Origin of the sequence: Massilia sp. ST3, assembly GCF_018119405.1 — a bacterium.
In the GTDB taxonomy this organism is placed as follows: Bacteria; Pseudomonadota; Gammaproteobacteria; order Burkholderiales; family Burkholderiaceae_D; genus Telluria.
Genome location: NZ_JAGPWC010000004.1, coordinates 1 through 57,671 on the forward strand (window position 1 = coordinate 1; position 57,671 = coordinate 57,671).

General features: G+C 66.2%; 43 protein-coding genes and 1 tRNA gene (1 of these 44 running past the window's edge). 24 read left to right on the forward strand and 20 right to left on the reverse strand.

The annotated features are described in order from the left end of the window. From KBW98_RS02010 to KBW98_RS02020, 3 genes are all read right to left on the reverse strand, one after another. On the reverse strand, positions 1-2,083 hold a 2,083-nt coding region (locus tag KBW98_RS02010), incomplete at its 3' end, for a pitrilysin family protein (protein ID WP_229428927.1). A 210-nt stretch (positions 2,084-2,293) separates the two neighbouring features. Further along, positions 2,294-3,187: a metallophosphoesterase gene (locus tag KBW98_RS02015; protein ID WP_229428928.1), complete on the reverse strand. Its 894-nt coding sequence runs from the start codon at positions 3,185-3,187 to the stop codon at positions 2,294-2,296. Between the two features lie 47 nt (positions 3,188-3,234). After that, complete coding sequence (locus KBW98_RS02020; protein WP_373888887.1) at positions 3,235-3,717, reverse strand: CinA family protein; 483 nt, start codon at positions 3,715-3,717, stop codon at positions 3,235-3,237. 318 nt (positions 3,718-4,035) lie between these two features. On the opposite strand from KBW98_RS02020, the gene KBW98_RS02025 reads away from it, so the two are divergent. Both KBW98_RS02025 and KBW98_RS02030 read left to right on the forward strand, forming a co-directional pair. After that, positions 4,036-6,069: an ATP-binding protein gene (locus KBW98_RS02025; protein ID WP_211518420.1), complete on the forward strand. Its 2,034-nt coding sequence runs from the start codon at positions 4,036-4,038 to the stop codon at positions 6,067-6,069. Further along, entirely contained in the window at positions 6,069-8,648 is a 2,580-nt protein-coding gene (locus KBW98_RS02030; RefSeq protein ID WP_211518421.1) for an EAL domain-containing protein, read from the forward strand. The genes KBW98_RS02025 and KBW98_RS02030 overlap by 1 nt, the downstream gene beginning before the upstream one ends. A 78-nt stretch (positions 8,649-8,726) precedes the next feature. Here the strand turns inward: KBW98_RS02030 and thiL are convergent, their stop codons facing one another. Continuing rightward, complete coding sequence (gene thiL / locus KBW98_RS02035; protein WP_211518422.1) at positions 8,727-9,695, reverse strand: thiamine-phosphate kinase; 969 nt, start codon at positions 9,693-9,695, stop codon at positions 8,727-8,729. A 235-nt stretch (positions 9,696-9,930) separates the two neighbouring features. Between thiL and KBW98_RS02040 the strand changes: the two genes are divergently transcribed. The 5 genes from KBW98_RS02040 to KBW98_RS02060 all read left to right on the forward strand — a co-directional run bounded on the left by KBW98_RS02040 (position 9,931) and on the right by KBW98_RS02060 (position 16,804). Continuing rightward, complete coding sequence (locus KBW98_RS02040; protein ID WP_211518423.1) at positions 9,931-12,243, forward strand: NADP-dependent malic enzyme; 2,313 nt, start codon at positions 9,931-9,933, stop codon at positions 12,241-12,243. 283 nt (positions 12,244-12,526) lie between these two features. Then, positions 12,527-13,570 carry a GDP-mannose 4,6-dehydratase gene (gene gmd / locus KBW98_RS02045; RefSeq protein WP_211518424.1) on the forward strand — a complete coding sequence of 348 codons (1,044 nt, stop codon included), beginning with the start codon at positions 12,527-12,529 and terminating at the stop codon, positions 13,568-13,570. 10 nt (positions 13,571-13,580) lie between these two features. After that, a complete protein-coding gene (locus KBW98_RS02050) occupies positions 13,581-14,513 on the forward strand; it encodes a GDP-mannose 4,6-dehydratase (protein ID WP_229428929.1) in 933 nt (310 codons plus the stop codon). Continuing rightward, on the forward strand, positions 14,510-15,649 hold the full coding sequence (locus KBW98_RS02055; protein ID WP_373888888.1) for a glycosyltransferase family 4 protein: 1,140 nt from the start codon (positions 14,510-14,512) through the stop codon (positions 15,647-15,649). The genes KBW98_RS02050 and KBW98_RS02055 overlap by 4 nt, the downstream gene beginning before the upstream one ends. Positions 15,650-15,658: 9 nt before the next feature. Further along, positions 15,659-16,804: a glycosyltransferase family 4 protein gene (locus KBW98_RS02060; protein ID WP_211518426.1), complete on the forward strand. Its 1,146-nt coding sequence runs from the start codon at positions 15,659-15,661 to the stop codon at positions 16,802-16,804. A gap of 174 nt (positions 16,805-16,978) precedes the next feature. Here the strand turns inward: KBW98_RS02060 and KBW98_RS02065 are convergent, their stop codons facing one another. Continuing rightward, the gene (locus KBW98_RS02065; RefSeq protein ID WP_211518427.1) at positions 16,979-17,974 is read right to left on the reverse strand and encodes a two-component system response regulator; all 996 of its coding nucleotides are present in this window, start codon (positions 17,972-17,974) and stop codon (positions 16,979-16,981) included. Positions 17,975-17,998: 24 nt separating this feature from the next. Then, positions 17,999-21,334, reverse strand: coding sequence for an MHYT domain-containing protein (locus KBW98_RS02070; protein ID WP_211518428.1), 3,336 nt, complete (start codon positions 21,332-21,334; stop codon positions 17,999-18,001). A gap of 268 nt (positions 21,335-21,602) precedes the next feature. Here KBW98_RS02070 and KBW98_RS02075 point away from each other — a divergent pair, with 268 nt between their 5' ends. Beyond that, the gene (locus tag KBW98_RS02075) at positions 21,603-22,337 is read left to right on the forward strand and encodes an ABC transporter substrate-binding protein (protein ID WP_229428930.1); all 735 of its coding nucleotides are present in this window, start codon (positions 21,603-21,605) and stop codon (positions 22,335-22,337) included. A 255-nt stretch (positions 22,338-22,592) separates the two neighbouring features. Next, complete coding sequence (locus KBW98_RS02080; protein WP_211518430.1) at positions 22,593-25,586, forward strand: EAL domain-containing protein; 2,994 nt, start codon at positions 22,593-22,595, stop codon at positions 25,584-25,586. A gap of 844 nt (positions 25,587-26,430) precedes the next feature. Here KBW98_RS02080 and KBW98_RS02085 read toward each other — a convergent pair. The 6 genes from KBW98_RS02085 to KBW98_RS02110 form a co-directional block, all read right to left on the reverse strand. Next, complete coding sequence (locus KBW98_RS02085; protein WP_211518431.1) at positions 26,431-27,420, reverse strand: putative phage abortive infection protein; 990 nt, start codon at positions 27,418-27,420, stop codon at positions 26,431-26,433. 292 nt (positions 27,421-27,712) lie between these two features. Continuing rightward, a complete protein-coding gene (locus KBW98_RS02090; protein ID WP_211518432.1) occupies positions 27,713-27,922 on the reverse strand; it encodes a hypothetical protein in 210 nt (69 codons plus the stop codon). A gap of 184 nt (positions 27,923-28,106) precedes the next feature. Beyond that, positions 28,107-28,191 (reverse strand) — tRNA-Leu (locus KBW98_RS02095). A 101-nt stretch (positions 28,192-28,292) separates the two neighbouring features. Beyond that, complete coding sequence (locus tag KBW98_RS02100; RefSeq protein ID WP_211518433.1) at positions 28,293-28,760, reverse strand: hypothetical protein; 468 nt, start codon at positions 28,758-28,760, stop codon at positions 28,293-28,295. Positions 28,761-29,018: 258 nt separating this feature from the next. Next, complete coding sequence (locus KBW98_RS02105) at positions 29,019-30,761, reverse strand: glycosyltransferase family 39 protein (protein ID WP_211518434.1); 1,743 nt, start codon at positions 30,759-30,761, stop codon at positions 29,019-29,021. Positions 30,762-30,873: 112 nt separating this feature from the next. Continuing rightward, on the reverse strand, positions 30,874-31,143 hold the full coding sequence (locus KBW98_RS02110) for a type B 50S ribosomal protein L31 (RefSeq protein WP_211518435.1): 270 nt from the start codon (positions 31,141-31,143) through the stop codon (positions 30,874-30,876). Positions 31,144-31,369: 226 nt separating this feature from the next. Between KBW98_RS02110 and KBW98_RS02115 the strand changes: the two genes are divergently transcribed. Further along, on the forward strand, positions 31,370-32,821 hold the full coding sequence (locus tag KBW98_RS02115) for a hypothetical protein (RefSeq protein ID WP_211518436.1): 1,452 nt from the start codon (positions 31,370-31,372) through the stop codon (positions 32,819-32,821). A gap of 63 nt (positions 32,822-32,884) precedes the next feature. On the opposite strand, the gene rho is transcribed toward KBW98_RS02115, so the two are convergent. The 4 genes from rho to hutC form a co-directional block, all read right to left on the reverse strand. Continuing rightward, positions 32,885-34,147, reverse strand: coding sequence for a transcription termination factor Rho (rho, locus tag KBW98_RS02120; RefSeq protein WP_211518437.1), 1,263 nt, complete (start codon positions 34,145-34,147; stop codon positions 32,885-32,887). Between the two features lie 145 nt (positions 34,148-34,292). Continuing rightward, the gene (gene trxA / locus KBW98_RS02125; protein ID WP_211518438.1) at positions 34,293-34,619 is read right to left on the reverse strand and encodes a thioredoxin TrxA; all 327 of its coding nucleotides are present in this window, start codon (positions 34,617-34,619) and stop codon (positions 34,293-34,295) included. Positions 34,620-34,841: 222 nt separating this feature from the next. Continuing rightward, positions 34,842-35,243, reverse strand: coding sequence for a response regulator (locus tag KBW98_RS02130; protein WP_211518439.1), 402 nt, complete (start codon positions 35,241-35,243; stop codon positions 34,842-34,844). Positions 35,244-35,337: 94 nt separating this feature from the next. Beyond that, positions 35,338-36,078 (reverse strand): histidine utilization repressor, encoded by a 741-nt coding sequence (gene hutC / locus KBW98_RS02135; protein ID WP_211518440.1) that lies wholly within the window; start codon positions 36,076-36,078, stop codon positions 35,338-35,340. Positions 36,079-36,211: 133 nt separating this feature from the next. Here hutC and ada point away from each other — a divergent pair, with 133 nt between their 5' ends. From ada to hutI, 9 genes are all read left to right on the forward strand, one after another. Continuing rightward, positions 36,212-37,270, forward strand: coding sequence for a bifunctional DNA-binding transcriptional regulator/O6-methylguanine-DNA methyltransferase Ada (ada, locus tag KBW98_RS02140; protein ID WP_307727570.1), 1,059 nt, complete (start codon positions 36,212-36,214; stop codon positions 37,268-37,270). Beyond that, on the forward strand, positions 37,267-37,956 hold the full coding sequence (locus KBW98_RS02145; protein WP_211518442.1) for a 2OG-Fe(II) oxygenase: 690 nt from the start codon (positions 37,267-37,269) through the stop codon (positions 37,954-37,956). The genes ada and KBW98_RS02145 overlap by 4 nt, the downstream gene beginning before the upstream one ends. Positions 37,957-38,025: 69 nt before the next feature. Beyond that, positions 38,026-39,684, forward strand: a complete 1,659-nt coding sequence (locus KBW98_RS02150) for an amidohydrolase (RefSeq protein ID WP_211518443.1) — start codon at positions 38,026-38,028, stop codon at positions 39,682-39,684. Positions 39,685-39,961: 277 nt separating this feature from the next. Further along, positions 39,962-41,671, forward strand: coding sequence for a urocanate hydratase (hutU, locus tag KBW98_RS02155; protein WP_211518444.1), 1,710 nt, complete (start codon positions 39,962-39,964; stop codon positions 41,669-41,671). A gap of 10 nt (positions 41,672-41,681) precedes the next feature. Beyond that, complete coding sequence (gene hutH, locus KBW98_RS02160) at positions 41,682-43,226, forward strand: histidine ammonia-lyase (RefSeq protein ID WP_211518445.1); 1,545 nt, start codon at positions 41,682-41,684, stop codon at positions 43,224-43,226. A 21-nt stretch (positions 43,227-43,247) separates the two neighbouring features. Beyond that, complete coding sequence (gene hutG / locus KBW98_RS02165) at positions 43,248-44,048, forward strand: N-formylglutamate deformylase (protein ID WP_211518446.1); 801 nt, start codon at positions 43,248-43,250, stop codon at positions 44,046-44,048. Further along, the gene (locus KBW98_RS02170) at positions 44,045-45,412 is read left to right on the forward strand and encodes a formimidoylglutamate deiminase (protein ID WP_211518447.1); all 1,368 of its coding nucleotides are present in this window, start codon (positions 44,045-44,047) and stop codon (positions 45,410-45,412) included. The genes hutG and KBW98_RS02170 overlap by 4 nt, the downstream gene beginning before the upstream one ends. Next, on the forward strand, positions 45,409-46,014 hold the full coding sequence (locus tag KBW98_RS02175; protein ID WP_211518448.1) for a HutD family protein: 606 nt from the start codon (positions 45,409-45,411) through the stop codon (positions 46,012-46,014). Before KBW98_RS02170 ends, KBW98_RS02175 begins: the two co-directional genes overlap by 4 nt. Next, positions 46,007-47,203, forward strand: coding sequence for an imidazolonepropionase (gene hutI / locus KBW98_RS02180; RefSeq protein WP_211518449.1), 1,197 nt, complete (start codon positions 46,007-46,009; stop codon positions 47,201-47,203). Before KBW98_RS02175 ends, hutI begins: the two co-directional genes overlap by 8 nt. Before the next feature lie 410 nt (positions 47,204-47,613). Here hutI and KBW98_RS02185 read toward each other — a convergent pair whose 3' ends face one another. The 4 genes from KBW98_RS02185 to KBW98_RS02200 form a co-directional block, all read right to left on the reverse strand. After that, a complete protein-coding gene (locus tag KBW98_RS02185; protein WP_211518450.1) occupies positions 47,614-48,108 on the reverse strand; it encodes a GNAT family N-acetyltransferase in 495 nt (164 codons plus the stop codon). Beyond that, complete coding sequence (locus KBW98_RS02190; RefSeq protein ID WP_211518451.1) at positions 48,105-49,043, reverse strand: DMT family transporter; 939 nt, start codon at positions 49,041-49,043, stop codon at positions 48,105-48,107. Before KBW98_RS02190 ends, KBW98_RS02185 begins: the two co-directional genes overlap by 4 nt. A 162-nt stretch (positions 49,044-49,205) precedes the next feature. Further along, the gene (locus tag KBW98_RS02195) at positions 49,206-49,652 is read right to left on the reverse strand and encodes a DUF962 domain-containing protein (protein ID WP_211518452.1); all 447 of its coding nucleotides are present in this window, start codon (positions 49,650-49,652) and stop codon (positions 49,206-49,208) included. Positions 49,653-49,685: 33 nt separating this feature from the next. After that, positions 49,686-50,663: a LysR family transcriptional regulator gene (locus KBW98_RS02200; protein ID WP_211518453.1), complete on the reverse strand. Its 978-nt coding sequence runs from the start codon at positions 50,661-50,663 to the stop codon at positions 49,686-49,688. Between the two features lie 145 nt (positions 50,664-50,808). Here KBW98_RS02200 and KBW98_RS02205 point away from each other — a divergent pair, with 145 nt between their 5' ends. From KBW98_RS02205 to KBW98_RS02225, 5 genes are all read left to right on the forward strand, one after another. Beyond that, the gene (locus KBW98_RS02205) at positions 50,809-51,036 is read left to right on the forward strand and encodes a hypothetical protein (protein WP_211518454.1); all 228 of its coding nucleotides are present in this window, start codon (positions 50,809-50,811) and stop codon (positions 51,034-51,036) included. Further along, complete coding sequence (locus KBW98_RS02210) at positions 51,033-51,878, forward strand: alpha/beta hydrolase (protein WP_211518455.1); 846 nt, start codon at positions 51,033-51,035, stop codon at positions 51,876-51,878. The genes KBW98_RS02205 and KBW98_RS02210 overlap by 4 nt, the downstream gene beginning before the upstream one ends. Before the next feature lie 307 nt (positions 51,879-52,185). Continuing rightward, entirely contained in the window at positions 52,186-53,388 is a 1,203-nt protein-coding gene (locus KBW98_RS02215) for an efflux RND transporter periplasmic adaptor subunit (protein ID WP_211518456.1), read from the forward strand. Positions 53,389-53,391: 3 nt separating this feature from the next. Next, positions 53,392-56,571, forward strand: coding sequence for an efflux RND transporter permease subunit (locus KBW98_RS02220; RefSeq protein WP_211518457.1), 3,180 nt, complete (start codon positions 53,392-53,394; stop codon positions 56,569-56,571). Between the two features lies 1 nt (position 56,572). After that, a protein-coding gene (locus KBW98_RS02225; RefSeq protein ID WP_211518458.1) for an efflux transporter outer membrane subunit crosses the window boundary here: on the forward strand, positions 56,573-57,671 show its 5' portion. The gene runs 395 nt beyond the window's last position; the window shows 1,099 of its 1,494 coding nt (coding positions 1-1,099); its start codon is at positions 56,573-56,575; the stop codon falls past the right edge of the window.

A 57,671-nucleotide genomic window follows, 5' to 3' on the forward strand; every position in this document is an offset into this window, starting at 1 on the left:
CCCGCAGCTCACCCAGGGCAATCTGGCCGCTCACCACCAGCGCTGCATTCGAGGGCACATAGTGGCGGCGCCAGAATTCCTGGATGTCGTCGCGCGTGGCGGCGCGGATCGCCGCCTCGGTGCCGAGCTGGCCGTAGCCCTTCGGATGGCGCACGCCGTAGAGCGCGCCGGCGGCCGCGACCGCGGCCACCGCGTCCGGCTCCTCGCGCTGCTGGATGAGTTCACCCAGCCGGTCGGCGCGCTGGCGCTCGATCTCGGCAATGGGGAAGGCGGGGCGCTGCACCACGTCGGCCATGATCTCGAGCGCCTGGGCGAAGGTCGCGCGCAGCGCCAGCAGCGAGACGCTGGTGGCGTCGGCGCTGGTGGCGCTGTCCATGAAGGCGCCCAGCTGGGCCAGCTCGTCCGCGATCTGCGGGGCGCTGCGGGTCGCCGTGCCTTCTTCCAGCATCTGGGCGGTGAAGCCGGCCAGGCCCGGCAGGCGGGCCGGATTGGCGGCGCTGCCGCTGCGCAGCACCAGCTGGGCCGAGACCAGGGGCAGGGCCGGGTTGTGATGGTGGATCACGGTCAGGCCGTTGGCCAGCCTGAAGGACTCGCCCTTGGGCAGGGTGAAGCTGGGCGGCGGACCCGCCTTGGGCGGCTTGGCGCGCCAGGGCTCGGCGCCGTTGATGCTCGCATGCGCTGCCGCCTTCGCCACCGGGCCGGCTTTCTTTTTCGGCGGGCGCGGATCGTGGATCACCGGCTGGCCGGGGACGCCGGTCACCACCGCGCGCGCATCCTGCTTGAGCCAGGTCTGTACGGCGTGGCGCACGGCCGCCGCATCCACCCGGCGCAGGCGTTCCAGGTCCTTGGGCAGGTAGCCCGGGTCGCCGGTGTACTGGTTGTAGTGGTTGAGCTGGTCGGCCAGGCCGTCGCCGCCCAGCTTCTCGATCGAGGACAGCAGGGCGGTTTCCAGGCTGTTGCGGGCGCGCTCGACTTCGCGGTCGGACGGGCCGACTTCGCGCAGCTGGGCCAGTTCGGCGTCGATCGCCGCTTCCAGCTCGCGCGCCGTGTGGCCGGCGCGGGCGGTGACGTCGATCACGAAGGTCGAGGTGAGGCCGTAGGAATTCTGGACCGCGTCCACGTCCTGGGCGATCTGGCGCTCGTAGACCAGCGACTTGTACAGGCGGCTCGACTTGCCGCCGCCCAGGATGGTGGCGGCCACGGCCAGCTCGATGTCGCCCGGCTGGTAGGCCGGCGGCGTGAGCCAGCCCATGAACACGCGCGGCAGCTCGACGCGGTCGGGCACCGTCACCCGGCGCTCGCTGGTGATGGGCGGCGTGACCACGCTCGGGCGCGCCACCGGCGGGCCGGGGCGCAGGCTGCCGAAGTAGCGCTCGACCAGGGCGCGGGTCTTGGCCTTGTCGATGTCGCCGGCGATCACCAGGCTGGCGTTGTTGGGACCGTAGTAGCGGGCGAAGAACTGGCGCACGTCGTCCAGGCGCGCGCCCTGGATGTCGGCGTGCGAGCCGATCACCGAGGCGTAGTAGGGGTGGCCCTTGGGGAAGAGGGTGTGCGACAGCGCTTCCTCGACGATCCCGTAGGGTTCGCTCTCCACGCTCTCGCGGCGCTCGTTGCGCACCACGTCCTGCTGGTTGCTCAGGGCCTTCTGGTCGAGCACGTCCAGCAGGTAGCCCATGCGGTCGGCGTGCACCCACAGCGCCAGCTCGAGCTGGTTGGACGGCACGGTGTCGTAGTAGTTGGTGCGGTCCAGGTCGGTGCTGCCGTTGCTGTCGGTGGCGCCCGCGCCTTCGAGCAGGCGGTCGGCCAGGCCACGCGGGATGTGGCGGGTGGCGGCGAACATCATGTGCTCGAACAGGTGGGCGAAGCCGGTCAGGCCGGGGGCCTCGTTGGCCGGGCCCACGTGGTACCAGAGGTTGACGGCGACGATGGGCAGGCGGCGGTCTTCGACCAGGATCACCTGCAGGCCATTGGGGAGTACGTATTTATCGAATGCGACCACGGGTAAAGGGGATGGGGGTTGGGCCAAAGCGGGGGCGGGGCGGAAGCTTAGCAGCAATACGGCCAGGATGACGAGCGCTTTCATGCGGCTCTCCATGCGGCGCGGGGGCGCCATCATAATTGAAAAGGACGCGACCGATGAGTCGTCGAACCCGCCACTGGCGGGTTACGACTCCCGGCGAAGGCCGGGACCCAAGTTTGCGTGCACAGCAGCCAAATGCGACGTGATCGGCTACGGAACGAACCTGGGTTCCGGCCTGCGCCGGAACGACGCGGTGGAGGTGGACGGACAGGGTCAGTGACATTCGCCCCTCCCGCGATCCATCACCGCCCCCGCCGGCACCTTCTCCGGCGCGGCCGGCAGGAACTGCCACTCGTAGGCCCCCTCGAGCAGCCGCAGCCGCAGCACGCCGTCGAAACTGGCTTCGCGCACCTCGCTGTTGGGCGTGAACTGGAGGAAGGGCGTGGCGTAGGCGCCCCCGGTGCCGACCACGAACTGGCGCAGGCCGCGCGCGCGGTCCAGCCGGCCGTCGGCGTCCTGGGGCGCGAAGCGCTCGTAGTCGTGGTCGTGGCCGGACAGGACCAGCTCGGCCCCGGCCCGGTACAGGATGTCCCATGCATCCCGCATCCGGCCCGGCCCGAGGTGGCCGCCCGAGGTGTACAGCGGGTGGTGCCAGAAGGCCAGGGTGCAGCGCGAGGGCGCGCGCGCCAGCTCGGCGCGCAGCCAGTCGAGCTGGGCGGCGTGCCTGGCGCCGGCCAGGTTGCTGTCGAGCGAGATCACCAGCCAGCTGCCCAGGCGCAGGCTGTAGTAGCCGCGTCCGGCGCGGGCGCCGAAATAGGCGAAGTAGGGCGCCGCGTCCTTGCTATGGTATTCGTGGTTGCCGGGCGTGGGCCAGGTGCGCTCGCGGAAGCGTCCCCAGGTGGGCGCATAGCAGTCGGCGAATTCGCGCGCCGCGCCGCGCGGATAGGTGTGGTCGCCCAAGGTCAGGACGGAGGCGTCCGGATCGGCGGCCAGCAGGCCTTCCACCAGCCTGCCAGTGGCGGCCGCGCCCGACCAGCGCGGGTCGGGGTGGATGCAGCGGGCGATGTCGCCCGCGGTGTAGACGGTATGGACAGGCCCGGACGGAGCGGAATCGGAAGCGGCATGTCCCGCCACCGGCGCCAGGGCGGCGGCCAGCGGCAGGGTCATGGCGATGAGCCCATGGCGCGGCCCGCCCGGCATCCGGTGCGCCCGGCTTACTCGATGAAGCGCAGCAGCCCCCGCAGTGCGTGCGCCACGGTCTGCTCGCGCACCGCGCGGCGGTCGCCGCAGAAGACCAGGCGCTCGGTATAGGTGGTGTCGCCGCGCGACCAGCCGAAGCAGACCGTGCCGACCGGCTTGCCCGGCACCGCACCGGTGGGGCCGGCGATGCCGGTGGTCGAGACGGCGACGTCGGCGTTGCTGTTGGCCAGCGCCCCTTCCGCCATCTTGCCCGCGACTTCCTCGCTGACCGAGCCGAACTGGGCGATCATGGCCGCCGGCACGTCCAGCAATTCGGTCTTGGAAGCGTTGGAATAGGTCACGAAGCCGCACTCGAACCAGCCGGTCGAGCCGGCCACTTCGGTGATGGCCTGCGAGACGCCGCCGCCGGTGCACGACTCGGCGGTGACCAGCAGCAGCCGCTTGGCCTCCAGGGCCCGCCCTACCTGGGTAGCAAGATCGATGAGTTCGTTCGTCACGTCTGTCTCCTTTCGTTGCTTTTCGGGGGAGCGGTACCCCGGGGACGGCGGACGGGTCGTCCGCGTCCGGTCCATTCTAGCGCGCTGCGGACCGTCATGGCATGGCAAACCCGGCAAAATTTGCTGTCCAAACATCCGGCGCCCGTTTACAGTGCAAGCGCCTCCCCGCACGGAATAAAATGTTCCGTGCGACATGATGCACGGGCGTACTGCTATGCTGGATGCCCGACGGGCGCCGTTGCGGCGCCTGGCCGGCGTCCCTTTTCCCGTTTTGTAGGACCTCAGCATGCCGCACGCACCGATCGCGCGAAGCCAAGCATGAGCCGCCAGCGCTCGATCCGCAGGAAGCTGGCCCAGGCGGTGATGGCGACGACCCTCGTCGCGCTGCTGGTCTCGATCGCGATCGTGGTCGGCTACGACCTGCGCAGCTACCACCGCGCGCTGGTGAACGACCTGACCACCCAGGCCGAGCTGGTCGGCCACATGACCTCGGCCGCGCTGACCTTCGACGACCCGCGCCTGGCCAACGAGAACCTGGCCCTGCTGCGCACCCGCCCGCTGGTGCGCGCGGCCGCCATCTACGACGCCGGCGGCGAGCTGTTCGCTTCCTACGCGGCGGCCGGCGAGGGGCGCCAGGTGCCCCAGCGCCTGGACGCGGCCGCGCTCCGGGCCGGCGACGACGAGCTGGTGGTCCAGCAGCGCATCGTCGAGAACGGCGACATGCTCGGCACCGTGGTGGTGCGCGCCGAGAGCGGGCAGGTGCAGCGCTTCATCGACTACCTGGCGATCGGCATCGGGGTCACCCTGCTGGCCATGGGCGCGGCCTGGCTGCTGATGTGGCGCCTGGGGCGGCGCCTGACCGCGCCCCTGACGGCGATCACCGGCATCGCACGCGAGGTGGTGGCCACGCGCGATTATTCGCGCCGCGCCGCGCGCACCAGCGACGACGAGGCCGGCGAGCTGGCCGACTCCTTCAACGCCATGCTGACCGAGATCGAGCAGCGTACCCGCGAGCTGGAAAATTCCAACAGCGCCATCGTGCGCGAGGCCCAGGAGCGCACCCGCGCCCAGCAGGAAGTGATGCGCCTGAACGAGCAGCTCGAGCGGCACGTCGACGAGCGCACCATGCAGCTGGCGCTGGCCAACGCCGAACTGGCCAACGCGATCGAGGAGGCGCGCAACGCCAACCAGGCCAAGTCGGCCTTCCTCTCGTCCATGAGCCACGAGCTGCGCACCCCGCTCAACGCCATCCTCGGCTTCGCCCAGATCCTGACCTCGGACACCCTGCCGTCGACCCTGGAGCAAAAGAAGGAATTCGCCAACCACATCCTCAAGTCGGGCCGCCACCTGCTCACCCTGATCAACGAGATCCTCGACCTGGCCAAGGTGGAGTCGGGCACGGTGACCCTGTCGATGGAGCCGGTGGCGCTGAGCGATACCCTGCTCGAGTGCCGCACCATGGTCGAACCGATCGCCGCCAGCCGCGGGGTCAAGGTGCTGTTCCCCGACGTGGCGGGCGCCGTGGTGCTGGCCGACCGTACCCGCCTCAAGCAGGTGATGCTGAATCTCCTGTCGAACGCGGTGAAGTACAACCGCGAGTCGGGCGCGGTGGTGGTGAGCTGCGAGCAGAGCGCGCCGGCGCGCCTGCGCCTGTCGGTGCAGGACACCGGCCAGGGCCTGGCGCCGGAGCAGGTGGCGAGCCTGTTCCAGCCCTTCAACCGCCTGGGCCAGGAGGGCGGGGCCCAGGAAGGCACCGGCATCGGCCTGGTGGTGACCAAGCGCCTGGTCGAGCTGATGGGCGGCCAGATCGGCGTCACCAGCAGTCCCGGCGTGGGCAGCGTGTTCTGGATCGAGCTGGCCGCCACCTCCCCATTGGCCTCGGCCGTGCCTGAAGGCGGCCCGGAAGTGCATGCGGCGGCGGTTCCCGCGCCGCTCGAAGGCGAGCCGCACCTGCTGCTCTACGTCGAGGACAATCCGGCCAACCTGCGCCTGGTGGAAGAGATCGTGCGCTTCCGTCCCGACCTGCGCCTGCTGTCCGCGCCCGACGGCCACATCGGCCTGCAGCTGGCGCGCGCGCACCGGCCCGAAGTGATCCTGATGGACCTGAACCTGCCCGGCATGAGCGGCATCGAAGTGCTGCGCCAGCTGCGCACCGACCCCGAAACCGCCGCGATCCCCGTGATCGCCCTGACCGCCAACGCCATGCCGCGCGACATCGAGCGCGGGCGCGCAGCGGGCTTCCACCGCTATCTCACCAAACCGATCGACATCGACAAGTTCACTGAAGCGATTGACAGTACGCTGGCCCACCTGCAAGGACGCGGAGCGCCGGCCGAAAGGAAGGCTGATTGATGATTTCCCTGTCCGACATCCGGCGCGCGCGCATCCTCGTCGTCGACGACGAGCCTGTGAACGTGCAGCTGCTCGAGTACCTGCTCAAGACCACCGGCTATGAGAACGTGTTCAGCACCAACGACCCGCGGCAAGTGGTGTCGCTGCACCTGAAACACCGCTTCGACCTGATCATCCTCGACCTGCACATGCCCGGCATGGACGGCTTCGACGTGATGGAAGCGCTCAAGCCGCTCGAGAGCGACTCGTGGCTGCCGGTGCTGGTGGTGACGGCGGAACCGGACAAGAAGCTGGCGGCGCTGGAGGCGGGGGCGCGCGACTTCATCGGCAAGCCCTTCGACACGGTCGAGGTGATGACGCGCATCCGCAACCTGCTCGAGGTGCGCCTGCTGCACCGCGAGTCGCTCGACTACGGCGCGCAGCTGGAACGCGAGGTGCGCGAGCGCACCGCCGAGCTGGCGCGCTTCCGCGGCGCGATGGACGCCACGCCGGACGCGATCTTCCTGATCGACACCGCCGGCATGGCGATGGTGGACGTGTCGGACGGCGCCTGCCGCATGCTGGGCTTCTCGCGCGACGCCCTGATGCGCATCGAGCCGGTGGCCCTGGGCCTGGCCTCGCGCGCCCAGCTCGAACGCCTGATGGGGCATGCCGAGCCAAAAAAGGACGAGCCGCGCGAGGACATCGTCGAGACCGAGCTGCTGCGCGCCGGCGGCGAGGGCTCGGTGCCGGTCGAGATCAGCTGGAAGTTGCATGACCTGGGCAGCAGCCGCATCCTGATCGCGGTGGTGCGCGACATCAGCGAGCGCCTGCACGCGGCCGAGCGCCTGCGCCACGCGGCCAGCTACGACGCCCTGACCGGCCTGCCCAACCGCACCCTGTTCTTCGAGAACCTGGACGCGGCCATCGAGCTGGCCAAGGACAAGCGCTGGCGCGTGGCGGTGCTGTGCATCACCCTCGACCGCTTCAAAGTGATCAACGATTCGCTCGGCACCGCGCTGGGCGACGAGCTGCTGCGCCAGTTCAGCACCCGCCTGGTGCGCAGCGTCAAGATGCGCGAACTGGTCGGGCGCCTGGGCGGCGACGAGTTCGCGCTGATCCTGACCATGCAGCGCGACCAGCAGGAAGCGGTGAACGTGGCCAACGACATCCGCGAGACCCTGCGCGCGCCCTTCGACCTGAACGGCCAGCAGGCCGCGCTGACGGCCAGCATCGGCATCGCCATGTACCCGGACGACACCACCGATCCGGGCGCCCTGGTCAAGTACGCCGACGCCGCCATGGTGCGCGCCAAGGAGGCCGGGCGCGACGGCTACCGCTTCTTCACCTCCGGCATGAACGTGCAGGTGCTGGCGCGCCTGGACCTGGAGCTGGCGCTGCGCGGCGCGCTGGAAGGCGGCCAGTTCGTGCTGCACTACCAGCCCAAGCTCGAGCTCAACACGGGGCGCATCTCGGGCGTGGAGGCCTTGCTGCGCTGGCACCGGCCGGGCTACGGCCTGGTATACCCCGCCGAATTCGTCCCGGTGATGGAAGAGACCGGCCTGGTGGTGCGGGTCGGGGAATGGATCATCGACGAGGCCTGCCGCCAGATGGCGGCCTGGAACGAGGCCGGGGTGCGCGACGTGCGGGTGGCGGTGAACGTGTCGAGCCGCCAGTTCACCGAAGGCGACCTGGAAGCCGTGATCCGCGACGCGCTGGCGCGCCACGGGGTGGAAGCCGGCCAGCTGGAGCTGGAGCTGACCGAGAGCGCGCTGATGGTGAACGCCGAGCACACCACCGAGGTGCTGCACCGCCTCAAGCAGGCCGGCATCCGGGTGGCGATCGACGACTTCGGCACCGGCTATTCGAGCCTGGCCTACCTCAAGCGCTTCCCGATCGACAAGCTCAAGATCGACATCGCCTTTGTCCGCGACATCATCAACAATCCGGACGATGCGGCGATCGCGCTGGCCATCATCAGCATGGCGCACAGCCTGCACATGCAGGTGATCGCGGAAGGCGTGGAGTCGCGCGCCCAGATGGCCTATTTGCGCCGCCACCACTGCGACGAGATCCAGGGCTTCCATTTCTCGCGCGCGCTGCCGGCCGAGGAACTGGGCCAGCTGGTGCTGGACAACCGCGCCCAGCCCGACAAGATGCCGAACACCGACGACAAGGTCCAGAGCCTGCTGGTGGTGGACGACGACGTCAACGTGCTGACCGCGCTGCACCGCCTGTTCCGGCGCGACGGCTACCGCGTGCTGACCGCGGCCACGCCGGCCGAGGGCTTCGAGCTGCTGGCGCTGTACCGGGTGCAGGTGATCCTGTGCGACCAGCGCATGCCGGCCATGAGCGGGACCGAGTTCCTCAGCAAGGTCAAGGAGATGTATCCGGAGACGATCCGCATCATCCTGTCCGGCTACACAGGCGTGGAGACGGTGCTCGATTCGATCAACCGGGGGGCGATCTACCGCTTCTATACGAAGCCGTGGAACGATGCGCAGCTGAGGGACAATATCCGGCACGCGTTCCGGCATTATTGGATGACGTATGGGCCGTTCGATGACCGGAAAGTGCCGAGGGAGGGGGATGAGCAGTGAGGACCTTGCAAGCGACCTCCTGCTTCTGAACGTCACCGCCGCCTGCGCGGGGGTGACGTGCTGGCGTAGCAGGCCGAATTACGCTGTGGTGAAGTGATCCCACCCCTTCAAGCCCAGATCGAGCGCCTTGCCATCCGCATCCACCAGCCGCAGCCCCGCCTCCGCCTCGATCCTCCCGACGCGCGTCACCGCCGTCCCGCTCTCGCGCCCCGCCGCCAGCACCGCCTCGCGCTGCGCAACCGGCGCCGTGAAGCACAACTCGTAATCGTCCCCACCCGCCGCCGTGAAGCGGCGCCGCAGTGCCAGCGGCTGGCGCGCCAGCACCGGCCCTGCAGGCAAGGCGTCCACGTCGAGGGTCGCGCCGACCCGCGAGGCCGCCAGGATATGCCCCAGGTCGCCCACCAGCCCATCCGAGATGTCGAGCGCGGCGTGAGCGATCGGCTGGGCGGCCAGCGCCAGTCCCAGCGCCACCCGCGGCGTGGGCATGTGCATCCTCAGCGCAGCCTGCTCGTGCTGCGCCGGATCGAGCGCCTGCTCCTTCCAGTAGCCCGCCAGCGCCAGGCGCGCATCGCCGAGGGTCCCGGAAATCCAGATGTCGTCCCCGGCCCGCGCCGCATCGCGCCGCAGCGCATGGCCGGGTGACAGCTCGCCGAACACGGTGATGCAGATGTTGAGCGGCCCCTTGGTCGTGTCCCCGCCGATCAGTTCGCACTCAAAAGCGTCGGCCAGCGCGAACAGCCCCGACGAGAAGCCTTCCAGCCAGGCCGGATCGGCCTTGGGCAAGGCAAGGGCGAGGGTGAAGGCGACCGGCCGTGCGCCCATCGCCGCCAGGTCGGACAGGTTCACGGCCAGGCTTTTATGGCCGAGCATGCGCGGATCGGCCCCGGCGAAGAAATGACGGTCCTCCACCAGCATGTCGGACGAGATCGCGACCTGGCGGCCGGGGGCGGGCGCCAGCAGGGCGCAGTCGTCGCCGATGCCCAGCACCGCGCGGCCAGGCCGCCGGCGCTGGAAGTACTGTTTGATGAGATCGAATTCGGAAAGCATGGTGCAATTGTACAGGCCGGGCGCAGGCCGGGCCCGGCCCGCCGGCTGCGATACCGATCCCAATATCGAACGCGCAAGCCTTGTGATCGCTGCATCGGATTAGCCGATAGGCAGCATGCATTTATCTGTTAACCCACTGAATTTCCCCTTGACTTGTTGAAAATACGTAGCCTTTGTCAACTGCCCGTCTGATAAAATTGGAGGTTCCCCTCTAGTATCAGGAAGGCTGCCCAGCATGGACTCGTCATCGGACAAGAAAGAAGAATTACGTCAACAACTGCGTACGGCAGCACTCGAATATCACCAGATTCCCCGCCCCGGCAAGATCAGCGTGACCCCCACCAAGGGCCTGCTGAACCAGCGCGACCTGGCCCTGGCTTACTCGCCGGGGGTGGCCGCGCCCTGCGAAGAGATCGTCAAGGATCCGGCGAACTCCTATAAATACACCGCGCGCGGCAACCTGGTTGCCGTCATCTCCAACGGCACCGCCGTCCTCGGCCTGGGCAACATCGGCCCGCTGGCTTCCAAGCCGGTCATGGAAGGCAAGGGCGTGCTGTTCAAGAAATTCGCTGCGATCGACGTCTTCGACATCGAAATCAACGAGAACGACCCGGACAAGCTGGTCGACATCATCGCCTCGCTCGAGCCTACTTTTGGGGGCATCAACCTCGAGGACATCAAGGCGCCCGAGTGCTTCTACATCGAGCGCAAGCTGCGCGAGCGGATGAAGATCCCGGTCTTCCACGACGACCAGCACGGCACCGCCATCATCGTCGGCGCCGCCATCATCAACGGCCTCAAGGTCGTCAACAAGAACATCAAGGAATGCAAGCTGGTCGTCTCCGGCGCCGGCGCGGCCGCGCTGGCCTGCCTGGACCTGATCGTCGACCTCGGCTTCCCCGTAGAGAACATCTTCGTCACCGACCTGGCCGGCGTGGTCTATAAAGGCCGCACCGAGCTGATGGACCCGGACAAGGAACGCTTCGCCCAGGACACCCCGCACCGTTCGCTGGCCGAGGTGATTCCGGGCGCCGACATCTTCCTGGGCCTGTCGGCCGGCGGCGTGCTGAAGCAGGACATGGTCGCGAAGATGGCGCCCAACCCGCTGATCCTGGCCCTGGCCAATCCCAACCCGGAAATCCTGCCGGAAGACGTCAAGGCCGTGCGTTCCGACGCCATCATCGCCACCGGCCGTTCGGACTACCCGAACCAGGTCAACAACGTCCTGTGCTTCCCCTACATGTTCCGCGGCGCCCTGGACTGCGGCGCGACCACCATCACCCGCGAGATGGAAATCGCGGTGGTGCACGCGATCGCCGACCTGGCCCACGCCGAGCAGTCGGACATCGTGGCCTCGGCCTACGGCATCAGCAACCTGTCCTTCGGCCCGGAATACCTGATCCCGATGCCTTTCGATCCGCGCCTGCTGACCCACATCGCCCCGGCCGTGGCCAAGGCGGCGATGGACGGCGGCGTCGCCACCCGCCCGATCGCGGACCTGGCGGCCTACGCCGACAGCCTGCAGCAGTTCGTCTACCGCAGCGGCACCTTCATGAAGCCGCTCTTCCAGATCGCCAAGAGCGCGCCGCCGGAACTCAAGCGCATCGTCTATGCCGAGGGCGAGGACGAGCGCGTGCTGCGCGCGGTGCAGGTGGTGGTCGACGAGAAGCTGGCGCGCCCGATCCTGGTCGGCCGCCCGGCGGTGCTGGAAAAGCGCATCGAGAAGTTCGGCCTGCGCCTGAAACTGGGCCAGCACGTCGACGTCATCAACCCCGACTTCGACGAGCGCTACCGCGACTACTGGCAGTCGTACTACGAGATCGGCATGCGCAAGGGCGTCACCATCGACATGGCCAAGCTGGAAATGCGCCGCCGCCACACCCTGATCGGCGCCATGATGGTGCACAAGGGCGATGCCGACGGCCTGATCTGCGGCACCTACGGCACCACCCAGATGCACCTGCAGTACGTCGACCAGGTGCTGGGCAAGCGCGCCGGCGCCAACGTGTACGCGGCGATGAACTTCCTGATCACCCAGGACCGCCAGCTGGCCATCGTCGACACCCACGTCAACGAGAACCCGAACGCCGCCGAACTGGCCGAGATCACGGTCATGGCCGCCGAGGAGATGGAGCGCTTCGGCATCTGCCCGCGCGCGGCCCTGCTGTCGCACTCGAACTTCGGCACCGCCAACAGCGAGTCGGCGCAGAAGATGCGCGCCGTCCTGCCGCTGGTGCAGCAGCGGAAGCCCGACCTGGAAATCGACGGCGAAATGCACGGCGACACCGCGATCGAAGCCAAGGTGCGCATGAAGATCATGCCGCATTCGACCCTCAAGGGCGACGCCAACCTGCTGGTGATGCCGAACATCGACGCCGCCAACATCTCCTACAACCTGGTCAAGAGCGCGGCCGGCAACGGCATCGCGATCGGCCCGGTGCTGCTCGGCTGCGCCCGACCGGTCCACATCCTGACCCCGTCCTCGACGGTGCGCCGGATCGTCAACATGACCGCGCTGTGCGTGGTCGACGCGGTCTCGGAACGCTAGGCCGCTATATAGATCAGCCCGATTGATGCAACATGTTGCGTTGCATCAATCGAGCTGTCACGTCTTTGTCACAAGTCGTCTCCAATTTGTCATTTCGCATATACATGCGTAACAATCGGTAAGCGCATGGGTTACGCTAGCGTTTTCACGGCATAATGTTCAGATAATCTGTTGCTTTTCTTGCACGACTTTCTATCGTGCAAAGGGAACATGATCCCGCTCTGTTACAATCCGGGCTGATCCGTCTGGCGCCCGCGAGACCACCCATCTAGAACCCACGAACATGCAAACAACAAAAAGAGCCCTGATCACCGGCATCACCGGTCAGGACGGCGCCTACCTGGCGCAGTTGCTGCTGGAGAAGGGCTACCACGTCACCGGTACCTATCGCCGCTCCAGCTCCGTCAACTTCTGGCGCATCGAAGAACTCGGCATCGCCGCCCATCCGAACCTGAACCTGGTCGAGTACGACCTGACCGACCTGTCGTCCAGCGTGCGCCTGGTCGAGAGCAGCCGTCCGGACGAGGTCTACAACCTGGCGGCCCAGAGCTTCGTCGGCGTGTCCTTCGAGCAGCCGGTCGCCACCGCCTCGATCACCGGCCTGGGCGCCGTGAACCTGCTGGAAGCCATCCGCATCGTCAACCCGAAGATCCGCTTCTACCAGGCGTCGACCTCGGAAATGTTCGGCAAGGTGCAGGCCATCCCGCAGATCGAGGACACCCCGTTCTACCCGCGCAGTCCCTACGGCGTGGCCAAGCTGTACGCCCACTGGATGACGGTGAACTACCGCGAGTCCTACGGCATCTTCGGCTCCTCGGGCATCCTGTTCAACCACGAGTCTCCGCTGCGCGGCCGCGAGTTCGTCACCCGCAAGATCACCGACTCGGTGGCCAAGATCGTCCTCAACAAGCTCGATGTCCTCGAGCTGGGCAACCTGGACGCCAAGCGCGACTGGGGCTACGCCAAGGAATACGTCGAAGGCATGTGGCGCATCCTGCAGGCCGACCAGCCCGACACCTTCGTGCTGGCGACCAACCGCACCGAGACCGTGCGCGACTTCGTGACCATGGCCTTCAAGGGCGCGAACATCGCGGTCGAATGGAGCGGCAGCGGCGAGAGCGAAGCCGGCCACTGCGCCCGTACCGGCAAGCAGCTGGTGCGCGTGTCGCCCAAGTTCTACCGTCCGGCCGAAGTCGACCTCCTGATCGGCGACCCTTCCAAGGCCAAGCGCGAGCTGGGCTGGGAACCGAAGACCACGCTCGAAGAGCTGTGCCAGATGATGGTCGACGCCGACCTGCGTCGCAACGAACTGGGCTTCTCGTTCTGATATGGAGCGCATGGCCACGGATGACATCCCCGTCTTCCTCGGTGGACGGGAGGGCGAGGGCCGACGCGCCCTCATCACGGGCCTGCGCGGTTTCACCGGCCACTACCTGGCGCAGGAGCTGAGCGCCGCCGGCTACCGTGTCTACGGCACCGTGATGCCGGGCGAGGAGCTCGGCCCCGACATCTACCCGGTCGACCTGCTCGACCGCGCCGCCGTCGCCGAGATGGTCGAGCGCGTCCAGCCGGACGTGGTCGCCCACCTGGCCGGCATCGCCTTCGTGGCCCATTCGAACGCCGAGCTGATCTACCGCGTCAACGTGGTCGGCACGCGCAACCTGCTCGAAGCCTTGAGCGCGGGCGCCCGCCGCCCCACCAGCGTGCTGCTGGCCTCGTCGGCGAATATCTACGGCAACGCCAGCGTGCCGGTCATCGACGAGAACGTGCCCCCGGCGCCGGCCAACGACTACGCCGTCAGCAAGCTGGCCATGGAATACATGGCGCGCCTGTGGATGGACAAGTTGCCGATCACGATCGCGCGCCCGTTCAACTACACCGGCGTCGGCCAGGCCGAGAATTTCCTGCTGCCGAAGATCGTGTCCCACTTCCGCCGCAACGAACGCCGCATCGAGCTGGGCAACCTGGCGATCGCGCGCGACTTTTCCGACGTGCGCATGGTGGCGCGCAGCTACCGTCGCCTGCTGGCCGTGGCGCCGGCCGGCGAAGCCTTCAACGTCTGCTCGGGCAGTTCGCACTCGCTGGCCGACCTGATCCGGATGATGAGCGACATCGCCGGCTACCACATCGACGTCCAGGTGAACCCGGCCTTCGTGCGCGCCAACGACGTCCTGCAACTCAGCGGCAGCAACAGCAAGCTGACCGCCGTGGTTGGCCACCTCGACCCGACGCCCCTGTGCGATACGCTGCGCTGGATGTACGAGGCGTGAAGTCCGGCGGTCTCAGCGTCGGACTCGGCACGACCATGATCGAGCCGGGCCTGACCGGCGGCCGCCTGGACGGGATCGGCGTGTACACGCGCGCGCTGCTGCGCCACCTGCCCCAGGCCGGCTGCGCGGTACAGGCTTATTCCTGGCCGCGCCCGCGAAAGGGGAAGGCGGGCATCAGCATCGGCGCCCCGATGCCGCAATCCTTCGAGCAGGCTTCCCTGGTCGACCTCGCCACGCCCGCCGCGCACCGCGTGCACATGCCGGTCGACGTCTTCCACGCCACCGACTACCGCATCGTGCGCATGGATTGCCCGGTGGTGGCCTCGCTGCACGATGCCTTGCCGATCAAGTATCCCGAATGGTGCAACCCGCGCCTGCGCACGGTGAAGAACTGGCTCCAGCGCAAGGCCGCAGCCAAGGCCGACCATGTGATCGCCCTGTCGCACTTTGCGATCGACGAGCTGGTCGAATGCTTCGGCGTCGATCCGCGCCGCATCTCGGTGGTGCCCTGCGGTGTCGACGACGAATGGCTGGAGGCGCCGCACCCGGCCGCCGTCGCGGCGACCCTGGCTGCCAATAAATTGCAGCCCGGTTATTTCCTGACGGTTGGAACCTTGCAGCCGCGTAAGAATATCGGCCGCCTGATCGATGCCTGGCTGATGCTGCCCCCGAGCCTGCGCGCCGAGCGCGCCCTCGTCATCGTCGGCGCGCCCGGCGCGCGCAGCGAGGAACTTGTGGCGCGCATCGCAGCCCTGCAGGCATCCGGCGAGAACCTGGTCTGGCTCGATTCCCTGACCGATTCCCAGGCCTTGCGCCATGTGTACGCGGGGGCCGGGGTCTTCGTATTTCCCTCGCTGTACGAAGGTTTCGGCATTCCCGTGGTGGAAGCCTTTGCCTCGAACGTGCCGGTGGTGGCCTCGAACGCCAGTTCGCTGCCGGAAGTGACGCAGGGCGCGGCCCTCGACGTCGATCCCCTGGATGCCGGCCAGATCATGGAAGCCATGCGCACCCTTGCGCAGGACGGCGCGGAGCGCGCGCGCTGCATCGCCGCGGGCCGCGCACGCGCCGAACAACTTACCTGGCAGGCGACCGCACGCTTGACCCTTGATGTGTACCGTGCGGTCCTTTCGCAGTAAGCTTCGAACATGCGTGTCCTTCACTTCTATAAAACGTATTATCCGGACTCGATGGGTGGCATCGAACAGGTCATCCGTCAGCTGTGCGTCGGCACCGGCCGCCTGGGCGTGAGCAACACGGTGCTGTCGCTGTCGCGCCACGACAAGCTGACGCCCTTCGAGTTCGAAGGCCACACCGTGCACCGCGTGCCGCTGAACGCCGAGATCGCGTCCAACGCCATCTCGCTGCAGTCGATCGGCGCGCTGGCGCGCATGGCGCAAGAGGCCGACGTGGTGCACTACCACTTCCCCTGGCCGTTCATGGACCTCGCGCATTTCATGGCGCGCGTGAACAAGCCAAGCGTGGTGACCTACCACTCCGACATCGTGCGCCAGCGCAACCTGCTGCGCCTGTACGCGCCGCTCAAGCACCGCTTCCTGCGCAGCGTGGACGCCATCGTGGCGGCTTCCCCGAACTACCTGGCGTCGTCGCCGGTACTGGACCGCTACCGCGACAAGACCAGCGTCATCACCTACGGCCTGGACAAGACCACCTATCCGCAGCCCGAGCCCGACCGCCTGGCGCACTGGCGCGCGCGCGTGGGGCCGAAGTTCTTCCTGTTCGTGGGCGTGCTGCGCTACTACAAGGGCCTGCACATCCTGCTCGAGGCCGCGGCCGGCCTCGATTATCCGATCGTAATCGTGGGCGCCGGCCCGATCGAGCAGGAGCTCAAGCAGCAGGCCGCGCGCCTCAAGCTGAAGAACGTGATCTTCCTCGGCGCGCTCGACGACGCCGACAAGGTGGCGCTGCTGACGCTCTCGTACGCGCTGGCCTTCCCCTCGCACCTGCGTTCGGAAGCCTTCGGGATTTCGCTGCTCGAAGGGGCGATGTACGGCAAGCCGATGATCTCCTGCGAGATCGGCACCGGCACCACCTACATCAACATCGACGGCGACACCGGCATCGTGGTGCCGCCCTCGGACCCGCTGGCCCTGCGCGCGGCCATGCAGCGGCTGTGGGACAACCCCGAACTGGCGCGCCAGATGGGACGGCGCGCGGAGCTGCGCTACCAGGAGCTGTTCACGTCTGAGAAGATGGCGATGAACTACCTGTCCCTCTACGAGGAACTGGCGCCGCAGCGCCTGGCGGCGCCGCTGGCGCGGGCGCAAGCCTGATCTGCGAACGTGCAATCATCGTTACCGGTTTCGTAGGGTGGACGGGTCCCCCGTCCACGCGGTGATAGTTACCGGTTTTTATTTCGCGCACGGGCCGGGAGACGTCGTTTGAACGCGTGGACGGGGAACCCGTCCACCCTACGGTCGTAGACACATCCAGGTAGAAAACCGGGATTACGGATGCTCCGCCCAGCGCGTCCGGATCGCCCGGATCGCCGGCATCTGCTCGATGAACAAGTCCACCAGCACCGGATCGAAGTGCTTCTCCTTCTGCTGGCGCAGGAAGTCGATCGCCTCTTCCTCGCTCCATGCCTTCTTGTAGGGGCGCACCGAGGTGAGGGCGTCGAACACGTCGGCGATCGCGCAGATGCGTCCTTCGAGCGGAATCTGGTCGCCCTTCAGGCCGTTCGGATAGCCGCTGCCGTCGTACTTCTCGTGGTGGGTGAGGGCGATGTTGCGCGCCACCGCCAGCATGCCGTCCGCGTGCTCGCCGATGATCTCGGCGCCGATCTTCACGTGGCTCTGCATGACCTTCCATTCCTCGGCATCGAGCGGGCCGGGCTTCTGCAGCACCCGGTCGGGGATGCCGATCTTGCCCACGTCGTGCATCGGCGCCGCGTGCAGCAGGTCGTCGGCCTCCGCCTCGGTCAGGCCGGCCGCGATGCCGAGCACGCGCGCGAAGTGGCTCATGCGGATCACGTGCAGGCCGGTCTCGTTGTCCTTGTACTCCGAGGCCAGGCCCAGGCGCTGCACGATCTCGAGACGGCTCGCGCGCAGTTCTTCCATGCGCACCAGCGACAGGTGGGTGCGCACGCGCGCGCGCACGATCGGCGGGCTGACGGGCTTGGTGATGTAGTCCACCGCGCCCGCCTCGAAGCCTTCGACCTCGTCGTCGGTGTCGCTCAGGGCGGTCACGAAGATCACGGGGATCGAGGCCGTCGCGGGGCTCGCCTTGAGCGAGGCGCACACCTCGTAGCCCGACATCCCCGGCATCATCACGTCCAGCAGGATCAGGTCGGGCTGCTCGTTGCGCGCCAGCTCGAGGGCGCGCGCGCCGTCCTTGGCGAACAGCAGCCGGTAATGGTCCTGCAGGATCTGGCGCAGCAGCGCCAGGTTGCTTGCTTCGTCGTCGACCGCCAGGATCAGCGGCTTGTTGGTCGGTTGGGTCATGCCTGTATTCCTGAATTGCTGGGCTTAGTGCTGGGGTGTGCCTTCGTCCCCGAGTGCGCCGAGGACGGCTTCGAGCTGTTCGAGGGCGAGGTCGAAATCGAAGTCGCCGATCGCGGTCCGCACCTGGGCCACCTGCGGCGCGCAGGCGTGACCGGCCAGGGCCGAGGACAGGCTGGCCAGTGCGCCGTCGTCCAGCGCGCCGCGGCGCAGGGCCTCCAGCAGCACGCCGCCCGCGCGCCTGGCGCGCGCCAGGTCGACCGTCGCGGCTTGCGCGGCCGGCTCCGGCTGGGCGCCGCTGGCGTGGATCGCCGCCAGCGCCTCGCTCACGGCCTTGCTCGATGCTTCCAGCGCGGCCGTCGCCTTGTGCTCGTCGGTCGGCACGGCGTTGGTGGCGTGTTCCAGCAGGCCGAGGGCGTCGGACAGCTGTTCCAGGCCGACGTTGGCGGCCACGCCGCGTACCTTGTGGGCCAGCATGCGCAGCTCCTGGTGCTCGCCGCCGGCGGCGTGCAGGCGCAGCAGCTGGTCGAGCTGCGCGTACTGGCGGCTGAAGTGCTCGAGGGCCTCGAGATAGGTGTCTTCCTTGCCGCCCCAGCGGTGCAGGCCGGCGCGGCGGTTCAGCACTTCGCGCGCCGGGCCGGGGATGCCGGAAACCGCGCTCTCCGCGCATTGCTGGGCGATGCCGAGCACGCGCGCGATCTCGTGCGACAGCGCGAACCAGTCGACCGGCTTGCTGGCGAAACCGTCCATGCCGGCGTCCACGCTGGCGCTGCGGTGCTCGGCCAGCACGCTGGCGGTCATTGCGATCACCGGCACGCGGCGGCGGCTGCCGGCCGCTTCGTGCGCGCGGATCGCGCGCGTGGCCGACAGGCCGTCGAGCAGCGGCATCTGGAAGTCCATCAGGATCAGGTCGAAGTCCTGTTTCGTCGCCAGCTCCACCACGGCGGCGCCGTCGCCGACGCCGGTCATGATGTGGCCGCGGCGCGCCATCAGGAGCTGCAGCAGCTCCAGGTTCTGCGGCACGTCGTCGGCCGCCAGCACGCGCAGCGGCGGCAGCACGGCGGCGCTGCGCACGCGCGGCGCCTGCTGGGCGAAGCGCGCCAGCACCAGCGGCACGCGCACGTGGAAGCTGGTGCCCCGGCCGACTTCGCTCTCGGCCCAGATACGGCCGCCCATCAGTTCCACCAGCTGCTTGCAGATGGTGGTGCCCAGCCCGGTGCCGCCGTAGCGCCGGGTCATCGAGGCGTCGGCCTGGGTGAAGGGATCGAAGATCGCATCCAGGCGGTCCTGGGCGATGCCGATGCCGGTGTCGATCACGGCGATGCACAGCTGGTCGCCGTCGGCGTGCACCCTGAGGGTGACCGAACCCTTGGCGGTGAACTTGATCGCGTTGTCGATCAGGTTGGTCAGCACCTGGCGCATGCGCAGCTCGTCGCCGCGCAGGCCGGTCGGCAGCGCCGGGTCGTACTGGATGTCCAGGTGCAGGCCCTTGGCGCGGGCGTTCGCCGCCAGGGTCGAGGACAGCTCGTCGATCAGCGACAGCAGGTTGTAGTCGTTCTGTTCCAGCTCGACCGCGCCTTTCTCGAGCTTGGCGGTGTCGAGGATCTCGTTCAGCAGGCGCAGCAGCGACTTGCCCGCGTTGCGGATGGTGTCCAGGTGGCGCCGCTGCTCCACGTTCAGTTCGCCGTCCAGCAGCACGTCGGTGAAGCCCAGGATCGAGTTCATCGGGGTACGGATCTCGTGGCTCATGTTGGCCACGAAGGTCGCGCGCGCGGCGGCGGCCTGCTCGGCCTTTTCCTTGGCGTCGCGCAGCGCTTCTTCCATCTGGCGGCGCTCGGTGATGTCGAGGATGACGCCGTCCAGCCAGCGCACCGCGCCCGACTCGTCGCGCACGCCGGTGCCGTTCTCCCATAGCCAGCGCACGCTGCCGTCGGCGTGCAGGATGCGGTATTCGACCAGGTAGTGCAGCTCGCTGCGCAGGGCGGCGTCGAGTTCGTCGTTGACGCGCACGCGGTCGGTGGCGTGGATCAGGGCGCCGAAGGTGCGGCGCGGCGGCGAACCCAGGAAGTCGGCGGCCGGGTAGCCGGTGATGCGTTCCACGGCGTCGCTGATGAAGACCATCGGCCAGCCTTCGTCGAGGGTGCAGCGGAAGGAGATGCCGGGGATGTTGCCGATCAGGGAGCGGAACTGCTGCTCGCTGGCGCGCAGCGCCTGCTCCATGGCCTTGCGTTCGCTGATGTCGGTGACGAAGCCGACGAACAGGTCCTGCTTGCCCAGCTTCGCGTGGCCGATCGAGCGGCGCACCGGCACCACGCTGCCGTCCTTGCGCTTGGCCAGCACTTCGCTGCTGCGCGCGAAGGAATCGAGGCTGCCCTGGCGCAGGATGCCGAGCAGGCCGTCCTTCTCCGCGTTTTCCTGGTCGGCGATCAGGAGATCGATGTGCCGGCCCAGGATCTCGTCGCGGCGCCAGCCGAAGATGCGTTCGGCCGAGGCGTTGAATTCGGTGATGACGCCGGCGCGGTCGATGGTGACCACGCCGTCGACGGTGGTGGTGAGCAGGGCGCGCATCCAGGCTTCGCTGCGCGACAGGTCGAGGAACATCTGGCGGTAGCGCAGCAGGCCGTTGGCGGCCACCACGAACAAGGTGAAGGCGACGGTGATCACCGTGATCGCCAGCGCCAGGAAGTCGCTGTTGACGTCGCCCCGGCTGCCCGGCGCCACCTGGCCAATGAAGCGCGCGGCGGCCATGCCGGTATAGTGCATGCCGGCGATGGCGCAGCCCATCACGATGGCGGCCAGCAGCAGGCGGCGCGACTCGGACATCGACTTGAAGCGCGACAGGCCGGAACGCACGCCCAGGGCCAGCGTGGCCAGCACCACCGCCACCACGATCGACAGCCCGAACATCAGCGGGTCGTAGTGCAGGCTCAGACTCATGCGCATGCCGGCCATGCCGGAATAATGCATCGCGCCGATGCCGGCGCCGACCAGCACGCCGCCCGCCAGCAGGTTGCCGCGCTTCAATTGCGGACGCGAAATCAGCGTCAACGCGACGAAGGACGCCGCGATGCTGGGCAAGGCCGACAGGATCGTGGTCAATTCGTCATAGTCGACCCGCGTGCACAGGTTGAAGGCCAGCATGCCGATGAAGTGCATCGCCCACACGCCGGCGCCCAGCGCCAGGCTGCCGGTGGCGAGCACGATCGTGCGCTGCGCGCGGTTGACGCTGGCCTGGCCCGCAATCTGCAGCCCCATCCAGGAGGAAAAGATGGCGACCAGCAGCGACAGCACGACCAGGCGCGGCTCGTAGACGCCGTAGGTCAGCAGGGATGGGTCGGTGGGGACTGAAAAAATTTGCAACATAGGGATGGCGGGCGGCGGAGCTACGCCCTTTGGGTGAGCTGGACAGTATCTCATTTTCGTTTGGGAAAGTCTGCTTGAACACCGGAATCATCCCGAGACAAGGGCGGGACTGTGGCAGCCGCGCCACCTTCCGCACCCCGCGTTGGGGAAAATTCGGCTTGCTGGTATGCTTGGCTGGCCTTCATCCAAAAGGCAGAGGAGCAAGCTGCGCATGTTGAACAGATTTGTCGGTGCCACTGTTGTGCTTGCGCTGCATGGAGCGTGTGCAATGGCCGCGCCGGCGCCCAGCGGGGCGCCGGCGAACATGCCGCGCCTGTACATCACGACCGAGCAATCCGGCACATCCAGCATGCTCGACAAGGGGCGCGTGGTCGGCGTGGCCACCGACAAGGTGCGCGAAGCGATGCAGCGCGCCGGCGTGCCGCATACCATCGAACTGCTGCCCTGGAAACGCGCCTACGCCGCGGCGCTCGAGCGTCCGGATGCCTGCGTGTACTCGACCACCCGCACCCCCAAGCGCGAGCGCCTGTTCAAGTGGGCGGGCCCGACCGATGTCGGCCAATGGGTGCTGATGGGGCGCGCCGACCGCGAATGGAACCTCGACAGCCTGGACCAGGCGCGCACGCTGCGCATCGGCACCTATATCGGCGATGCGCGCGACCAGTTCCTGCGCGACCGCGGTTTCCAGGTGGACGCCACCCCGAACGACATGATGAACCCGCGCAAGCTGCTGCTGGGCCGCATCGACCTGTGGGCCGCCAGCGTGCGTTCGAGCGAAGAAATGCTGGCGCGGCACGGCTGGGACAAGCAGATCGTGCCCGTGCTGGTGTTCAACCGGATCGAGGTCTACCTGGCCTGCAACCGCGCCGTGCCGGACAGCGTCATCGACCGCCTCAACCTGGCCTTCGCCGAAATCGCCAGGGACGGGACGGGACGGCGCATCGAGCGCTCCTATGACAGCTGGGGCGTGGCGGGCAGCGCGGCGGCCGCCGGCAAGCGCTGAGCACCCGCGCCGGGCGCGCCCGTCCCGGCTCCCGTGCGCTCGCCGCGCACATGGTAATCTTCCAGCCACAAGCTTGTGAAAAACACCACGCCTCTCAGGCGGGGCGGCATGCCGTTCCCAGCCGGGATGGTGCCTGGCACGACAGTTTTCGGGGAGCATCATGCAAAAAGTCATGTCGCCTGCCAAGGCAAGCGTGCAGGCGAGAGGGAGGCCGCGTGTGCCTTCCCGCCGCATTTCCGGGGGCGCCGCCCGCGTATGACGGGTGTTCGCCATCCACCGTTACAAGCGCCCGGCCGTCCATGCCGCCGCGGGCGCGCGCGCGCCTTCGCGGGACTGGCGCTGTGCCTGGTGCTGGCGCTGCTGCCGGCCCTGCAGGCGCCTGCCGCCTGGGCGGCGCCGGCGCGGGAGCTGCGGGTCGGTATCTACAACAACGAACCCAAGCTGTTTATCGACGGACAAGGGCGGGCAGCGGGCATCCTGGTCGACCTGCTGACGGAGGTGGCCAAGGCCGAAGGCTGGAGCCTGCGTTTCGTCCCTTGCGCGTGGAGCGGCTGCCTGGCCATGCTCGAACGCGGCGACATCGACCTGCTGCCCGACGTCGCCTATACCGACGAGCGCGCCATCCGCCTGTCCTATCACCGCACGCCGGCCCTGCTCAGCTGGTCGCAGCTGTACCGGGGCTCGGTCAAGGTCGCCTCCATCCTCGACCTGAGAGACAAGCGCGTGGCGGTCCTGGACCGCTCGGTCCAGGCGGCCTTCCTGCCGACCCTGGCGAACAGCTACGGCTTGAACACGCGCTTCATCGCGGCCTCCTCGCTCGACCAGGCATTCCAGCTGGTGCGCGAGGGCAAGGCAGACCTGGCCGCGGCCAATAAGTTCTATGGCGACACGCGTGCCGCCGATTATGGGCTGCAGGACACGCCGATCGTGTTCCTGCCGGCGCGCCTGTTCTACGCGGCGCGGCGCGGTACCCACGGCGAGGAGCTCGCGGCGATCGACCGGCACCTGGCGATATGGCAGGCCCAGCCCGACTCGGTATATTTCGCGATCATCGAACGCTGGCAGCTGCGGGGCTCGATGCATGAATCCGGCAAGCGCATGCTCTGGCTGCTGGGGCTCGCAGCCGTCTTGCTGCTGGCCGCCCTGGCGGCGGCGCTGCGTTTCCGTCGCCAGGCGACGGCGGGCGCGCGCGCCTTGCGCGATACCGAGAACAAGCTCGCGACCATCCTGGACAGCGTCGATTCGCCCGTCTACATCAAGGATGCCGAGTTCCGCTATCGCTATGCGAACGGGGCGCTGGGCCGCATGCTGGGCATGCCGCCGGCGGACATCATCGGCAAGGACGATTTCGAGCTGTTCGGCCCGGATCACGCTCCCGCGCTGCGCGCGCACGACGTCGAGGTGATGCGGGAAGGGGGGCGCAAGTTGTTCGAGGAGTCCGCGCGCGATCCGGGCGGCGAGCGCCGCACCTTCTTGTCGACCAAGATCTCGCTGGCGCTGGAGGTCGGCGCGACGCGCTACCTGTGCGGCATCTCGAGCGACATCAGCGGCCGCAAGCAGATGGAAGAGTCGGTGCGCCTCGCCGCCACCGTGTTCCAGTCGCATGAGGGGATGCTGGTGCTGGGCGCGGACCGGGCCATCGTCGACGCCAACCAGGCCTTGTGCACGATGAGCGGCTATGCGCTGTCCGAACTGGTGGGATCGCGCACGCTGCCCTTCCTGCTGAACCGGGACGGGCGCGGCCTCGATGCGCGCTTCTGGGACATGCTGGCGGCCCAGCAGCGCTGGCAAGGCGACGCCTGGGGCCAGCGCACCTCGGGGGCCCTGTATCCGGCCCTGTTGTCGGTCAGCGCCGTGCCGGACGAAGCGGGGCGTATCGCCCATTACGTCTGCACGGTATCGGACATCACGGAACTGAAGCAGACCCAGGAGCGTAACCAGCGCCTGGCCTATTACGACGAACTGACCGGCCTGCCCAACCGCAGGCTGCTGTTCGAACGCGTCCAGTCCTGCCTGTCCGCCGATGCCGATGGCGCCCCGGTCGGCGCGCTGCTGTTCCTGGATCTCGACAATTTCAAGGACTTGAACGACACCCGCGGCCACATCGCCGGCGACCAGCTGTTGCAGCAGGTGGCCCAGCGCCTCTGCGCCTGCGTGCGCGGCAACGACACCGTCGCCCGCCTCGGCGGCGACGAGTTCGTGGTTATGCTCGACGCCATCGGCGCCAACCAGGAGGAGGCGCGGCTGCACACCGAGCTGTTGGCGGAAAAAATCCTGGCGGCGGTCAGCGCCCCCTACGAGATCGGCGGCCTGGCGCACCACGCCAGCTGCAGCATCGGGATCACGCTCTGCACCCACGCCGACGAATCGCTCGACCTGCTCATGAAGCGAGGCGACCTGGCGATGTACCAGGCCAAGGCCGACGGACGCAACACGCTGCGCTTCTTCGAAGCCTGGATGGAGCAGCGCGTCCAGCGCCGCATCCAGCTCGAGGTGGAGCTGCGCAACGCGCTGGCCGCACGCCAGCTGGAACTGTTCTACCAGCCGCAGGTCGAAGGCAGCCGCGTGATCGGCGCCGAGGCCTTGCTGCGCTGGCGCCATCCCGAACGCGGCCTGATCGGACCGGCCGAGTTCATCGGCGTGGCCGAGAACACCGACCTGATCCTGCCGATCGGCGCCTGGGTCCTGCGCGCCGCCTGCGAACAGCTGGTGCGCTGGAGCGCCACACCCGCCAGCGCGCACCTGACGGTGGCGGTCAACATCAGCATCCGCCAGCTGATGGAAGACAGCTTCGTGCGCGACACCCTGGACACCATCGCCGCCACCGGCGCCGATCCTTCACGCCTGAAGCTGGAGCTGACGGAGTCGATGGTGATCGACAGGGTGGAGGAGACCATCGAGAAGATGGAGGAATTGCGGCGCCATGGCGTCTGCTTCTCGCTGGACGACTTCGGCACCGGCTATTCCTCGCTGGCCTATCTGAAGCGGCTGCCGCTGGAACAGCTCAAGATCGACCGTTCCTTCGTGCGCGACATCCTGGTCGATCCGAACGACGCCTCGATCGCGCGCAGCGTGGTGGCCCTGGCCCAGGCGCTGGGGCTGTCGATCATTGCCGAGGGGGTGGAGACGGAGGAGCAGCGGGCCATGTTGCAGGAGCTGGGCTGCGACCGTTACCAGGGTTATTTGTTTGGGAAGCCTGGGCCGGCGGAGGAGATCGGGGCTTTGCTGGCCGTGAGCGTCATCTCCTAGCGCGATGCCGGGCAGTAAAGGCGCCACTGCGGGCGGCGCCGAGCGAGCAGGATTTCTCCGGCTACACCACCTGTTGAGAAAACAAAAAACCGCAGTCCTATAAGAAACGCGGGTTTCAGTTTGGCTCATGCAGGATGCTGCATGGTGTTGATGCCTTCAGCCAGAATCAGTTCATCGGTAAAACCAATCGCTTGCGAAACTATTGCGTCAGTTTTACGTACTTCATCAGCTTGTTCGATAGACGTCAGGAATCACTCGCCAGCCTACAAGCTCATGTTCGACTGCTTTGACGAATCGAGTGCATGTTTCTTTGCTTGCAATTATTCCCTCATGAGCTAGCGCATTTCTGATTGCCTTGCCCGACACTACTTCTTGGTAATTTAACCACTGCAACCTATTTTTTGCGTCTTCAAGCTTCGTTCCAAGAGGTGTGCGAGGTCTATAGCGTGGCAGTATCTCCTGTTCGGACAACCTATCGAACACTTGGTCTAGTACTCCATACGCCAAGACGAGGGGGAGATTGAAGGCCTCCGCCGGTGGATCAGGTTCTTCAAAGAAACCCACCCCTGGGACTAGAACCTGAGAACTACGAAGGTTTATCAATCGGTGGACGACTTCCCACTGTTTTCCGACGAAAGTTAAGAAATCTTGATCATTGATCATTGGTGGTCTCAGACTCTATCAAGAGGTGGCAGACTTTTGAATTGGCGGTAGACGGACTATGATCAAATATAGGCCGCGCGTGAAGGATCTGCGCGAGTGCCGTCAGGCACAAGCTCAGGGGCGAACCACGTTTAAAGAATTATAAAGCTGACTGAGAGCTAGCGAAAGGTCAAGAATAATTTCAATCTAAATGATTGGCCCTCGATTTCATGAAAATTACAAGTGGATCGAAATTCATGGGCAATTTCTCCAAGACAGAGAATTCCTTTATAATGTTAATTTGACGCGTGCTTAAACTCCAGCTTTCGTAAAATAGGAATATCAGCTCTGCGCTTGAAAGGTTGGCGCGAATTATTCGAAAACACTGATGCTTTTGCGGTAGGGGTATCTCAAACGATTGATTGTCAATCCACTCCATTAAACCGAGTAGAGATCGCATCGGAACTTCAAGGTTTTCCAGCTCTATTTGCTTTGTCAATTCCCAAGCTTTTAATATCGCATCTTCCGCTTCTTGTTCAGCGGCTGCGCTAGAGACGGTAGATGTATTGAATAGCGAGTTGAAATCTTGTCCGGTTAATCTATTTGCAAAAACCCGCTCTACCTCAGGGCGCATCATATGATGCTTATGAATCTTTAAAAGAGCACCTTGGCCAGAGTAAGATTTCCCATTTGGAAATGCGGTACTAACACTATTTACGGCGTCTCTATATGTATTTAGCCAATTAAAAAATACATTCTGGAATTCTTGAATTCTAATGGATTTATTCTGTTTTTCCAAGGCCGAGTTTGAGTTCTTCATTTCGCGCAATGAGTTCCTCAATTCTAAGCGTTGTAGTCTCGCATTTAGAAGCACGAGAAATACGGTCGCTATCCCCACTATGGGGTTCAATAATCCCCCAAGAAAATCACCGAAAACACCCCATTCATCCTTGGTGTCGGCAAGAGTGAAGCCGAATTTTCCCGCGTAAAGTGCCAGAGCGCTCAAAGCTGCTACGGCTATTCCCCAGAAAACCCTTCTGCCGTCTCTCAGCATTTTTTCGGCGAAGAAGTTGCTGACTTCTTCGTCGGTTTGATCTTGAAGTTCTTTAATGGATGACATTATTTTCTGTAGTGGAATTTCAGTATATTTCAACGCAATATCTTCTGCGCTTACGTAGTACTCCTGCAGCACTTTCCAGTCTCGGTGACCTACCGTACAACATCCAAACCACTGAGTTGGACGCCAGTCGGGTGATTGCTTTGTGAGGTGTATCTTGGAACGTTAGAACTAATCCAAAGTCTTCCCTAGACTTGTGAAAGAGTGTGTCAAGAGAAGCACTAGAAATTTTGAACAATGGTTCGCTGGCCGGGACCATGGGGAGAAAATCAAGCAACTCGATGGGCGCTTGAAAGTAGGAGGCCGCGCTATGCCCTTCTCTTAAGCTTGTCTAACATCGCCGTCTCGCCACTCACGTCGTTTGACTTTAGGCGGAGGTCTCGCCCCCTCGCATCGTGGGTTTGATCGCGAATAACATCGCCAGCGCGACAGCTAAGTGCTTTGTGATGGATCCGTAGGCGGCGATGGCGTTCAGGTGGACTGTCTTCCACTGGGCGCCTGATTTATGCACCGAGACTTCATGCAGGTAGCGATCAAAGACATCCTGGCTAAGCTTGCCGGTGTTGAAGTCTGCCAACACCGTTCGGCGTATCTAAGTTTCACGCGCAACGGCCCATGCTTGAGCTTCGGTATTTCCTTAGGTGGGGAATTTTAGGGGAGATTCTAGGGAGCTGTCGTCAGGAAATGATGTCGAAACACAGCATTTCCTAGGGAAGTGATGCTATGGGAAACGCGACTTTTCACTATGAAAGCGCGTTATTTGGTGCCTCCGGCCGGAATCGAACCGGCACGCCTTTCGGCGCTTGATTTTGAGTCAAGTGCGTCTACCAATTCCGCCACAGAGGCCCAATAGCAGGCGCGCATCTTAGCACATGCCTTGTGTAACTGACCAGTCTAACTGACGGGTGCGGCGCGAAATCGTCGTGCCGCACCCAGACCGGGTGAACTCAGCGGGCAATGCGGTGCTGAAGCAGGCGCAGGCTGCCCACCGGGCCGATGACTTCCAGCGCATGCGGGCGCACCGCCACCGTGATGGCGCCTTCCTGGCGGCGCAGCCAGGGGCGGGGACGGTAGTAGCGGATGCTCTCGGCGTTGGCGTCGGTCTTGCGGTAGCCCAGGGCCGCCATGGCTTCGTCGAGCGTGCTGATCATGTAGTGCGCGTCGAACCGGGTCTGCATCTCGAAGCGGCCCGGGCCCAGCATGCATACGGGCAGCACACCGCCCAGCAGCGCCGGCACCACGATGTAGGGCAGGGGCGTGCCGGGGTCGATCAGGTGCAGCACCAGCATCAGCAGCGGCAGGCCGGCCAGCAGGGTCAGGGCCCAGGGCAGGGACTGGCGCCAGGTCGCGATGCGGCGCAGGTAGCCCGGCCGCTGGTGAACGCGCACTATTTCAGAAAAGGTAACGCTTTTCATGATCGTCTCCTTGCTGCGTGCTTGAGTGTCCGGGCCGGGGCCTGGCCGGGATCGTTCGGTAGGGTGGACCAAACCATTTTGACGATCACCGCCGTGCGAGGATTGACTCGGCTCAAACGGGACTCAAACGCGCCGATTGTTGGAGATAGGTTCTCATATCGCGCCCGGGGAGCGCGCACTGGTGGCGGATGCGGCCTGGGGCAGGCGAAAAAAAAGCCGCACGGCGGTCCGTGCGGCTTTCCATATGGATGAGTGTGCTCAGCGGTCGCGGCGGAACAGGCGGAAGCGTTCGTCGCGGTCCGAGGCGCGCCGGCCTTCCCACAGCGCGGCCGGATTGCGCACGCCGTACTTGCGCATCATCTCGCGGTCGTCGCGGGTCTTGACGCTGTCGCGCAGCAACACGTAGTCGCATTCGCCGCCGGCCAGGGTCTTGAAGGGCAGGCGGCCGTAGAAGGCGAGCGAAGCGCGCTGGGCCGGGGTGATGTTGGTGTCGATGCAGCCGCTGCCGCTGCCGTCGGCGCCGCTGTCGGCCGGCAGCCGCGCCGCGATCTGCTGGGCGACGCCGGCGTAGCTCTTGCTGTAGTTGAGGTCGGGCAGGAACAGGGTCATCAGGAGCACCCACAGCAGGATCAGGCCGCCCGAGGACAGCACCACCGCGCGCCACAGCACCGAGGGCTGGCGCGACAGGCGCCACTGCACCAGCATGATCCAGCCGATGCTGGCGGCGGTCGCCACCACGAAGGCGACGATGCCGACTTCAGGCTTGAAGCCGGGCACCAGCTTGAGCGCGTTCTTGGCCAGCTGGGCGGGCCAGCCGGTCAGCTTGGCGACCCAGAACAGCCACACGAAGGCGCCCAGGATGGTCAGCACCATCACCGAGAACCAGTCGATGGCGTTGATGGCGCCGCGCTTCATGGTCGGCAGGCCGAAGGCGGCCATCAGGGCCAGCGGCGGCAGCATCTTGAGGAAGTCGCCGTTCTCCGGCGCCGGGTCGCACAGCTGCAGGGCGGCCAGGGTGGCGAAGAAGAAGACCGGCAGCACGATGTGAAGGAGCTTGCGCTGGCGGCGCCAGGCCCACACGGCCCACAGCGCGAAGGGCCAGGCCGGCCAGAAGAACCAGATGCCGATGCGGAAGAAGGCCTTCAGCGAGACCAGGCTGGGCAGGCCGAGCTGCTGGCTGTTCCAGGCCAGCCAGTCGCTTACCGGCGACATGCCGTAGGGCTGGGCCAGCAGCGCCGGCAGGATCCACACCAGGGTCAGGCCAAAAGCCACGCCGAGGGCGATCGCCAGGTGGCGCAGGGTGGCCGCAACCGGCAGCTTGAGGTAGCGGGTGCAGGCGAACAGCGCCACGACCAGGGCCAGCGGCGCCAGGAAGCCGCGCGTGAGGGTCAGGGCGCCCAGCGACAGGCCGACCAGCACGGCGTTGCGGGTGCTGGTGTGCTCCACGTAGCGCACCGCGCGGTACAGGAAATAGGCCAGCAGCGCGCCCTGCAGGGTGGGCGCCAGGGTCAGGTGGCTCTGCAGCAGCAGGCCGAGGCAGCCGAGGTAGATCAGGACCGCGGTGTCGCCCAGGGTGCGGCCGTAGTCGTCCGGTTCGGGCTGGCCGCCGAAGGCCAGGCGCAGCGGCTGGGCTTCGGCGCGGCGTCCCAGGTGGAAGGCGGTGTACCAGAGCGACATGGCGCCGGTCACGAAAATGCAGATGGTCGAGACGCGCGCGGCCAGCACGTCGCCCAGGATCCAGCCGAACAGCTTGATGCACAGGGCGCCCAGCCAGAAGGCCAGCGGGCCTTCCTCGGCGTTGGCCAGGCCGGCGACGTTCGGGTACAGCCAGTCGTCCAGGCCGCCGCGCGCCATGGTCCACATGATGCCGAAGCTGCCGGCGTCTTCCTTCCACAGATCGCGGCCGATCAGCCCGGGCAGGATGTACAGCATGCCCAGGGCGAGCAGGGCCCAGCGGGGCAGCGCCAGGGTGGCGGCGGCGGGAAGGCGGACGGGTTTCATCGATCAGTCTGATGCTGGAAAATAATCGCGTAGTATAGCCGCGAAAAAAAAAGAAGCCGGAGACCGGCTTCTTTTCTGGTGCTCCGGATCGCTCCGGATCGGCGCCCGGCAATTAGCCGTTGGCGACCGCGGTCTTCGAGCCGACCGAACCGAACTTCTGGCGGAACTTCTCGACGCGGCCAGCGGTGTCGACGATCTTGTGCTTGCCGGTGTAGAACGGGTGCGATTCAGCCGAGACTTCGATCTTGACCAGCGGGTATTCCTTACCCTCGTGGGTAGCGGTTTCGCGGGTGGCGATGGTCGAACGGGTGATGAACTTGAAGTCGCAGGACACGTCGTGGAACAGGACTTCGCGGTAATCCGGATGGGTATCGGTCTTCATGGTATTGCCTTTAGATAGGTTGGTAGCCAAAAGGCACTTCGTCGGTCGTGCTGCTTCTTGACCCGATTGCCGATCACTTGCCAGGGTTGACTGAACCGGAGATTTTAATCTGAGGAGCGCAGTTCTGCAACAAAAACATGTATTGCCAGGAGGATAAATTTGCTTTAGAGATATGTTTCTCTCGACAGTGATGATAAAGTGGTAATTTTAGTTGCGGAGTTCTGCGATGCGATTCGATAGTAAGCATGCGCCTGCTGAGCGACAAAGGGCGAAACGCCTTGTGCTGTTCGTTCATGGTCTGGGTGGTAAAGCGAAGTCGACGTGGGGAGGCTTCGAAACCCTGCTGAAAAATGATCCGGAATTAAAAGAGGTGGACGTAAGTTACTTCTCCTATCCGAGTTTTCTCTTGAGGGTTCCGATCTTTGGCACCCGTTATCCGGGCGTTCCGACCCTGGCCCAGGCGCTCGCAACCCAGATCAAGCACCGATTTTCGGCGTACCAGGATATTACGCTCGTCTGCCATAGCCTTGGCGGGCTCATCGGGAAACAGTATCTTATCGATTGCATGGAAGCGGAAGAGCACTCCCAAGTAAGCTCCATTTTGCTCTATGCAGTGCCTAACAACGGCGCAGCCCTGGCTGAGCTGGCAAGCTGTATTTCGTGGCGTCATGCGCAATTGCGTCACCTATGCCGGGAATCGGACCTGGTAAGAAACATCGGTAAATCCTGGGAGCGAATGCGCGTCGAAAGCAAAGTCAAGGTGTGCTACGTGCTGGCTGCGCTCGACAAAGTGGTGCCGGAGCACAGCGCCAGAATGACGTGGAGTAATTCAAACGTGGAGGTGTTGGCCGATCGCGGGCATATCAATGTTGTAAAGCCAAGCGGAAAAGACGACCTGAGCTATCTCATCCTGAGAAACAGTATCCTTCAAGCTGGTGCTACTCCTACTGCTGCTCCTGCTCCCGCCCCTCCTGCGGAAAAGCCCAGCAAGTTCACCCAGTCTAGCGTTCCTCAGGCTGTTGCCAAGTATGACGAGAACGACGAGCATGCCGAGGTGAGAGTCGTTGCGTCCGTTTCCTTGCGAATCCAAAGGGCGGGGAAGTACCTGTTGATTCGCAACGTCCATCGTCCAGAGTCATTTGCCCCGATTGGCGGGGTGTACAAAACCCGACCCGGCGCGAAAAAAGTTCTGGATCAATTCAATTTCAGAGTCAACGCGGTGGACGACGAGATGGGGGACGATATCAGAGGATTCATCACTCAGAACTCCCTGCAAAAATTTCGTGAATGGTTCGAAGGCGGAAGTCTGCGCGAGAGCGCGGAACAATGCGCTTATCGGGAATTTCGGGAGGAGACGCTGGAAGTCGGACTGGACATACCATCGATCGAGCATCTGCATTTTCGACATATACGTTCCGTAACGGAAGGGCCTGAACCGATTAAGGCGGAAAATTATTGCCAGTTCCGTATCTTCGAAGTGTACGATCTAGATGAGTCTGCCATAGCGGACGGGGTTGTGGAGACGCTTTATCAAGCTAGTTTGCAATCGCGCGACCTGATCTGGGTCGACGCGGATGAGATCAGGCGAGGACGGGCTCGAAACCGGCAGCTCATCGCGCCCCATGCCGCATATTTTCTTGGAAAAACCCGTTATCGCGATCACGACCCGGCCATTTGACGCGAACCTGGTAAACGAAAAAGGCGGCCATCAGGCCGCCTTTCGCGCGAGGCTGCGGAGGAATTAACCGCCGCGGCGCATCATGTCGAAGAACTCGACATTGTTCTTGGTCGCGCGCATCTTGTCGAGGATGAACTCCATCGCCTCGATCTCGTCCATCGAGTACAGCAGCTTGCGCAGGATCCAGATCTTCTGCAGCTGGTCCGGCTTGATCAGGAGCTCTTCGCGGCGGGTGCCCGATTTGTTCAGGTTGATCGCCGGGTAGACGCGCTTCTCGGCCAGGCGGCGCTCCAGGTGCACTTCCATGTTGCCGGTGCCCTTGAATTCTTCGTAGATCACGTCGTCCATGCGCGAACCGGTTTCGATCAGCGCGGTCGCGACGATGGTCAGCGAGCCGCCTTCCTCGACGTTGCGGGCGGCGCCGAAGAAGCGCTTCGGACGCTGCAGCGCGTTGGCGTCGACACCGCCGGTCAGCACCTTGCCCGAGGCCGGGATCACGGTGTTGTAGGCGCGGGCCAGGCGGGTGATCGAGTCCAGCAGGATCACGACGTCCTTCTTCATCTCGACCAGGCGCTTGGCTTTTTCCAGCACCATCTCGGCGACCTGCACGTGGCGGGTGGCCGGTTCGTCGAAGGTCGAGGCGACCACTTCGCCGCGCACCGAACGCTGCATCTCGGTCACTTCTTCCGGACGTTCGTCGATCAGCAGGACGATCAGGGTCACGTCGGGGTGGTTGGCGGTGATGGCGTGCGCGATATGCTGCAGCATGACCGACTTGCCCGACTTCGGCGAGGCGACCAGCAGGCCGCGCTGGCCCTTGCCGATCGGCGAGATCAGGTCGACGATGCGGCCGGTGATGTTCTCGGCGCCGTTCATGTCGCGCTCCAGGCGCAGCGGTTCCTGCGGGTGCAGCGGGGTCAGGTTTTCGAACAGGATGCGGTGCTTCGAGGCTTCCGGCGATTCGCCGTTGACCTTGTCGACCTTGACCAGCGCGAAGTAGCGCTCGCCGTCCTTCGGGGTACGCACTTCCCCTTCGATCGAGTCACCCGTATGCAAGTTGAACCGGCGGATCTGCGACGGCGAGATGTAGATGTCGTCGGTCGAGGCCATGTAGCTGGCGTCCGGCGAACGCAGGAAGCCGAAGCCGTCCGGCAGCACCTCGAGGGCGCCGTCGCCGAAGATCTGTTCGCCGCCTTTCGCGCGCTTCTTCAGGATCGCGAACATCAGTTCCTGTTTACGCAGGCGGGCTGCGTTGTCGATGTCGAGGCCGATGGCCATCTCCAGCAGGGCGGAGACGTGCATTGCCTTCAGTTCAGATAAATGCATGTTTGTATGGGTGTCCCGTGATGGGAAAGTAAAGGTAGGGGAGGGAGCTGCGTGGCTGGTTTAATCAAGCCGGAAGGACCAGGTAGTCCTTCCGTCCAGGATGACGGTGGCGCGGGCGCGCCGCCGCCGCTTGTCTCTTTTTTTCTTAAATGTTGCTGTCGATGAATGCAGTCAGCTGGCCTTTGGCCATGGCGCCCACTTTCTGGGCAGCGGCAACACCATTCTTGAACAGGATCAGCGTCGGAATGCCGCGGATGCCGAACTTGGCCGGCACGGCCTGGTTCGCGTCGACGTCCAGCTTGGCGATCGTGACCTTGCCTTCGTATTCCTTGGCGACTTCTTCCAGGATCGGTGCAATCATCTTGCACGGGCCGCACCACTCGGCCCAGAAGTCCACCAGAACCGGGCGCTCGGACTTGAGCACGTCGGTGTCGAAGGATGCGTCGCTGATATGTTTGATGTTTTCGCTCATGGTTTCCTCAAATGAGGTAAGGATTCAATTAACGCCTGGAGACCGATCGTGCGCGATGTCTCAGCCGGCTGCCGTGCACTACACAATATATTGCTGCTACACAATGGTGGAGGCACTGTGCGCAAATATCAATATGGAGAAACGGCTAGAGGATGTCAGGCGGGGAATGAGGCGAATAATACCCCATTTTTTTAAAAAGTGTTTATCAGTTTGTACAAAACCTCAACATTCCACGGCACGCCGCAATTGCTCGGCGCCGATCGGCTTGCTGAAGGCGCCGGACACCTCCAGGCCGAGGGCGCGCGCCAGGTCGCAGGCTGCGTCGCGCAGCCCGTCGCCGAGGGCCGTCAGCACCACGACCTTGCCGCGGAAGCCCTGGCCGGCGGCGGCCTGCAGGAACTCGATGCCATCCATCTCGGGCAGCATCAGGTCGCAGATCACGACGTCGGGGCGGTGCTCGCCCAGCCGGGCCAGCGCGCGGCGCGCGTCTTCCTCGGTGGCGACATGATAGGGACCGGCCGCGGCCAGCATTTCTTCCAGCACTTCCAGCACGAACCGGTCGTCGTCGAGCACCAGCACGCGCTTGGGCGCGGCGCTTGAGTGAGCGAGATCGGCGTGGCTCATGGTCAATAAAGAACGTTGACGAAAAGGAGGGCCATTATGGCCAGGATTTTGAACAAATGGCCAGCGCTGCCGCAAATTTTCGACGCGTGACGCCTTAGACGCTGCCCGTAAAGCGCGCCAGGTGGCCTGGATGCCACATGGTGGCGACCGAGGCCACCCGCCCGGCCGAGGTGGTGCGACGGTGCAGGACCAGGCAGCAGCTGTCCACCGGCACCGCCAGCACGAGGGCCACGTCCGGCTGGGCCGGGTGGGCTTCGATGGTGTAGGTGGCGCCCTGCAGCGGGGCGGCCTGCATCAGGTGCTCGTTCGGGGTGATGAGGGTAAAGTCCTGCTCCAGGTAGGCGGGCGCGCAATCCGGGTTGACCCAGCGGTCTTCGAGCTGGATCGGGATGTCGTTCTCGAAGTGCAGGATCAGCGAGTGGAACAGGGGCGCGCCGGGCTCGAGCTCGAACTCGGCGGCCAGCTCGTCGCCGGCTTCCTCCTGGCGCAGCAGGCGCACGCTGGCGCGGTGCGCCTTGCCGCGGGCGCGGATCTCGTCGGCGATGTTGCGGATCTCGACCAAAGTCGCCTGGTATTTCTGCGGGGCGACATAGGTGCCCGAACCCTGGCGCCGCGTCAGTACCTGCTCGGCGGTGAGCTCGCGCACGGCGCGGTTGACGGTCATGCGCGACACGCCGAACTGGCGCACCAGGGCCTGCTCGGAGGGCACGAGGTCGCCTTCCTTCCAGCGTCCGGCGGCGATTTCGCCGACCAGGTAATCCTTGATGCGCTGGAAAATGGGCGTACTGTCTTGCGCGGTCTGTTCTTCCAAACTACTCTCCCGGGAGCCGATCATGACAGGCCGGGGCGGCGCTGCCGTCACCCAGGATTTTAACCGGGATTCGAAAGCAAGACCCGGAGTGCTTCCCCCGGCGCCAGGGGCTAGGATGGAGCCATTCGCTATTCGGAGCATCATCATGAACGCCGCCATGCCAACACAAGCATTCGATACCGACGAGGCGCGCTGGGACGCCGTCCAGCGCCGCGACCGCGCCGCCGACGGCTGTTTCGTGTACTCGGTGCGCAGCACCGGCGTCTACTGCCGTCCTTCCTGCCCCTCGCGTCCGGCGCGGCGCGCCAACGTCGCCTTCCATGCCGATGGCGCCGAGGCCGAGGCCGCGGGCTTCCGCGCCTGCCTGCGCTGCAAGCCGAACGAGGCGCCGCTGGCCGAGCGCCAGGCCCGGGCCGTGGCCCGTGCCTGCCGCCTGATCGAGGCATCGGAAGAAGAACCGGATCTCGACAGCCTGGCGCAAGCGGCCGGCATGAGCCGCTTCCACTTCCACCGCGTGTTCAAGGCCCACACCGGCATCACGCCCAAGGCCTATGCGGCGGCCCAGCGCGCGGCGAAGGTGCGCGCCCAGCTGCCGGAAGCGCCGAGCGTCACCGACGCCATCTACGACGCCGGCTTCGGTTCGAGCGGGCGCTTCTATGCCGCGTCCGGCGGCCTGCTCGGCATGACGCCCGGCCGCTACCGCGCGGGCGGGCAGGGCGAGACCATCCGCTTCGCGGTGGCGCAGTGCTCGCTGGGCGCGATCCTGGTGGCGGCCACCGAACGCGGCATCTGCGCGGTGCTGATCGGCGACGAACCGGAACCCCTGGTGCACGACCTGCAGGAACGCTTCCCGCGCGCCGAGCTGCTCGGCGCCGAGGCCGGCTTCGAGCAGACCGTGGCCCGCGTCATCGGCCTGGTCGAGGCGCCGCGCGTTGGACTGGACCTGCCGCTGGACGTGCGCGGCACGGCTTTCCAGCAGCGCGTCTGGCAGGCCTTGCGCGAGATCCCGGCCGGCCAGACCGTCAGCTATGCCGAACTGGCCGAGCGCGTGGGCCTGAAGGGTGGGGCGCGCGCCGTGGCCGGGGCTTGCGCCGCGAACCCGGTGGCGGTGGCGATTCCCTGCCACCGCGTGGTGCGCCTGGATGGTGCGCTGTCCGGCTACCGCTGGGGCATCGAGCGCAAGCGCGCGCTGCTGGACCGGGAGGCGGGGCAATGACGCAGGTCGACTGGGACGACGTGTCGGCGCAGCTCGACGAGCAGGGCTGCGCCCGCGTTCCCGGCCTGCTGTCGCCCGACGAATGCGGCTGGTATGCGGCGCTCTATGATCGTCCCGAAGGCTTTCGCAGCCGCGTCGTGATGGAGCGCCACGGCTTCGGGCGCGGCGAGTACCAGTATTTTTCCTATCCGCTGCCGGGCGCGCTGGACTGGCTGCGCACCCGGCTGTATCCGCCGCTGGCGCGCATCGCCAACCGCTGGCAGGCGGCTCTCGGGCAGGACCTGCGCTTCCCGGCAGCGCACGCGGACTTCCTGGCGCGCTGCCACGGCGCCGGCCAGCTGCGCCCGACGCCGCTGCTGCTGCGCTACCGCGCGGGCGACTACAACTGCCTGCACCAGGACCTGTACGGCGAGCACGTATTTCCGCTGCAGGTGGCGGTGCTGCTGTCCCGGCCCGGCGCGGACTTCGAGGGCGGCGAGTTCGTCTTGACGGAGCAGCGTCCGCGCATGCAGTCGCGCGCCGAGGTGGTGCCCTTGAGGCAGGGCGACGCCGTGGTCTTCCCCGTCAACCACCGTCCGGTGCAGGGCACGCGCGGTGTCTACCGCGTCGCCATGCGCCACGGCGTGAGCCGCCTGCGCCAGGGCAGCCGTCATACCCTGGGGATCATCTTTCACGACGCGGCCTAGGTTTACCCTATACTTCTCCGTGCCGCGCCCACGAGGCGCGGGACCCTATTTTCACGGAGAAGAACAAGCATGCGCGTGCGCCCGATTTCCCTGTTCATCGCAGCTGCCCTCGGCAGCCTCCCGGCCATGGCCGACACCGTCATCGACAACGCCAACGGCTACACCCTGAACGCCAAGGGCGAGCTGGTGCAGTTCACCGCGCTGGCCTTCGACGACCAGGGCAGGATCATCGCCGTGGGCGCCGGCGCGGAGGTGGCGGCCAAGGCGAAGAACGCACGCCGCATCGACATGGGCGGACGCACCGTGCTGCCGGGCCTGATCGACGCCCACGGCCACGTCTTCGGCCTGGGCCAGCAGCTGACCCAGCTCGACTTGTTCAGCACCACTTCGCTGCAGCAGGCGACCAAGGCCATCGGCGACTACGCGCGCGCCAACCCGAACCATGCCTGGATCCGCGGCCGCGGCTGGAACCAGGAGAACTGGAAGCTGGGCCGCTTCCCGCTGGCGTCCGAACTGGATGCCGTGGTGAGCGACCGTCCGGTATGGCTGGAGCGGGTCGACGGCCACGCCGGCTGGGCCAACAGCCGCGCCCTGGCGCTGGCCGGCATCACGAAAACGACCCCGGACCCGGTGGGCGGCAAGATCATGCGCGATGCGAACGGCGAGGCCACCGGCGTGCTGGTCGATGCGGCCCAGGAGTTGGTGGCCAAGGTGCTGCCGCAGCAGACCGAGGCCGAAGGCCGCGTGATGCTCGACCGCGCGCTGCAGGAGATGGCGCGCGTGGGCCTGACCAGCGTGCACGACGCCGGCATCGGCGTGGGCGAGGACCGCCTGTACCGCGCCTATGCGGACCAGGGCAAGCTGACCGCGCGGGTCTACGCCATGATCGGCGGCACCGACAAGGACTTCGACGAACTCGCGAAAAACGGTCCGCTCAAGGACTACGGCAAGGGCATGTACGCGCTGCGCGCGGTGAAGCTGTATTCGGACGGCGCGCTGGGCAGCCGCGGCGCGGCCCTGATCAAGCCCTACAGCGACGAGCCGCATTCGCATGGGCTGCTGTTCTTTAACACAGCGCAGATGGATGCGAAGATGACCAAGGCCATGCGCAAGGGCTACCAGGTCAACGTGCACGCCATCGGCGATGCGGGCAATCGCCAGATTCTCGACATCTACAAGAAGGAGCTGGCGGCGACGAAAAGCGCAGCGCAGCGCCACCGCATCGAGCATGCCCAGGTCGTGACCCTGGACGACATCCCGCGCTTCAAGACCCTGGGCATCATCCCATCGATGCAGCCGACCCATGCGACCTCGGACAAGAACATGGCCGAAACCCGCGTGGGCCCGGAGCGCATCAAGGGCGCCTACGCCTGGCGCAGCTTCCTGCACCAGGGCTCGAAGATCGCCTGCGGCTCGGACTTCCCGGTGGAGGCGCCGAATCCCTTCTTCGGCATCCACGCCGCGGTGACGCGCCAGGATGCGCAGGGGCAGCCGGTGGCGGGGTGGTATCCGAACCAGGCGATGTCGCTGAAGGAGGCGTTCAGGTGCTTCACGCTGGATGCGGCGTATGCGGGGCACCAGGAGAACAGTCTCGGGTCGCTTGAGGAGGGGAAGCAGGCGGACTTTATCGTGATTGATCGGGATTTGTTCAAGATGCCGACTTACGATATTCATAAGACGGGTGTGCTCGAGACGTGGGTGGCAGGGAAGCAGGTGTTCAAGAAATAATGCTGGTGGTGTGCGGCGAACTTGGGTCCCCGCCTGCGCGGGGATGACGTGCAAAGTGCGTGTCCGAAGTTGCAGTATCTGTTCTCTCGCTCTATAAACCAACGTCATCCCCGCGAAGGCGGAGACCCAAGTTTGCCCGCATACCCGCTGCCACAAAAAACAGCACAACCAGCACGCCAAAATGATTTGACTTAGTTGTATAGACAACCTAGACTTCAGTGCAGCACACAGCGCGTGCGCCTTCGCACGTGCCGACCTCGACCCCGAAGGAGCCGCCATGACCACTGAATCGCCCCGCCTCGACGACCCGCGCGTCGACCCGTCCCGCGTGATCCGCGCCCCGCGCGGCAGCGAGCTGTCCTGCAAGAGCTGGCTGACCGAAGCCGCCTACCGCATGATCCAGAACAACCTCGACGCCGAGGTCGCGGAAAACCCGCAAAGCCTGGTGGTCTACGGCGGCATCGGCCGCGCGGCCCGCAACTGGGAATGCTACGACCAGATCCTCGCCTCGCTGAAGGAACTGGACGACGACCAGACCCTCCTGATCCAGTCGGGCAAGCCGGTCGGCGTGTTCCAGACCCACCCGGACGCCCCGCGCGTGCTGCTGGCGAACTCCAACCTGGTGCCGAAATGGGCCACCTGGGAACACTTCAATGAACTCGACCGCAAGGGCCTGTTCATGTACGGCCAGATGACCGCCGGCAGCTGGATCTACATCGGCACCCAGGGCATCGTGCAGGGCACCTACGAGACCTTCGCCGAAGCCGGGCGCCAGCACTTCGGCGGCGACATGGCTGGCCGCTGGATCCTGACCGCGGGCCTGGGCGGCATGGGCGGCGCCCAGCCGCTGGCCGCGACGTTTGCGGGCGCGGTGTCGCTGAACATCGAGTGCCAGCAGAGCAGCATCGACTTCCGCCTGCGCACCCGCTACCTCGACAAGCAGGCCAAGGACATCGACGAAGCCCTGGCCATGGTCAAGGAATACACGGGCCGCCGCGAGTCGGTCTCGATCGGCCTGCTGGGCAACGCCGCCGAGATCCTGCCGGAACTGGTCCGGCGCGCGAAGAACGGCGGCCTGGTGCCGGACCTGGTCACCGACCAGACCTCGGCCCACGACCTGATCAACGGCTACCTGCCGATCGGCTGGAGCGTGGAAGAGTGGAAGGCGGCCCAGCAGAACCCGGCCGAGCACGCGCGCCTGAAGGACGCGGCGGCCAAGTCCTGCGCCGTCCACGTGCGCGCCATCCTCGACTTCAAGGCCATGGGCGCCTACGCCGTCGACTACGGCAACAACATCCGCCAGGTGGCCAAGGACGAGGGCGTCGAGGACGCCTTCGCCTTCCCGGGCTTCGTGCCGGCCTATATCCGTCCCCAGTTCTGCGAAGGCCGCGGCCCGTTCCGCTGGGTGGCGCTGTCGGGCGATCCGGAAGACATCTATAAAACCGACGCCAAGATCAAGGAGCTGTTCCCGCAGCATGCGCGCGTGCACCGCTGGCTCGACATGGCGCGCGAGCGCATCGCCTTCCAGGGCCTGCCGGCGCGGATCTGCTGGCTCGGCCTGGGCGAGCGCCACCTGGCCGGCCTGGCCTTCAACGAGATGGTGCGCACCGGCGAACTGAAAGCGCCGATCGTGATCGGCCGCGACCACCTGGACACTGGCTCGGTCGCCAGCCCGAACCGCGAGACCGAAGCGATGCGCGACGGCACCGACGCGGTCTCGGACTGGCCGCTGCTGAACGCCATGCTGAACACCGCCGGCGGCGCCACCTGGGTCTCGCTGCACCACGGCGGCGGCGTGGGCATGGGCTATTCGCAGCACTCGGGCGTGGTGATCGTGGCCGACGGCACCGAGGCCGCCGCCAAGCGCCTGGCGCGCGTGCTGGTGAACGACAGCGGCTCGGGCGTGATGCGCCATGCCGACGCCGGCTACCAAAGCGCAATCGACACGGCCAAGCGCAATGGCCTGAACCTCCCGATGATCAAGTAAGGTTGTAGACATGAACCACCACCATCACGCACTCACCCTGCAACCCGGCCAGCTGGCCTTGTCCGACCTGCGCGCCGCCTGGGCCGCGCCGGTGCAATTGACCCTGGCCGCCGAGGCCTGGGACGCGATCAAGGCCTCGGCCGCCACCGTGAAGGCCATCGTCGCCAAGGGCGACCCGGCCTACGGCATCAACACCGGCTTCGGCATCCTGGCCAAGGCCCACATCCCGCACGACCAGCTGGCGACCCTGCAGCGCAACCTGATCCTGTCGCACGCGGTGGGCACGGGCGAACTGCTGCTTGATCCCATCGTGCGCCTGATCCTCCTGACCAAGATCGGCAGCCTGGCGCGCGGCTACTCGGGCGTGCGCCCGGTGATCATCGAGACCCTGGTCAAGATGCTCAACGCCGGCATCATGCCGGCGATTCCCTCGCAAGGATCGGTCGGCGCCTCGGGCGACCTGGCGCCGCTGGCCCACATGACCCTGCCGATGCTGGGCGTGGGCCAGGTGCGCGTGAACGGCGAACTGCAGGACGCGGCGGACGCCCTGCGCGCGGCCGGCATCGAGCAGATCGAGCTGGAAGCGAAAGAGGGCCTGGCCCTGATCAACGGCACGCAAGTCTCGACCGCGCTGGCCCTGCACGGCCTGTTCATGGCCGAGCGCCTGCTGGAAGCGGGCATGGTCACGGGCGCGCTGTCGGTCGACGCCGCCCGCGGCTCGGACGCGCCTTTCGACCCGCGCATCCACGCCGTGCGCGGCCAGCCGGGCCAGATCGCCGCGGCCAACATCTACCGCCAGCTGGTGGCGGGCAGCGCCATCCGCGCCTCGCACCTGGTGGGCGACGAGCGCGTGCAGGACCCGTACAGCCTGCGCTGCCAGCCGCAGGTGATGGGCGCCGTCATGGACCTGATCGCCAACGCCGGCCGCACCCTGCTGATCGAGGCCAATGCCGTCACCGACAACCCGCTGCTGTTCGAAGGCGGCGAAATTATTTCTGGCGGGAATTTTCATGCCGAGCCGGTGGCCTTCGCCGCCGACACCCTGGCCCTGGCGATCGCCGAGATCGGCGCGCTGGCCGAGCGCCGCATCGCGCTGCTGATCGACGCCAACCTGTCCGGCCTGCCGGCCTTCCTGGTGCGCGAGCCGGGCCTGAACTCGGGCTTCATGATCGCCCACGTGACGGCGGCCGCGCTGGCCTCGGAAAACAAGTCGCATGCCCACCCCGCCAGCGTGGACAGCCTGCCGACCTCGGCCAACCAGGAAGACCACGTCAGCATGGCGACGTTCGCGGCGCGCCGTCTCGACCAGATGGCGCACAATACGGCTGTTATCGTGGCGATCGAACTGCTGGCGGCCGCCCAGGGCATCGAATTCCACCGACCGCTGACCAGTTCCGCCATCCTGGAGCAGGTGCATGCGGCGCTGCGCAAGCAGGTGGCGGCCTACGATGCCGACCGTTTCTTTGCGCCGGACATCGAGGCGGCGCGCCGCATGGTGGTCGGTGGCGAGCTGTCGGCCGCGTGCAAGGAGCTGTTCACGGTGCTGCACCCGTAATCAACAACAACAGGAGTCGCAATGGAGTTCCGGTTCAAGGCAGGCAGGCTTCCCATGCTGGTGTCGATGCCCCACGTGGGCACCGACATCCCCGACGAGGTCGCGGCGCGGCTCGCGCCCTGCGCGCAGGCGCGCGCCGACACCGACTGGCACCTGCCGGAACTCTATGGCTTCCTCGAGGAGATGGGCGTCTCGGTCTTGTCGGCGCGCTGGTCGCGCTACCTGATCGACCTGAACCGCCCGCCCGAGAACACCAATTTGTATCCGGGCATGAGCACCACCGGCCTGTGCCCGGTCGACACCTTCGGCGACGAAAAGCTCTACCTGGAAGGGCAGGAGCCCGATGAAGCCGAAGTGCGCCACCGCCTGGACCGCTACTGGACGCCCTACCACCACCAGCTGCGCACGGAGCTGGACCGGCTCAAGCGCGAATTCGGCCGTGTGGTGCTGTGGGACGCGCACTCGATCGCATCGAGGGTGCCGCGCTTCTTCGAAGGCAAGCTGCCGGACCTGAACTTCGGCACCGCCGAAGGGAAATCCTGCGCCCAGGGCCTGGAAGACGCGGTGGTGGGCATCGCGCGCGCCCAGGACCGCTTCAGCATTGCCGTCAACGGCCGCTTCAAGGGCGGCCACATCACCCGCCACTACGGCCAGCCGCGGCAGGACGTGCACGCGATCCAGCTCGAGATGTGCCAGTGCCTGTACATGAACGAGGCGCCGCCCTTCGAGTACCGCCCTGACGTCGCGGCCGAGGTGCAGCCGCTGCTGCGCGCCATGATTGGCGGCGCCGTGGAATGGGTGCAGGGGAGCGGGCGCCCATGAGGGCCCTGTTCGCGCGCCATGCGCTGCTGCCCGAGGGCTGGCGGCGCGACGTACTGGTCGAGTGGGACATCCACGGCGACCTGACCCATATCGTCCCGGACTCGCCGCCGCCGCTGAACGTGGCGCGCGCCGACTACGTGCTGCCGGGGATGGTCAACCTGCACTCGCACGCCTTCCAGCGCGCGCTGGGCGGGCTGACCGAGCGCGCCGGCGACGGCCCGGACAGCTTCTGGACCTGGCGCGACCTGATGTACCGCTTCGCCGCCAGCATCACGCCCGAGCAGATCGAGGCCATCGCCGCCCAGCTGTTCGCCGAGTGCCTGCGCCACGGCTACACCTCGGTCTGCGAGTTCCACTACCTGCAGCGCGCCCCCGACGGCCAGCCTTATGCGCGCGTGGCGGAGACCGCCGAGCGCGTCGCCGCGGCCGCCCAGGCCTCGGGCATGGGATTGACCTTGCTGCCGGTGCTGTACAGCCATGCCGGCTTCGGCGAGCAGCCCTTGAAACCCGCACAGGGGCGCTTCCGCACCGGCGTGGACGACGTGCTCGGCATCGTCGAGGCGCTGGCGCCGCTGCGCAACGGCCAGCTCGAAGTGGGCGCCGCGCCGCACTCGCTGCGCGCGGCCAGCATCGACCAGGTGCGCGCGCTGGCCGCAGCGTTGCCGAAAGAGCGCCCGCTGCACATCCACATCGCCGAGCAGCAGGCCGAGGTCGAGCAATGCCTGGCCCATGCCGGCAGGCGTCCGGTCGAATACCTGATGGACGGGATGGCGCTGGATGCGCGCTGGTGCCTGGTGCACGCCACCCACCTGAACGACGGCGAGGTGCAGGCGCTCGCGCGCAGCGGCGCCATCGCCGGCCTGTGCCCGACCACCGAGGCCAACCTGGGCGACGGCGTGTTCCCGCTCGAGCCCTTCCTCGCGGCCGGCGGCGCCTTTGGCGTCGGCAGCGACAGCCATGTGTCGCAAAGCCCGGTCGAGGAACTGCGCTGGCTGGAATACGGCCAGCGCCTGGTGCACCAGCGCCGCAACGTCGCCGTCACCCAAAAGCAGCGCGACGTCGGCGAATTCCTGTGGCAAGCTGCATTGCAGGGTGGCGCCAAGGCGGCCGGCCGGCGCGTCGGCGCGCTGGAAGAGGGCAGGCGCGCCGACCTGCTGGTCCTTGACGGCGCCCATCCGAACCTGGATGGCGTGCTGGATGCGGACGTGCTGGGGCGCTTCCTGTTCTGCGGTAACGACAACCTGGTGCGCGACGTGCTGTGCGGCGGCCGCTGGGTGGTCCAGGGGGGCAGGCACATGGCGCAGGATGCGATCGCGCAGCGCTATCGCCAGGCAGTCAAACAGTTGCGGGAGGGGAGCCAATGACCGTCTTGATTCCATTCGCAGGATTGTCGCCGGTGCCGTGGAAGAACGGCGGCGGCAGCACCATCGAGATCGCCATCGGGCCGCCGGACGCCGGTTTCGAGGACTTCGACTGGCGCGTCAGCCTGGCCACCATCGCCGAAGACGGCGCCTTCTCGCAGTTCCCGGGCGTGGACCGCACGCTGGCCCTGGTCGAGGGACACGGCATGACCCTGCAGATCGACGGCGAGCCGAGCCTGATCAGCGAGGCCGAGCCGGTGGCCCAGTTCGATGGCGCCTCCGAGGTGTCGGCAAAGCTCAGCCGCGGCGTGACGACGGACTTCAACGTCATGACGCGCAGCGAGCGCTGCTACCACCAGTTCGGACGCCGCCGCCTGAGCGGCGACTCGCGCTTCGTGACGCGCGCCGACGTGACGGTGCTGTTCCTGGCCGAGGGCGACAGCCTGGAGCTGTCCAACGACGAAGAGCGCATCGGCCTGGTGCGCTACGACGCTGTGGTGCTCGACCCGGACCAGACCTGGAACCTGGAAGCGGGGCAGGCGACCATCTTCATCGTCGACATCAATTACCACGCCGACGAGGACGACGAGGAAATGTATGAGTGAAGCGGACCTGCTGTTCACCAACGCCCACCTGGCCACCATGGTGGGCGGCTACGGTGAACTGCGCGACGCCGCGCTGGCGGTAAAGGATGGGCGCATCGCCTGGATCGGCCCGCGCGCGGACGCCCCGCCGGCGGCGCGCGCGCACGACTGCGGCGGCGCCTGGATCACCCCGGGCCTGGTCGACTGCCACACCCACATCGTCCACGCCGGCAACCGCAGCAACGAATGGGAAGCGCGCCTGAACGGCGCCACCTACGAAGACATCGCGCGCCAGGGCGGCGGCATCATGTCCACGGTGCGCGCCACCCGCGAAGCCAGCGTCGACGCGCTGGTGGCTGAGAGCCTGCCGCGCGTGCGCGCCATGCTGCGCGAAGGCGTGACCACGCTCGAGATCAAGTCCGGTTACGGGCTGGAGCTGGAAGCGGAAGCGCGCATGCTGCTGGCCGCACGCCGCATCGGCGAACAGCTGGGCGTGCGGGTGCGCACCACCTTCCTCGGTGCGCACGCGCTGCCGCCGGAATTCGCCGGCCGCGCCGACGACTACGTGACGGAAGTGTGCGAGCGCATGCTGCCGCGGCTGGCGGAGCAGGGACTGGTCGACGCGGTGGACGCCTTCTGCGAACGCATCGGCTTTTCCAACGCCCAAACCGAGCGGATCTTCGCCGCCGCGCGCGCGCTCGGCCTGCCGGTGAAGCTGCACGCCGAGCAGCTGTCGGACCAGCAGGGCGCCGCCCTGGTGGCGCGTTATAAAGGGCTGTCGGCCGACCATCTCGAATACCTGTCGCCGGAAGGCGTGGCCGCGATGGCGGCGGCGGGCACGGTGGCCGTGCTGCTGCCGGGCGCCTATTACTTCCTGCGCGAGACCACGCCGCCGCCGGTGGCCGCCCTGCGCGAAGCCGGCGTGCCGATGGCGGTATCGACCGACTGTAACCCGGGCACCTCGCCCATGACCTCCCTGCTGCTGGCGATGAACATGGCCTGCACCCTGTGGCGCCTGACGCCGCAGGAAGCCCTGCTCGGCGCCACGCTGCATGCCGCCCGCGCGCTCGGGCTGCAGGATCAGATCGGGACCTTGGAAGTGGGCAAGCAGGCCGACCTGGCCTTGTGGCACATCGCGCGGCCCGCCGACCTGGCGTACGCGATCGGGTTCAATCCCTGCAAGGCTGTCGTCAAGGCCGGCATGCTGTAGGGTGGACGGCTCCGCCGTCCACGCGTTCAATCCACGTCACCCGGCCCGTGCGCGACTACGGAGCCTTCAGCTATCACGCGTGGACGGCGGAGCCGTCCACCCTACATCTACCGACCGTAGGGTTGGCGGCTTCGCCGCCGACGCGTTCAAGCAGCGGTAACCGCCCCGCGCGAGATTTCCCGCACATAAAAACAATTGCTTGATAACGCTCAAAGCAAGCTTTTCCACGTGGGTAATGATGACCTACATGGTAACAATTCAAGCGGTAACCAAATGTAAGGTTTAATGGATCGTTAAGGATGCACGTCTATAGTGAGCCTCAGTGATTCCCATCTCCCCTCCCCATTTTGCCAAAAATGGGTTCGCCCACGGCGCCCAAGGCCCCGTGGGTTTTTCTTTGTGGTCCAGCGTTAGCGGCGCTCGGCCAGGGCGTTGAGGCTGTCGCCGGTCACGCGGCAGATGCGCCAGTCGGGCAGGATGTCCGCGCCCATGGCCTGGTAGAACTGGATCGCCGGTGCGTTCCAGTCCAGTACCGACCACTCGAAGCGGCCGCACTCGCGCTCCACGGCGATTTGCGCCAGGCGCTTGAGCATCTGGGTGCCGTAGCCCTTGCCGCGGTGGATCTGGCGCACGTACAGGTCTTCCAGGTAGAGGCCCTTCTTGGTGAGGAAGGTCGAGAAGTTATGGAAGAACAGGGCGAAGGCGACCACTTCGCCATTCTCTTCGCCGATGATGGCTTCGCAGGCCGGGCGCGCGCCGAACAGGCCTTCGTGCAGCATGGCTTCGGTGGCGACCACCAGGTGCTCGAGTTTCTCGAACACGGCCAGCTCCACGATCATGCCGTGGATGTGGGAGACGTCGGACGGCTGGGCCGGGCGGATGGAAAAAACGGTATCAGTGCTCATGGTGTTTCGATGGCGTTGTTCAGGTTGGCGGATTGCACCGGTTTGGCTGCGGGTGCGCGCAGGGCCCAGGCCACGCTGGCCAGGCAGACGATCATGCCGAGGAATTCGACGGGGCCGGGACGGTAGTCTTCGAGCTGGATCGACAGCAGCACCGACAGCACCGGTGTGACCACGCCGATGTAGACCGCCTTCTGCGGCCCGATGCGGCTGATCAGGGTGAAGTAGGCGAAGAAGGCGATCACCGAGCCGAAGATCGACAGGTAGACGAGGCCCATCCAGTAGCTCGGCGCTTGCGGGATCACGAAGGCGTCGCCGTTGACGATGCACCAGACGGCGACCATGGAAGCGCCCCACAGCATGGACCAGGCCATGGACAGCGGCAGGTTGGCGCACTGCTCCTTGACCTTGTTGACCACGATGCTGCCGGCCGAACTGGCGAGGGTGGCGGCCAGGGCCAGGATCACGCCGGCCAGAAACTCGCCGCCGCCGCCGGATTGCAGGTCGCGCCAGGCGTCGCCGATCGAGCGGTAGAACAGCAAGGCCACGCCGCCGGTCGCGGCCAGGCCGCAAGCCAGGGTGCGGCGGCTGATGCCGGTCCCGAAGAAAATGCGGCTCCACATCGGCGTCCAGAACACCATCAGCGCGAACATCACGGCCACCAGGCCGGACACCACGTGCAGCTCGGACTCATAGGTGCAGACATAGGAGATGCCGAAGGTCAGGAAGCCTTGCAGCGCCATCCAACCCTGGGTGCGCCAGGGCAGCAGCAGGCGGTCGCGGCGCACCAGGCAGATGGCGAACAGCGCGGCGGCGGCGAGGAAGAAGCGGTAGGCGACCGAGACGGAAGGGGCCACGTGCCCCAGCTGCAAGGTGATGGCCCAGAAGGTGGAGCCCCAGATCAGGCAGGCGACGGTGAAGAGGACGGAAGAAGGCATCGCGGAAGTATACGTGGTCCGCGAGTTTCACGCATGCATCGTGTATGACCGTAGGGTTGGCGGCTTCGCCGCCGACGCGTCGATTGTTGGCGGTTTCGAATTCGCGCCGGGGTTTGTCCAGCGCTAACTACCGCCGCGTCGGCGGGAAACCCGCCGACCTTACTAGTACGCGAGGTTCATGCGCCGATACAAAAAACTCAACACGAACAGCGGCCCAATCAACAGGAAACGCAAGTCGTCAAAAAACGACGGCTTCTTCCCCTCGATCTTGTGCCCGATGAACTGCCCGATCCAGGCCACGACGAAGATCGCGATCGACACCGGCAGCACCGTCATCTCGGGCAGCAGCGCCAGCAGACCCAGCATGACCAGGCTCATCACCGCCATGCCGATCGCAAAGGGACGCGACAGCCTGAAATAATAGTTCGAGGCCGCGATCACGGCGCCCGTCGCCACGGCGAAGTGGATGGACCACAAGAGCCCCAAGAGGCTGAACACGATCAGCGGAATGCACACGAAATGGATCAGCTCATTGGTGTGGTCCTGGTGGCTCTCCGCGTACTTCGCCAGCAGGATGTCGATAGTGCGCGGCGCCGAGGCGTGTTCCATGGTGGTCTCCGGTATAGGTGTTATGCGCCGATTCTACACCGACTGCCCCAGCCGGAAAGCGTCCGGCGGCAGCGGCGGCTGGGCCAGCGAGGTATCGGCCGGCTGCAGCCGCAGGTGCGGATTGCTGGCGAACAGCTCGGACACCCATTCCACGAACACCCGCACCTTGGCCGACAGGTGGCGGTTCTGCGGATACACGACGTGGATCGGCAGCGGGTCGGAGCGCCAGTCCGGCAGCAGGCGCACCACGCGGCCGGTGGCGAGGTGTTCGGTCAAGAGGTAATCGGCCATGAAGATGATGCCCAGCCCCGACAGCCCGGCCTCGATGTAGGCATTCGAATCGTTCAGCGCGATCACGCCCGGCAGCGCCAGCTCGATACGCTCGCCATGGCGCGTGAAGTCCCAGTTGTAGATCTTGCCGGTCTTGGTCGAAAAATAGTTCACGCAGCGGTGGCGCTCGAGGTCGCGCGGGTGCTCGGGCATGCCGTAGCGCTCGATGTAGGCCGGCGATGCGCAGGTCACGAAGTTGACCACGCCGACCCGGCGCGCGATCAGGCTGGTGTCGTACAGCTCACCGCCGCGCACGGCGCAATCGACCCCTTCCTCGACCAGGTCGACCGGGCGGTCGCTGCTGCCCAGTTCCATGGTGATGTCGGGATAGCGCTCGAAGAACGCGGGCAGGGCGGGCAGCAGGATCTCGGACGACAGGCCGGTGGGCGCGTCGACCCGCAGCCGGCCGCTCGGGCTGAGCCGGTGGCGCGAGAGCGATTCCTCGGCGTCGCGCACGTCCGACAGGATGCGCACGCAGCGTTCATAATAGGCGGCGCCGTCGGACGTCACCGTCACCTGGCGCGTGGTCCGGTGCAGCAGCTTGGCCGACAAGGCCGTCTCGAGCGACTGCACCAGGGTCGAGACGGTCGCCTTGGGTAGCTGCAGGGCGTCCGCCGCCTTGGTGAAGCTGCCGCAGTCGACCACCTGGATGAACACTTCCATCGCCTGTAACTTGTTCATTTCCCGTCCTCCGAATGACAGAATCATGTCATTGTTCATCAATCCGAACAATTAATTCGGCATTGCCATCTTTATCCGATTGTAGATGATGTCTATTATGTGTGCATCGCAACAAATAAATATGCAGTCACTTACGGAGCTGGTCATGAGCATTCGGGACGGAATCTTCACCACGGTCGCAGTCGCTGTCAGCGCAGTCGCGCTGGCCGGCCTGCTGGGCACGGACGCCTACTCGCGCGCTGCCGGCGCCGAAGCCCGCGGCCTGCATGCCTTGACCATGCAGATGCAGATGGCCTGCGCCGCCGAATGCGAGGGCGAGCAAGCACGCATTGTTCAGCTGCGTGAATTGCGCAATCCGGAGGCAGCCCGATGAGCGCGGTGCCGGACAATCTCGCCCTCAGGGTGCGCGAGCTCGAAGTCGGCGGCGCCAGTGGCGCCCTCGGCGCGCGCCTCTACGTGGCGGGAGCGGCGCCCAAGCGCGACACCCTGGTGGTGTTCTTCCACGGCGGCGGCTTCATCGCCGACGACATGGAGGATGCGGACGAATTCCTGCGCATGCTGGCCGAGAGCGACCACAAACCGCTGGTGCTGGCCTCGCGCTACACGCTCGCCACGGTCAGCCCCTTCCCGGCGGCGGTCGAGGATGCGCATGCGGTGCTGCTGTGGGCAAAGAAGAACAAGACCAAGCTCGGCTGGACCGGCAAGCACCTGGTGGTGTCCGGCATCGAGGCGGGCGCCAACCTGGCGGCGGTGTGCGGCCTGATGTCGCGCGACCGCGGCGGCCCGGCCCTGGCCGGCCAGCTCCTGATCATGCCGATGCTCGATCCCGGCCTGACCACCTGCTCGATGCGCCAGATGACCCTGTGCCCGGACCGCGAAAAAGTGACCGCCGTCTGCGCCGAGGCCTATCGGGGTTACCTGCCGAACGCCGCCGACCGCGCCCATCCTTACGCGTCGCCGCTGCAGTCGAGCCGGCTGAAGAACCTGCCGCCGGCCCTGATCCTGTCGGCCGAGGACGACCCATTGCGCGACGAGGCCGAACAATACGGCGCCAAATTGATTAACGCAGGTGTGCGCACCACGGTGCGCCGCCTGCCTCCGGCTCAGCTGACCGACCCGAACGGACGCACCGAATGCGCGTGCAAGGTCCATGCGATGGGCGAGATCGGCATCTTCCTCTCGGGAATCGAGGGACAGGGAGGCGCGCCCGTCTAGCGCGTCACGTTCACCGGGCCGTCAGCCCGGATTCCAGGCTACAAGCGGATGCCTTACCGAGTGTCGGGCAGGGGCAGTGCTTTACCTGCGGTTTTCGCAGGCAATCAATTCATAGAAGGGAGTTCGCCATGACTGACATGTGCATTTGCACCGCAAGGTGTCGACGCTAGCCAGCTAGCCGGCATCCCTTAGTTTCCGAATGACGTTCCAGCCGTGCCCGCGGGCGCGGAAGGGCCTCTTTTTGCCTGCGTTTCCGCAATGGCGGGGCGCGCAAGCATTTTTTTGCAATACATAAGAAAGGTTAATCATGAATAGCCAACAACAATGGACGGGCAAACTCCGCATGATGGCCGCCGCCCTGGCGGTGGCCGGCCTGGCCGGCGCCGCGCTCACGGGCTGCGCCGACGCCAACAGCAATGATGCTCCGGCGGCCCCTGCCGCGCCGCCGGTGTCGGCCGCGGTCGTGGTCGAGAAGCCGGTGCTGGAGACCCAGGAATTCTCGGGCCGCCTGGAAGCGATCGACGTGGTCGAGATCCGCCCGCGGGTGTCGGGCTACATCACCGCCGTGAACTTCAAGCCGGGCGCCGAAGTCAAGAAGGGCGACCTGCTGTTCGTGATCGATCCGCGCCCCTACCAGGCCGAAGCCGACCGCGCCGGCGCCGCCGCCGCCGCCGCCAAGGCGCGCGCCGACCTGGCGCGCCTGGAACTGCAGCGCGCCGAGCGCCTGCTGCTGGACAAAGCCATCGCCCAGCGCGAGTTCGACGAGCGCTCCGCCAGCCAGAAGGAACTGGACGCCAGCGCCCGCGCCGCCCAGGCCCAGTTCGAGGCGGCCAAGCTGAACGTGTCGTATACCCGCGTGCTGTCGCCGATCGACGGCCGCGTGTCGAAGGCCGAGATCACCCTCGGCAACCTGGTCGACGCCAGCGCCGTGCTGACCTCGGTCGTCTCGATGGACCGCATCTACGCCAGCTTCGACGGCGACGAGGACACCTACCTGCGCGTGAGCCGCCGCGCCCACGCCGGCCAGGCGGTCGACGTCAAGGTCGGCCTGGCCAACGAGGACGGCTTCCCGCACAGCGGCAAGCTGGAATTCGTCGACAACCGCCTCGACAGCGAGAGCGGCAGCGTGCGCATGCGCGCCACCCTGGCCAACGCCGACCGCCAGCTGGCGCCCGGCCTGTTCGCCCGCGTGCAGATCGCCGGCGGCGAGCCGCGCCCGCAGGTCCTGATCACCGACCGCGCCATCGGCACCGACCAGGACCGCAAGTTCGTGTTCGTGGTCGACAAGGAGAACAAGGCCGAGTACCGCGCCGTCAAGCTGGGACCGGCCATCGACGGCCTGCGCATCGTCCGTTCGGGCCTGAAGGCGGGCGAGAAGATCGTCGTCAATGGCCTGCAGCGCGTGCGTCCCGGCGCCCCGATCGCGCCGCAAGTCGTCCCGATGACCGCCACCGCCAGCGGCATCAAGGACACCAAACTGGCCATGGCGGACGCCGGCGCCAAGGAGTAATCCATGAACTTCCCTAAATTCTTTGTCGACAAGCCGATCTTCGCGGCGGTGCTGTCGGTGCTCATCTTCGTCGGCGGCCTGATCTCGATCTTCAAGCTGCCGGTGTCGGAGTATCCGGAAGTGGTGCCGCCTTCGGTGGTGGTGCGCGCCCAGTATCCAGGCGCGAACCCGAAAGTGATCGCCGAAACCGTGGCCACGCCGCTGGAAGAGCAGATCAACGGCGTCGAGGACATGCTCTACATGTCCTCGCAAAACACCTCGGACGGCGCGCTGGCGCTGACCGTGACCTTCAAGATCGGCACCGATGTCGAGCAGGCCGAGACCGCGGTGCAGAACCGCGTGCAGCGCGCCCTGCCGCGCCTGCCGGAAGAAGTGCGCCAGATCGGCGTCACCACGGTCAAGGCTTCGCCAAATTTGACCATGGTGGTCCACCTGAATTCGCCCAACGGCGCCTATGACGACCTGTACCTGCGCAACTACGCGGTGCTGAACGTCAAGGACCAGCTGGCCCGCATCAAGGGCATGGGCGAGGTGCAGATCTTCGGTTCGGGCGACTACGCGATGCGCGTCTGGCTCGACCCGCAAAAGGTCGCCGCCCGCAACCTGACCGCCGGCGACGTGGTCGCCGCGATCCGCGAGCAGAACGTGCAGGTCGCGGCCGGCGTGGTCGGCCAGGGCCCGGCCAAGGACGCCGACTTCCAGCTGACCCTGAACACCCAGGGCCGCCTGCAGTCGACCGAGGACTTCGGTCAGATCGTCCTCAAGACCAACGCGGACGGCGGCACCACCCTGCTCAAGGACGTGGCGCGGATCGAACTCGGTTCCAGCTCCTATGCGCTGCGCTCGCTGCTGAACAACAAGTCGGCGGTCGCGATCCCGATCTTCGCCGCTCCCGGCGCCAACGACCTGCAACTGTCCGCCGATGTGCGCGCCAAGATGGAAGAACTGTCGAAGGACTTCCCGAAGGACGTCGCCTACAGCATCGTGTATGACCCGACCCAGTTCGTGCGCGAGTCGATCGATTCGGTCATCCACACCCTGCTGGAAGCCGTGGCCCTGGTGGCCCTGGTGGTGATCATCTTCCTGCAGACCTGGCGCGCCTCGGTGATTCCGCTGCTGGCGGTGCCGGTCTCGGTGGTGGGTACCTTCGCCGTGATGCTGGCCTTCGGTTTCTCGATCAACACCTTGTCGTTGTTCGGCCTGGTGCTGGCGATCGGCATCGTGGTCGACGACGCCATCGTGGTGGTCGAAAACGTCGAGCGCAACATTGCCAATGGCCTGAGCCCGCGCGACGCCACCATCCAGGCGATGAAGGAAGTCAGCGGCCCGATCATCGCGATCGCCCTGGTGCTGTGCGCCGTGTTCGTGCCGATCGCCTTCGTGTCCGGCCTGACCGGCCAGTTCTACCGCCAGTTCGCCCTGACCATCGCGATTTCGACCGTGATCTCGGCCTTCGCCTCGCTGACCCTGGCGCCGGCCTTGTCCGCCACGCTGCTGCAGCCGCACAACGCGCCGAAGGACCGCCTGACGCGCATGATCGACGCCGTGTTCGGCCGCTTCTTCGCCGCCTTCAACCGCTTCTTCACCCGCTCGTCGCACCAGTACGAAGTGGGAGTAAAAGGCGTCCTGCGCCGCAAGGTCGCCGCCCTGGGCGTCTACCTGGCCCTGGCAGTGGCGGGCGTATTCATGTTCAAGGCGGTGCCGCCGGGCTTCGTGCCGCAGCAGGACAAGGCCTACCTGATCGGCTTCGCCCAGTTGCCGGACGCCGCTTCGCTCGACCGCACCGACGCCGTGATCCGCAAGATGTCGGCCATCGCCAAGGAAATCCCCGGCGTGGAATCCTCGGTCGCCTTCCCGGGCCTGTCGATCAACGGCTTCACCAACGCGCCGAACGCCGGCATCGTGTTCACCACCCTGGCGCCCTTCGACCAGCGCAAGGACAAGTCGATGAGCGCGGACGCCATCGCGGCCGAGATCAACAAGCGCATGGGCGCCGTCGAGGAGGCCTTCGTGCTGGTGCTGTCGCCGCCGCCGGTCAACGGCCTTGGCACCACCGGCGGCTTCAAGATGATGATCGAAGACCGCGGCAACCTCGGCTACGATGAACTGAACAAGGCCATGCAGGCTCTGCAGGCGAAAGCCGCCCAGACGCCGGAACTGGCGGGCGTGTTCTCGAGCTTCCAGATCAACGTGCCGCAGCTGTTCGCCGACATCGACCGCGTCAAGGCCAAGCAGCTGGGCGTGTCGCTGGCCGAGATCAACCAGGCCCTGCAGGTCAACCTGGGCTCGGTGTACGTGAACGACTTCAACCAGTTCGGCCGCACCTACCAGGTGCGGGTCCAGGCCGACGCGCAGTTCCGTTCGCACGCCGAGCAGATCGAACAGCTCAAGGTCCGCAATGCGCAAGGCGAGATGATCCCGCTTTCCTCGCTCATGCGCATCAAGGACACCTATGGTCCGGACCGCGTGCAGCGCTACAACGGCTATGTCGCCGCCGAGCTGAATGGCGGCCCGGCGCCGGGCGTGTCCTCGGGCCAGGCCCAGGCCGCGATGGAGAAGATCGCCGCCGAGGTGCTGCCGAAGGGGATCAGTTACGAATGGACCGAGCTGACCTACCAGGACATCCTGGCCGGTAACACCATGATCTACGTGTTCCCGTTGTGCGTGCTGCTGGTGTTCCTGGTGCTGGCCGCCCAGTACGAAAGCTGGACCCTGCCGCTGTCGGTGATCCTGATCGTGCCGATGTCGATCCTGTGCGCGCTGATCGGCGTGAAGCTGACCGGTGGCGACAACAACGTCTTCACCCAGATCGCCCTGTTCGTGCTGGTGGGGCTGGCCTCGAAGAACGCGATCCTGATCGTGGAGTTCGCCCGCGAGCTGGAAGACCACGGCCGCAGCGTCATCGACGCCGCGCTGGAAGCCTCCCGCCTGCGCCTGCGTCCGATCCTGATGACCTCGATCGCCTTCATCGCCGGCGTGATCCCGCTGGTGTTCTCGAGCGGCGCCGGCGCCGAGATGCGCCACGCGATCGGTATCGCCGTGTTCTCGGGCATGCTGGGCGTGACCTTCTTCGGCCTGTTCCTGACCCCGCTGTTCTATGTGCTGCTGCGCATGCTGGCGAAACGTTTCGAAAAGCCTGCCCACGCTCATGTGGCGGTGCATGGCAAGGAAGGAGTGCATTAAGATGAAGAACATGATTGCAAAGGGCGTGGCTCCCCTGCTGGCAGCGTTGCTGCTGACAGCATGCGCGACTCCTGAATTCAAGCAGCCGCAGGTTGCCACCCCGGCCGCTTTCCGCGAGTCGCAAATCCCGGCGCCGGCAGCTGAAGTGGCCGGCATCGAAGGCTCGCGCTGGAAACCGGCGCAGCCGGCCGAGCAGCAGCCGCGCGGCCAGTGGTGGCTGGCCTTCAACGACCAGGCGCTCACCGCGCTGGTCGATGAAGCCACCGCCAACAACGCCAACCTGGCCGTGGCGGCCGCCCGCGTCAAGCAGGCGCGCGCCATCGCCGGCATCGCCAACGCCGACCGCCTGCCGCAGGTGGGCATCGGCGTCGGCGCCCAGCGCGCCCGCCCGGCGCCGCTGGAAGCGAACCTGCCGCAGGGGACGCCGACCCAGGCCCAGACCACCTACAGCGCCAGCCTCACGGCCAGCTACGAAGTCGACCTGTTCGGCCGCGTGGCGGCGGGCGTGTCGGCGGCGCGCGGCGATGCGGCGACCTCGGAGGCCAATTTCCGCTCCGTGTTGCTGTCGCTGCAGGCCGACGTGGCCCAGACCTACTTCCGCCTGCGCGCCCTGGATGCGGAGCTCGACACCGTCAACCGCACCGTCGGCCTGCGCGAGGAAAGCGTCAAGGTCACCCAGCGCCGCTTCGACCTGGGCGACATCGGCGAATTCGACCTGTCGCGCGCCCGCACCGAACTGGCCACCGCACGCGCCGAGGCCATCGGCCTGCAGCGCCAGCGCGCCACCACCGAGCACCAGCTCGCAGTCCTGCTGGGCAAGCCGGCGGCCGACTACGTGGCCGGCCCCAGCCCGCTGCTGGACTCGACCCTGATGCCGTCGATCCCGGCCGGCCTGCCGTCCTCGCTGCTGGAGCGCCGTCCCGACATCGTCGCCGCACAGCGCTCCATGGAAGCCTCGAACGCCCGCATCGGCGTGGCGCGCGGCGCCATGTTCCCGGCGCTGACCCTGAGCGCGGGCGGCGGCGGCATCGGCGGCACCTTCGCCGAGGTGTTCAAGTGGAGCAGCCGCTCCTGGGTGACCGGTGCGCTGCTGGCCATGC

Coding starts and splice junctions, on each gene's coding strand:
- KBW98_RS02015 (WP_229428928.1), bottom strand. CDS start 3,187: ATGACCCTGCCGCTGGCCGCCGCCCTGGCGCCGGTGGCGGGACATGCC.
- KBW98_RS02025 (WP_211518420.1), top strand. CDS start 4,036: ATGAGCCGCCAGCGCTCGATCCGCAGGAAGCTGGCCCAGGCGGTGATG.
- KBW98_RS02030 (WP_211518421.1), top strand. CDS start 6,069: ATGATTTCCCTGTCCGACATCCGGCGCGCGCGCATCCTCGTCGTCGAC.
- thiL (WP_211518422.1), bottom strand. CDS start 9,695: ATGCTTTCCGAATTCGATCTCATCAAACAGTACTTCCAGCGCCGGCGG.
- KBW98_RS02040 (WP_211518423.1), top strand. CDS start 9,931: ATGGACTCGTCATCGGACAAGAAAGAAGAATTACGTCAACAACTGCGT.
- gmd (WP_211518424.1), top strand. CDS start 12,527: ATGCAAACAACAAAAAGAGCCCTGATCACCGGCATCACCGGTCAGGAC.
- KBW98_RS02050 (WP_229428929.1), top strand. CDS start 13,581: ATGGCCACGGATGACATCCCCGTCTTCCTCGGTGGACGGGAGGGCGAG.
- KBW98_RS02060 (WP_211518426.1), top strand. CDS start 15,659: ATGCGTGTCCTTCACTTCTATAAAACGTATTATCCGGACTCGATGGGT.
- KBW98_RS02065 (WP_211518427.1), bottom strand. CDS start 17,974: ATGACCCAACCGACCAACAAGCCGCTGATCCTGGCGGTCGACGACGAA.
- KBW98_RS02070 (WP_211518428.1), bottom strand. CDS start 21,334: ATGTTGCAAATTTTTTCAGTCCCCACCGACCCATCCCTGCTGACCTAC.
- KBW98_RS02075 (WP_229428930.1), top strand. CDS start 21,603: ATGGCCGCGCCGGCGCCCAGCGGGGCGCCGGCGAACATGCCGCGCCTG.
- KBW98_RS02080 (WP_211518430.1), top strand. CDS start 22,593: ATGACGGGTGTTCGCCATCCACCGTTACAAGCGCCCGGCCGTCCATGC.
- KBW98_RS02100 (WP_211518433.1), bottom strand. CDS start 28,760: ATGAAAAGCGTTACCTTTTCTGAAATAGTGCGCGTTCACCAGCGGCCG.
- KBW98_RS02105 (WP_211518434.1), bottom strand. CDS start 30,761: ATGAAACCCGTCCGCCTTCCCGCCGCCGCCACCCTGGCGCTGCCCCGC.
- KBW98_RS02110 (WP_211518435.1), bottom strand. CDS start 31,143: ATGAAGACCGATACCCATCCGGATTACCGCGAAGTCCTGTTCCACGAC.
- KBW98_RS02115 (WP_211518436.1), top strand. CDS start 31,370: ATGCGATTCGATAGTAAGCATGCGCCTGCTGAGCGACAAAGGGCGAAA.
- rho (WP_211518437.1), bottom strand. CDS start 34,147: ATGCATTTATCTGAACTGAAGGCAATGCACGTCTCCGCCCTGCTGGAG.
- trxA (WP_211518438.1), bottom strand. CDS start 34,619: ATGAGCGAAAACATCAAACATATCAGCGACGCATCCTTCGACACCGAC.
- KBW98_RS02130 (WP_211518439.1), bottom strand. CDS start 35,243: ATGAGCCACGCCGATCTCGCTCACTCAAGCGCCGCGCCCAAGCGCGTG.
- hutC (WP_211518440.1), bottom strand. CDS start 36,078: ATGATCGGCTCCCGGGAGAGTAGTTTGGAAGAACAGACCGCGCAAGAC.
- ada (WP_307727570.1), top strand. CDS start 36,212: ATGCCAACACAAGCATTCGATACCGACGAGGCGCGCTGGGACGCCGTC.
- KBW98_RS02145 (WP_211518442.1), top strand. CDS start 37,267: ATGACGCAGGTCGACTGGGACGACGTGTCGGCGCAGCTCGACGAGCAG.
- KBW98_RS02150 (WP_211518443.1), top strand. CDS start 38,026: ATGCGCGTGCGCCCGATTTCCCTGTTCATCGCAGCTGCCCTCGGCAGC.
- hutU (WP_211518444.1), top strand. CDS start 39,962: ATGACCACTGAATCGCCCCGCCTCGACGACCCGCGCGTCGACCCGTCC.
- hutH (WP_211518445.1), top strand. CDS start 41,682: ATGAACCACCACCATCACGCACTCACCCTGCAACCCGGCCAGCTGGCC.
- hutG (WP_211518446.1), top strand. CDS start 43,248: ATGGAGTTCCGGTTCAAGGCAGGCAGGCTTCCCATGCTGGTGTCGATG.
- KBW98_RS02170 (WP_211518447.1), top strand. CDS start 44,045: ATGAGGGCCCTGTTCGCGCGCCATGCGCTGCTGCCCGAGGGCTGGCGG.
- KBW98_RS02175 (WP_211518448.1), top strand. CDS start 45,409: ATGACCGTCTTGATTCCATTCGCAGGATTGTCGCCGGTGCCGTGGAAG.
- hutI (WP_211518449.1), top strand. CDS start 46,007: ATGAGTGAAGCGGACCTGCTGTTCACCAACGCCCACCTGGCCACCATG.
- KBW98_RS02185 (WP_211518450.1), bottom strand. CDS start 48,108: ATGAGCACTGATACCGTTTTTTCCATCCGCCCGGCCCAGCCGTCCGAC.
- KBW98_RS02190 (WP_211518451.1), bottom strand. CDS start 49,043: ATGCCTTCTTCCGTCCTCTTCACCGTCGCCTGCCTGATCTGGGGCTCC.
- KBW98_RS02195 (WP_211518452.1), bottom strand. CDS start 49,652: ATGGAACACGCCTCGGCGCCGCGCACTATCGACATCCTGCTGGCGAAG.
- KBW98_RS02200 (WP_211518453.1), bottom strand. CDS start 50,663: ATGAACAAGTTACAGGCGATGGAAGTGTTCATCCAGGTGGTCGACTGC.
- KBW98_RS02205 (WP_211518454.1), top strand. CDS start 50,809: ATGAGCATTCGGGACGGAATCTTCACCACGGTCGCAGTCGCTGTCAGC.
- KBW98_RS02210 (WP_211518455.1), top strand. CDS start 51,033: ATGAGCGCGGTGCCGGACAATCTCGCCCTCAGGGTGCGCGAGCTCGAA.
- KBW98_RS02215 (WP_211518456.1), top strand. CDS start 52,186: ATGAATAGCCAACAACAATGGACGGGCAAACTCCGCATGATGGCCGCC.
- KBW98_RS02220 (WP_211518457.1), top strand. CDS start 53,392: ATGAACTTCCCTAAATTCTTTGTCGACAAGCCGATCTTCGCGGCGGTG.